Below are 52,567 nucleotides of genomic sequence, written 5' to 3'. Positions count from 1 at the left end.
TGGCCATAACCCTAAGCTTGTAGCCATCCTTAGTCGTTATATTGAATATTCCGTCGATCCTTGTAGTTCTCCTCCTAACGAGTGACCTTATGTAGCTCCTCGCAAGCTTCATGCCTTTGAACTTGGTGTAGGCGTTCTGTCCCTTGACGTCATAAACCTGGAAGTAAAGCTTGACGTGGCCCTTGGTGAAGTCCCCAGTTACATCTTTTAGCGTTACCTCGACAACTCTGTTGAGCACCTTTTCAGGATCGTCAGCCGGAGTCAATCCAACTTCAACGCTCCCGAAGAAGTCTGGAGCGTAAATAATGTACCACTGCTTTAGCTTCCACTTATCCCTAGTTGCGCTAACTCTCCTCTTAGCTGCCATCATAACACCTCCTCAGCAACTTTAATCGCGAATATCAAATCATCGAGAGCGACTATGAGGGTTTCAATCTCTCCTTCATATTTAACTTTTGTTATTACCTTCGCTCCTTCGGGGAAGGTAACAAGATTTAAACTTTTCTTAAGCTCTTCAGGGATAGAAATGTTATCAACATTTACTGCATTAGCTACAGCCTTTGCGACCCTCTCATCATCGTACTCCCACACTAATTCAACATTAGCTTTGATATTCATGCTCTTTCACCTGCTCCCCGAGCAATCTATCGATAAGCTTCCTGAACTCTGCGAGCCTTGCCCTAGGAATTCTAATCCCTGCAGCAATCGCATGTCCTCCTCCCTCCCCCCCAACTATTTCTGCAGCCTTTCTAAGGGCCTCTCCAAGGTGGTACCCTTTGGCCAAAGCTTTTTCAGTAGTCCTCGCTGACCCCTTTAGGATATTGGGATCCTCTGGAGTGTCGGCAAACACTATAACCGGCTTTTCGGGCTTGGCAAGCCCCGCATTTATCGCCATGCTGGCGGCGATCCCGACAAGGGTGTCCCTGATGTTGTTACCGACGTAGAGAACGTAGACATTCTCCCCCTCCCATACTTCACCACTCCAGTTCTGTATCAGCCACTTCCTCGCCTCTATCTGCTCCCTCTTGTAGTCCTCGACCATCTTCATTGCCCTCTTAAATGCCTCCTCATTCCCCAAGCATACCGCAACGCCTAAGTTACCTAAGTTGAGCCTCCCAGTTGCGTTAAGAAGAGTTGCGAATTCTCTGGCTTCGTGCCTTGGATCTCCTTCCGGATATAATGGGCTTATAACGACATCGCCAATTAGCCTGTCTATCTCCTCCTTTCCCGCTCCATGCTTTATCATATGGATAACTAAGAGGTCATGAAGTCTCTTCTTCTCCTCTTCAGTCAATTCCCAGTACTTCTTGTCAGGGTTGAATCCCTTGTTTCTCAGCCATTCAATAGCCTTTCTCTCATCTCCAGTTATCTCAGGTATCTCAGGGTTCGTTGCGTACGCTAACATTTGGTATAGGGGCCTAGTCTCCCTACCGAAGAGCCTTAGCTCCTTTCTAACCTCAAGAATTCCCAGAGATTTGCCGTCCTCTATGATGTCAAGGTTCATTCCATGGAACACTCCATCGTTCTCCTGCATGTCACCTACAGCACCAACTATCGCTATGTAGGCAAGATCCTTGTTCTTCTCGTTAAGTTCCTTGGCGAAGAAGTACGTAACTCCGGAACCGCTGAGATCCCTAACGCTGTTGGCCCCAAAGGGAACTGGATTTACGAGAATGTGCCTTTCATGAGTTTCCGTTGTTTCTGGAGGGTGATGGTCTAAAATAACGACCGTTCTATCGCCTAAATGCTCCTTAATGAGGCTTATTGACCCACTGCCCAAATCAGAGAATATAACAATCCTATAGTCCTCCTCCTTAAGTTGCTTAACGAGCTCCTCACTAACCTGCTTGACTATTGAAACGTGAACTTTGGCCCCCTCCCTAGAAAGGGCTTTCACAAGAATTGCTCCCGCGGTAATGCCATCTGCGTCCCTATGGGAGATAATCCTTATAGTGTGACCTAACTCGATGTGAACTTTAACGGTCTCAACGGCCTCCCTAACCTTATCCAAGAATCCCCCCTTGTCCATGAAAAACACCAAAGGAAATAATGGAGATCAGCGAACGAGAAGCTTTGCTTGCTCTGGGTCGTATCTCCAGTCCTTTGGAAGCTTGCCCTTCCTCTTGTAGTACTTAACTAACCTTCTAATCTTGCTTTCGATCAACTGCAAACCGCGCATTGAGTGCAGATCCTTGGGGTGCTGCTCAAGGTGCTTCCTCAGGTTGACGGCCCTTCTAATTAGGAACATCAAATCCTCCGGAATCTCCGGGGCAAGGCCATGCTTCTCAAGGATCCTTGTTATCGTTAGGTTCCTGTTGGGGTTATCAGGATCCTTGAAGAGCTTGACCGTGGGAATCCCATACTGATCCCTAAGGATCGTCCCTATCATTGCGGTGCTGTAACCTTCCTTCCTTAGCTTAACTACTAGGTTTTCAATCTCCTCAACGGTTATGTGCTCAAGCCATATTGGGGGAGCAGTCCTTGGGGGCCTCTTTGAACCGCTTTTGCCTCTCTTCCTAGCATGCATCCTCGCCATTTACACCACCTCCCATGGTGACGGCCAGCCCAAGCCAGCCGCCCCTTCGCGTCATGCTAAATGGATTAATTTAAAAGGTTTATGCACATAGCTAAAGCTTTTAAAAATTCCTTTCAGTCCCTAATTGGGTGGTGAGATGAAGATACTATGGGCCCCATGGAGGATTGAATATATAAGATCGCCCAAATACGAGGGCTGTATCTTCTGTGACTTCCCGAAGGAGAACAGGGATAAGGAAAGGCTCATTCTATACCGCGGAAAGAATGCTTTCATAATAATGAACAACTATCCCTACAACCCTGGACACGTTATGGTTGCACCGTACAGGCACGTGAGTAGCATAGAGGATCTAACGGAGGAGGAGATGCTCGAAATCATGAAGCTAGCGGCATTGGTAATGAAGGCCATAAGGAAGGTCATGAAGCCCGATGGCTTTAACCTGGGCTTTAATATAGGCAAGGTTGCCGGGGCTGGAATAGATGGGCACGTACACCTTCACATAGTGCCAAGGTGGAACGGGGACACAAACTTTATGCCAGTAATCGCGGACACTAAGGTAATCCCCGAGTCGCTTAAACAAGCCTACGATGAAATCAAACAAGCAATAGAGGAGATTGAAAATGCTGAGCGAGAGGGAACTTGAACGTTACGACAGACAGATAATGCTTTTCGGCGTTGAGGGGCAAGAAAAGTTAAAGAGGGCTAAAGTCGCGGTAGTTGGGGTTGGCGGTTTGGGAAGTCCCGTAGCTTATTACCTTACAGCGGCCGGCGTTGGGACTATCCTGCTGATAGATGAGCAAACGCCAGAGTTAAGCAACTTGAACAGGCAGATACTCCACTGGGAGGAAGATCTTGGCAGGAATCCAAAGCCTCTCTCTGCTAAATGGAAGCTTGAAAGGTTTAACTCTGATGTTAGGATAGAAACGTTCGTTGGTAAGCTTACCCAGGAAAACGTACACGAAGTACTGAAGAACGTCAATATTATAGTTGACTGCCTTGACAACTTCGAGACTAGGTACCTCTTGGATGACTACGCTCACGAGAGGGGAATTCCCTTGGTTCACGGTGCGGTTGAGGGATTATATGGACAAGTAACGACGATAATCCCAGGAAAAACAAGAAGGTTAAGGGAAATATTCCCCAAAGTCAGAAAGAAGGGCAAGTTCCCAATTTTGGGAGCTACTGCCGGCATAATTGCGAGTATTCAAGTCGCTGAAGTTGTTAAGCTCATTACGGGCTATGGAAAACCCTTGGCCAATAAACTTCTAATAATTGACCTTGCGAACAATGCTTATGAAATTATAGAACTGTAGGCTCGGCCACTCTGGGGTCAATCATCGCCTTAGCTCAGCATTGGATTCAGTCGTCATCGCCTATTTCTCCTAGCTTGTTTACATTTTAAGCACTTATCCTGTTAGAATTTATGTAGCATGTTAGGAGTTTTACATTCGAACTTAGGTTCAGAACATATTTTTGTCAAAATTTTGATTTGAGAAGGGCTGATTTTAGCATATACATGTAAGTTGGTTGAGCTCTCCTTACCAGGATACATAAAAAATACTTAAAAGTATTTTGCACAAAATCTTGTAAAATTCTCAACTAACCAAACCTTTATAAAACTAGGCCGAGAAACTCTTGCTTGGCGGCGGGCTAGGCCGGGGGGTTCGGCGTCCCCTGTAACCGGAAACCGCCGATATGCCGGGGCCGAAGCCCGGGGGGCGGTTCCCGAAGCCGCTCCCGGAAGCCGGGACCGAACGATGAGTCCTCGTCCCGCGGGGTGCCCGGTGGGGGAGGCACGGCTGAAGGGCCGTGCTAACCCCCTTTGGGCCCTGAACCCCGCAAGGCCCGGAAGGGAGCAGCGGTAGGGGCCACGGAGCACGCTCGCGGGGGTGCGGGGATGAGGTAGGGCCCGGTGAAAGGGAGCGGTGGAGGGTTCCCACCTCCGGGCGCGCCCGCCGCCGCTAGAATCTTCTTTTAACCAGCTTTTCAATGAGGTATTTTCCTCCTTCTTTAATGATAATTTCCTTGTCCTTAAGCCCTTTTATAGCTGCTTGGACGGTAGATGACCTCTTGAATCCGTACCTATTCAAAAAGCCCCCCTAGAGTAAAAGTCTTTTTTCTCCCCTAGCTATTGCGATTAAAACCTTTCTTTGATTTAGGGTTAGTGAGTCCCAAATTTCTTCAAATAGCTCAGATGCTTTGTTTAAAGCTTCATTAAGTGTTATTTCTAAATCCTCCCTGCTAATCCTCTTTTTCCTTGGATTACTGCATTGAGCTACAATTTCTGGCAGAGCATTTGGGTATAGTGTGGATGGCCCTTTGTGATGTTCAGTGTGTCGCCGATAACTTCTGCCTCAACGGCTAGTCTACTCTCTTCGAACTTCTTTAGGATAAATTTAGCGAATTCATCCCCGGAATCCTCTTTTTTAATTTTTCAACTTCCTCTTCTCGGTCTGCGAAGTGTTCTTTATCCACTATTCTGCCGTATATGAACGGAGGCCTCATTACACCTTTACCTGTAACAGTTTTTAGTCTTGTATTGTATTTTTGGAAAGCCATTTCAAACATTGTCAAAATATTTAAATAATCAGATAGCTATCTAAACGTGGTGACGCTCATGCACCCAAAGATTAGGACACTTCTTGCGAAGTTCTCCCGGGTTGAATTAATCCCCTGGGAAACACCAATCCAGTACCTTCCCAGGATAAGTGAAATGCTTGGTGTTGAAGTCTATGTAAAGAGAGATGACCTCACGGGCCTAGGGATAGGAGGAAACAAGGCGAGGAAGCTTGAGTTCCTCCTGGGGGATGCCTTAGCTAAGGGTGCAGACACGATAATAACAATGGGTGCTGTCCACTCGAATCATGCATTCGTAACGGCCTTAGCCGCTAAGAAGCTTGGACTTGATGTCATCTTAGTGTTGAGAGGAAAAGAGACCCTGAAAGGTAACTATCTCTTGGACAAGCTGATGGGAATAGAGACGAGGGTTTACGATGTTGAGAAAACTCCCGATTTGATTCCATATGCTGAGAAAGTTGCTAAGGAATTAGAAGAGCAGGGCAAAAGGCCATATATAATCCCAATAGGTGGAGCATCTCCGGTTGGAACCTTGGGCTACGTCAGGATGGTAGGGGAGTTATCAACTCAGATAAGCTCGCTAGGCCTAAAGTTTGATAGTATAGTTGATGCAGTGGGAAGCGGCGGCACTTTAGCTGGAATACTCCTAGGCCTTGAGCTGGCAGGTCTTGAAGTGGAGCCAGTTGGCATGGCAGTTGGAATATTTGGTGAGAAGATGACACAGAAGGTCGTTGACTTAGCTAAGGAAACTGCAAAGCTTTTAGACGTGAGTGTAGAGCTTAAGGAGCCCAAGATTTATGATTACAGCTTTGGCGCTTACGGTAGGATAGTTAGGGAGGTTGCGGAGCTAATAAGACTTGTTGGAACTAAGGAGGGAATCCTCCTTGACCCGGTGTACACAGGTAAGGCTTTCTATGGCTTAATGGACCTCGCGAAGAGGGGAGAGTTAGGCGAGAGGATTCTATTCGTACACACGGGCGGAATGCCCGGAATATTCCACTACGGCGAGGATATGCTTAGGCTGTTAAATCTTCAATAGCAAGAGAGATACTACTCCTGCTATCGCAAACCCTACCCTCATGATTTCTGATTTTTCTCCTCCTATAGCTTCGCCCAAGAGGACGAAAGATAACCCGACAACGCCCATATCATAGATTACGTAGCCAAGCTTTGTGAGGATTGATGCAGGCAGTCCTATTGCGGAAATCATTGCTCCAAGTAGCATTGTGTCTAGAACTCCAGCAACGACACCATTTTTGGCCCCTTCCAGTGCCATAACTGACCTCTTTGGTTAGTTAATCAATTTAAACTTTTAACTTTTTGATCATAACCTTTATGGGAAGAGTTATAATGTTCTTCTTTAAAAGGGGTGTCGATGGGTGTGAGGAAGCTTTTGTTGATAGTTTCCTCTTTAATAATCCTCCTTGTCCTTCTTACCCACAGTAGCGAGCACAGCGTCAATAACTCTGCTATGCGGGAGTTTCTGGAATCTCAGTATGTGCCTGAGGTGGGTCTCCTTAGGGCTTCCATAACCTCATATCCGGACAACGAGACTATATGGCTTGCCAACGATAATGTTCTCGCTGAGAGGGCTTTAAGGTTGCTTGGCTCTCCTCTTTGGAGGAACGTCAGCGAAGCCCTTAGGAGGTACAATATCTCCTATAACGGGAGAATTGATCCTCTCCTGGGTAAGCCCTTAAATGAATTCTTCTGTCCAGAAGTAATCACGATTGGAAATGTTTGCTCGAAAAAGTTCAATACGACCCTTCTTCTAAAGCTCGAGCGAGCTAACGAATCCTGTAGGATGGATGACTGGCAGGAGTACGCTGACCTTCTAGCCTATGGAGCCTTGAGCGATCTCTTAGTTGGAAACGAAACTGGTGCCTTTACCATGTACTTAAGGCTACTAAAAATGTGGGATGGTTACGGTTTTAGGGATAAGGCATTTTCTGGAGTGTATCAGACTTACAAATGCGCCCTGTTCATATACCTGTATAAGTCCCTGGGGATGCCGAAAGAAGGGAGAGACGTTTATGAGGCATGCATTCAGATAATAAGTGAGCTTCAAGCGGATAATGGGGGAATAATCACGGGCTATAGGGTGGTTGATGGAAATGTTGTCCCTGTTGGGGATGCAAATACTGAGACGACATCTATCGTTGCCATATCCCTCCTCGGTAACCGGTAAGCTTTTCTATTTCCTTAAGTCTTTTATACAATAAACCAAAGCTCCATTTGGTGAGGATGATGAAGGCGTTCATAGCTGAAAACGTTCGAGGCATCTATGCCTTCGACGAAAACGGCAAGCTCATAGCTAAGAGGTACTACACGGATAAGCCCGAGAGGGTTCTTGACAAGCTCCTTAAGGGAGAGTTCGTTGAGGATCTTAAGGCTCTTTTGAAGGAGCTCAAGGAGAATGGATACAGTGAATTCGTCTTCGAGCACCCAGAGCTCAGCAGGAAGGTGAAGGAGCTCGGCTACAATGCTACAACCGAGTTCCCCAACCTTGCAGGTGAGAGGCTCAGGAGCAATCCCGAGGAATTCCTGGGGGGGAACTGGTTTGAGGACTACTACAAGGTTGGCGTTGACCTTACAAGGCTCAGAATTCAGGAGCAGAGCGGTGCGAGGGACAAGATGGTTATTCAAGCTATTGAGGCCTTGGACGATATTGACAAGGTGATAAACCTCCTCGTGTCGAGGCTTAGGGAGTGGTACTCGCTTCACTTCCCTGAGCTCGATGAGATTCTCCCAAGGCATCCACAATACGTTGCCTTCGTAAAGACAATAGGCCACAGGGACAACGTTGATGAGGAGAAGCTTAGGGAGCTCGGCCTAAGTGAGGAGAAGATAAAGAAGATCCTCGAGGCCAAAGAGAAGACGATGGGTGCTTGGATGGATGAAACTGATATAAAGGTCGTTCAGGACTTTGCCGAGGAGATAGACAGGCTCTACAAGCTCAGGAGGGAATTAGAGGACTACATCGACAGGGCGATGGATGACGTCGCTCCCAACCTCAAGGCCCTCGTTGGTGCGAAGCTCGCTGCGAGGCTCATCAGCCTTGCTGGTGGCTTAAAGGAGCTTGCAATGATGCCTTCCTCAACGATACAGGTCTTGGGTGCTGAGAAAGCTCTGTTCAGGCACTTAAGGACCGGAGCTAAGCCTCCAAAGCACGGTGTCATCTATCAGTACCCAGCGATAAACCGCTCTCCGTGGTGGCAGAGGGGTAAGATAGCAAGAGCCTTAGCAGGTAAGCTGGCAATAGCGGCTAGAGTCGACTACTTCTCAGGTGAGTACATAGCTGAGGAACTCAAAAAGGAGCTTGAGGCCAGGATAAGGGAGATCAAGGAGAAGTATCCGAAGCCGCCAAAGAGGAAGAGGGAGGAAAGGAAGGGTAAGAGGTGGAAGGATAAGAAAAAGAAGAAGAAAAAGAAGAAGGAGAAGCCTAGGAAGAGGTGATTTAAATGGTTGAGGTTAAGAAGCACAAGTTCCCCGGCGTTTACATTGTCATTGACGACGATGGTAGCGAGAAGATAGCGACCAAGAACCTAGTCCCAGGACAGAGGGTCTACGGTGAGAGGGTAATCAAGTGGGAGGGGGAAGAGTACAGGATATGGAACCCTCACCGCTCAAAGCTTGGAGCTGCGATAATGAATGGCCTCAAGAACTTCCCAATAAAGCCCGGGAAGACCGTGCTTTACCTTGGAATAGCGAGCGGAACCACAGCATCTCACGTGAGTGATATAATAGGCTGGGAAGGGAAAATCTACGGAATTGAGTTCTCCCCAAGGGTTCTCAGGGAGCTTGTTCCTATAGTTGAGGAGAGGAAAAACATAGTGCCAATACTGGGGGATGCTACTAAGCCTGAAGAGTACAGGGCCTTGGTTACAAAGGTCGATGTAATATTCGAGGACGTTGCTCAGCCAACGCAGGCAAAGATACTCATAGACAATGCTGAGGCCTACCTCAAGAGGGGCGGCTATGGAATGATAGCGGTTAAGAGCAGGAGCATAGACGTTACCAAGGAGCCAGAGCAAGTGTTCAGGGAAGTTGAGAGGGAATTGGGCGAGTACTTTGAAGTCATTGAGAGGCTGAACCTTGAGCCCTACGAGAAGGATCATGCACTTTTCGTGGTTAGGAAGCCTTAGCCCTCCTTCTCTATGTTTTTGCTCCAGTTATGATGCTCTGCGTTATTACTACGACGCTTTTAGTTGGGTATATGGGATCTGGTATATTGACCTTTACCAATGGCGTGTTTTTAATTATGGTTGCCTTAATGATAACTTTTGGCTCACATGTTCCAGTTGTCGTGAACGTTATGGAGCCATTACTCTTTTTGAAGACTTTCACGTAGTATTCGCCACTTGTATAGTACCCTGGGGCCCCCATGTAGCTCATCCAGTCTTTTGAGTATATTTCTTCCCCTTCCGCCTTTTGTATTAAGCAATAGCCTTCTGGAGATTCAACATCCTCGTATCCTTCAAATCTTCTCAAGGCCTCTTCAACATTTTTACCAACGATTAGCAATCCATACTCACTTTTCAGGCTTTTAAAGAGTCCTCTAACCTTTTCCTTGTATTTATCTACTTCTATTCCGTACTTCTCGCTGTATCCGACCTTCTTGGGGATCCAGATTTCCACTGTGCAGTTGCCTTTGCAGGTATAGGCTACCTTGTACGTTGAGTTACCCAATGTTATGATCTCTCCCTCTATCAGCTTGCCGAGCGGATAGCTTGGCCACTTCTTAAATACAACGACCACTGGAATTATAGTATAGCTTTTTGGAGGAAGATTGAGCTTAAATTTTAGCGCACCTCTCTCCAGAGTTACGATGTCATTGCTCCAATTAATTTCGAAGAATGTTGCGTTTGGGACGATCGAAAATGTTTCCATGAGAATGAAGCCATTATTGATGAACAGAACTTCCGCGTTCTCCCAAATTTGGTGCGGAAGGTCTATGTATAGAGTCCAGTTAACCGTTTCATTATTCCTGTTGAACACAATGGCATTCAGAGTGTAGCTCTTTTCATCTATCACCTCTAGCGTTCTAATATTGGGGAGGGCCTTTATGGGCCTCAAAGACTCGTATGGGTATCTATCTTCAGGAGATGGAGTGATGATTATGTATACTGCTATTGCTAATATAAGAAAAAAAGAAATAAGAGCAAGCTTATTCTTTTCTGTATTCATAGGTCTTCCTCCTGTTCGCTTATAATTTCCATGAGCTATCTCCATCAAGTCCAAATTCTGGGCATCTGAACTCCCACCAGTGAGGTTGGATAGCGTCTACAGCCTGTTTAGCAGTCTTTCCTTTTGAAAGTTCATCCCAGAATTTTTTGCCTTTTGACTTTATATATATCAGAGCTATTTGGCCTTTTGTCCCAACATATGTTACAGAGTAATATTTTTTGAACCCCTGTCTTAGTTTGTATGAATCGCATCCTAGAACAAAGATCAAAGCTCCATTTAAATTTGCCCCCACTGCTTTAAAATTACCTGCATATATGTCGGTAGTTATACCATAAATATCATCCATGATAAGCCCCCAAATTTCCTTCTTATCATTTTTTGCAGTATGTCCATAATAGTAAATAACTCTAATATCCCTATTTAAAGCTCGAAGGAAATAGTTAGTACATTCAGAATTCCTACACTTGTTGTTACCTGCATTCCATATGATAACAGAGTATTCTTTATTCCTTAATATTTCAGAGACGTAGTCTGTATGATAATAGTTATAATCATCGTCTGGGACATAGTGGATAATTGCATACTTTCCACTACCTGATATTGAGATCATATGATATCTAGATGCAATGGGTGTTACTGCCTTCTCTCTGTTTTCTGCTGCAAATTTAAGACCTATTGGGAAGCCTATAACCTCTTTTGCACTTACAAATGTTGAACTAATAAATAAGCTCAATATTAACCCTAATAACACTATTCTTAAAAACATTCTCATAACATTACCACATTTATTGAAAACTATTACATATTTAAATCTTATGGATTAAAGATCCTAAAAGCAAAAATATTTATAATCACAAAGTTATTGTGATTTAGACTTTAGGTGGGGTAATCCCCCTCTTCTTTCTTTTCATTTTTTGAAGCCTCTGTTCTTTAGTGGAAGATGCTGGATCTTAATTTGCCCGGATTTCGGTGAGCGTTACTGCCAAAAACCTTAAATTCATCTCCCATCTTTTTCTCCTAGGGCTCTAATAATGAGGGTATCGATAATAGTGCCAACATATAATGAGAGGGAGAACCTTGAGGAGCTGTTCTCTAGAATTGACGATGCTCTCAGGAATTATGATTATGAGATAATTATTGTTGATGACGATTCTCCGGATAGAACGTGGGAAAAGGCCCAGGAACTTTCATCTAAATATCCTGTAAAAGTTATTAGGAGGATAAACGAGAAAGGTCTTTCTTCTGCTGTAATAAGGGGATTTAGAGAGGCTAGTGGTGAGATATTTGTTGTGATGGATGCGGATCTTCAGCACCCTCCCGAAGTTCTCCCCGAGCTCCTGAAGAGGATAGAGGAAGGAGCCGACATAGTCATAGCGAGTAGGTACGTTAAAGGTGGAAAAGTTGAGAACTGGCCTTTCTATCGTAAGTTAATCTCGAAAGGTGCTATCATGATAGGTAGAGTGGCCTTACCAAAGATAAGGGATATAAAGGATCCTGTCAGTGGGTTCTTTGCCCTCAGAAGGGAAGTTGTTGAGGGGGTGAAGCTGAACCCCGTGGGCTTTAAGATACTCATGGAGATTCTTATCAAGGGAAACTACTCAAAAGTCGTGGAGGTTCCCTTTACCTTTGGAACTAGGCTAGCGGGAAAGAGCAAACTTAGGGGCAAAACGATGATCAACTATCTAAGGCATCTTTACAGGCTGATGAAGTGGGAGGGTGAAATCGACAGATTAGTTAAGTTCTCCGTCGTTGGACTCTCCGGAGTACTAGTGAACGAGTTCTTTTTATGGCTCTTCGTCCACCTTGGCCTGAGTAAGGAGATCGCGGTTATCCCCTCGACCGAGCTCTCGATTATAAACAACTTCATATGGAACGATCTCTGGACTTTCAAAGATGTAAGAAGAGGAAAGCTGTGGGAGAGACTTTTAAAGTTCCACATGGCAGCGCTTACCGGTGCTATTGTTCAGTTCGTTATCTACTGGGTCTTAGTGTTCCTGGGGCTCCATTACCTTCTCGCTAACCTGCTCGGAATAGGGTTCTCGTTCATAGTGAGGTACATTGTGAATAGGCACGTTACTTGGGGTTGACTATCTTGAATTCCCTTAGGATTTCGACAGCTTTCCTAATTTTCTCCTCCTTTACCTCTCCATACTCATCCTTCAGAGCCTTCCAAGCCTTCTCTTCGCTGAGCTTTTCACTCAGCATCAAGAACTCGTACGTGTGAACAACTAGCATTCTCTCCTCTTCCATGATTTCCTTGAACTTCCTTCCAAGCTCCTCGTTCACGCTTATTAGCTTCTTGTTGCTTATTATTCCCTTCTCCTTCCACTCAAGCCATCCCTCTTCCTCTGTTTGGTTGCCCATGTTGAGCCCTAGGAACTTGGAATCCCTCGCAAGCCCATCCATGACGAGCGATTCCGCAACCTCAACTTTCCTCTGCATACCGAGCTCTCCGAGGTACTTCATGGTGTAACCCCTTGCGACCCTCTCTAATTCGGATTTTTCGGCAGTAGCTATGAACACCGCGGTGGAGAGGACAGCCTTTCCGATTATCGAGAGGCTCTCTAAGCTCAGCTTTTCTGGGGTATCAGCTGAGGTGTGGTAGTAGCTGTCGGGCCATGTTATGGGCATCGTCCCAGGAACGCCGAAGAAGTTGAATATGTCATGATCACTCCCCATCTCGTATGGATAGGCCTTCAGCTTCATCTTAGGTAAAATTGATCCGGAGAAGCTTTTTCCTCCGGAGTTGTACTTCTCAAGATAGAGCTCAAGAATTCCCGGGACTAGTGAAAATCTTGAGAGCGGTGACCTTACCAGCATTATCGTTGACTTCGCTCTATCTTCGCTCCCACCGACCATATCTAGGTTTATGTTGGCGTAGAAATCCTCCACCTTTACCTTTGGAATGAACGCTTGGGTTCCGTGGTACTCTGGGATCCATACGAACGCAAAGCCCACTCTGCCTTTCACTTTGTTTAAGACCCTTGCAAGTTCTATGAGCATTGCACTTCCACTCGCGTTGTCATTTGCTCCCGGCTTTGGATGACATATGTGGGCTGAGAAAACTAGGTACGGGGGATCTCCAACCCTGGCGTACACTATGGGTAGTGTTTCCCTGTTCTTTATCTCGGTCCCAACCTTTATTTCTACCTCTACTCCTCCTTTCTTTGCTTTCCCTATTAAATCATTGGCAACTGTTTCCGGAACTGCCACTGCGGGAATTTTGGCCCACTCAAGATCTTTCTTTGTAAGGAATAGTCCTATATAGGGAAACGCACTACCTGTTCCCTTTCTGTAAGCTATGAATGCCTTCGCTCCGGCTTTGTTAGCCTTTTCATAAGCGTCCCTCCACTTCTCGCCAACGAGAACTACCTTTCCCTCAGCCTTCTCCCAGTCCTCTTCCCTTAAAATTGGAAGAACTTCACCCTTTGCTTCCCCCGAGGGAGAGTGTGCCATCACGAGTAGTGGAGAATCTTTCGTTGTTAGCGTTTTATCTTTGAGCTTGAGCTCTCCTCCTATGAGTTCCCAGGCTATTGGCGAGGGCAACGTTAGGTGCTCTCTTATGCCATCATACTCGTCCTTGAGCATTTTTGCCTCTACTCCTTCTTCCTCAAGCCTCCTAAGAACGTACTCTGCGGCATCCACTATGCCACTCGATCCCTGTATCCTGTGGTACCTAGCTATGTTAACTACGTCCCTAAACACGTTCTCAACGCTGAACTCTTGGATATATCTTTCCATACACATCACCATGTTAAGATTCTCATCAAATAATAAAAAGAGTTGCGAAGTATTTAAATGCATCCATCTGAAAGCATGCATCGGGGATGAATGATGTACATTGGGCATGTTAAGGACACTCCAGAAAAGGATACCGGATTTGAGGGAGTGACGATAAGGTGGCTTATAAGTCCCAAAGTCGGGGCCAGGAATTTTGCGATGAGGTACTTTGTCATGAAGAAGGGTAGCGAAATACCAATTCACCAGCACGATTGGGAGCATGAGATCTTTGTTGTGAAAGGTGAGGGCTACCTAACTAAGGATGGAAAGAACTGGTTTAAGGTTGTTCCCGGGAGCTACATCTACATTCCACCAAATGAGCCCCATGGCTATAAGAACGAGGATTCTGAGACTTTTGAGTTTGTCTGTTTGATTCCAGCTAAGAAGGAGGCTATCCCAGAGGACGAATGGGTTGAGTGACCCTAACCTTTATTAATTCTTTACACATATTTGTATATGTAAACTGAGCTTCATAGGTGAGAAGCTAATGGATTCGAAGGAGGCAATAGAAAAGTTAGAATCGATACTTAGAATTATAGGTTTAAAGAGGAATGAGATTAGGATATACAAGCTTCTCGTCGAAAAGAGAAAGGGAATGAGGATAAGAGAGATTCAGAAAGAGCTCGACATTAGTGAGAGAAGTGTTAGAGAGCATGTCTTAAGTCTGTACAGAAAAGGTCTCCTAGAGAGAGAGCTAATCCAGAGAGGATGGCTCGGATACATTTATGTCCCAGTTCCTCCAGGGGAGCTACTGAAGAGGATAAAAATGAGTATAATCCAAAAAATAGAGGAACTTGAAAAGGAATTTGAAGAGTGAGTAACTTTTAAAATCACTATCAGCGGGTTTTAGCCATGCCTGGTGTGGATGAAATAGATGAGATAATAGCAAGGGAACTCAGGAAGAATGGCAGGGCAACTCTCACTGAATTGGGGAAGAAAGTTGGCCTGACACCTTCTGCTATAAAGAATAGAATTGAGAAGCTTGAAAAGCTTGGCGTAATAAAGGGTTATTCGGCGATAATTGACCCTTCATTTTTTGGAGAGTTCATAACTGCCATTGTTGAAGTTGAACTTGTGGAACCTGAGTCGCATGAGCTGGAGTCCCTCCTAAGGCCAATTTTAAAGATGAGAAACATAGTCGATGTCTATAAGAAAACTGGAGAGTTCCAGCTTGTGATTAGAGGCACGTTCAAGGATGTCGAAGCTTTGAACAGCTTCATAAGGGAGATAAGGAGAACGTACCTCAAAAACCTTGCTAGGAGAACGAGGGTTTCAATAATACTGGAGAACTTTAAAGAAAGCGGAGTCATCTTAAAGTAGGTGGTGAGATGCTGTTCGTAATAAGGAAGGGAAGAAAAAAGGGTGAGCTTGAGGCTTTCGTTATTGAAAATCCTCCGGAAAAGATATCTCAAATAAGGAACGTTAAGGCTGATCACGTTTTAAGGTTGATAATGCGCGATAACAGGCTGTTTAAGGTTCTCGAGGGCAGCCAATACAGGAATCCTAAAGAGATCGAAAAGATGCTGAGGAGCTCTAGGATAATCCTAGCAGATGCCCAGGAATGGGAAGAGTACTTCAAGAGAAAGCTCATGAATAAGAACGTTGAAAAGGCAAGTCTATGCAGGCTGTGCTTGATAAGAGGGGAGATAACGGTTCTTACAGAGGGTAGCAGGATAAAGTACAGGGACGAGTACATCTGCGAGCGTTGTGCCGAGGAAGAGCTTAAGGCAGAGCTTAGGATGAGGTTTAATTCAATAGGAATGTTTGAGCAGGCCAAAAAGCTCCTTGAGAAGTTCAAAGATCTAGATAAGGTGCTCTACGCCTTTGATCCAAGATTTGATCCAACAGAGCATCCGGAAGTTACTAAGTGGGACGAGCTCAAGGCCAAGCACGTTAAGGTTGAGAGGATGACCGTCGACCACCTGAACATTCCGGAGAAGTTCAAGGATGTCCTCAAACTTGAGGGAATAAAAGAGCTCTTGCCCGTTCAAGTTCTCGCAGTAAAGAAGGGCCTCCTTGAGGGGGAAAACCTCCTCGTGGTTTCAGCCACGGCGAGCGGCAAAACGCTTATAGGCGAGCTGGCTGGGGTTCCTAAGGCCCTTGAGGGCAAGAAGATGCTATTCTTAGTTCCCTTGGTTGCCCTAGCTAACCAGAAGTACGAGGACTTCAAGAGGAGGTACTCTAAGCTCGGTCTTAAGGTGGCGATAAGGGTTGGGATGAGCAGGATTAAGACAAAGGAAGAACCAATAGTTGTTGACACAGGAATAGATGCGGACATAATAGTGGGAACCTACGAGGGGATTGACTACCTCTTGAGAGCCGGAAAGAGAATAGGCAACGTTGGAACGGTGGTTATAGATGAAATCCATATGATAGATGATGAGGAGAGAGGGCCCCGTTTAGATGGTCTCATCGCGAGGCTCAGGAGGCTCTATCCAAGAGCTCAGTTCATAGGGCTCTCCGCTACAATTGGAAATCCGGAGGAGCTTGCAAAGTCTCTAGGTATGAAGCTTGTCCTTTACGATGAAAGACCGGTAGATCTAGAGAGGCATATAATAATAGCAAGGAATGAGAGTGAGAAGTGGAGGCACATAGCAAAGCTCTGCAGAGCTGAGGCGATGAGAAAGAGCGAGAAGGGCTTCAAGGGGCAGACGATAGTTTTCACGTTCTCAAGGAAGAGGTGCCACGAGCTTGCTTCTTTCCTAACCGGTAAGGGTCTAAAAGCTAAGCCCTACCATTCGGGATTGCCATACAAGCAGAGAAAGATAACGGAAATGGAGTTTCAGGCCCAGATGATAGATGTAGTGGTTACAACAGCAGCCCTGGGAGCTGGAGTTGACTTCCCCGCGAGCCAAGTGATATTTGAAAGCCTCGCCATGGGAAACAAGTGGCTGACCGTGAGGGAGTTCCACCAGATGCTAGGAAGAGCAGGAAGGCCGATGTATCATGAGAAGGGCAAGGTCTATTTAATAGTCGAGCCCGGGAGAAAGTATTCGGCCCAGATGGAAGGGACTGAGGATGAAATAGCCTTAAAGCTACTAACCTCCTCTATAGAACCCGTAGTCGTTGAGTGGGGAGAGGAGCTCGAGGAGGACAATGTTTTGGCTCATGCCTGCGTTTTTAATAATCTCAGGGTCATAGAGGAAGTCCACTCCCTAACGTTAGGGGCCAGCGAAAGTGCCTCTGAAGTGCTTAAGAGGCTCGAGGAGAAGGAGATGATCAGGGTTAAGGGCTCTAGGGTTGAAGTTACTCCCTACGGGAGAGCCGTAAGTATGAGCTTCCTCCTCCCAAGTGAAGCGGAATTCATAAGGGAGAACCTTGGAAAGATAGATCCCCTGGGCATCGCGATAAAGCTCTTCTCCTTCGAGAACGTTTACCTTCCCGGCTTCCTTCAGAGGGAAATAGAATCCGCAGTAAGGGGCAGGATAAGCTCCAACCTGTTCTCCAGTTCATTCGCAGCTGTCCTTGAGGAGCTCGACAAGATAATCCCGGAGATCAGTCCAAACGCGGCGGATAGACTGTTCTTGATTTATCAGGACTTCTTCAACTGCCCCGAGCAGGACTGCACGGAGTTTGCAATGGAGAGGATAGCGAGAAAAATCGTGGATCTAAGGATTGAGGGAAGAGAACCCTCAAAGATATCAGAGTACTTCAGGAAAGTCTATGGGCTGATAGTATACCCCGGGGACGTGTTTACTTGGCTAGATGGGATAATCAGAAAGCTTGAGGCTGTAGAAAGGATTGCGAAAGTTTTCAATGCGAGAGATGTCCTCAATGAGGCCTCGCTGATTAGGAGGGAAATTGAGGAGGGAAGAAGGTTTAAAGTCAGTGGTAGAGATAAAATGGTGGGAGGGAGAGGAAGTTGGATGAGGAGCAAAAGAGGAGGACAGTGAAGGAGGGAGATTTCGTTCTTCCTGGGGACTACCTGGGTGTAATAGAGGAGTACCTTCCTGGGGATGGGGTCATAGTCGAGGACGGTAACCTCTATTCGGCAAGGGCCGGCTGGGTTAAGATAGACAAGGACAAGATAGAGATAAGCCTCGAGCCAGCCTCCTCAACACCGCCAATTCCAAAAGTGGGGGACATAGTGTACGCGAGGGTCATAGACGTTAAGCAACAGGCTGTCCTTCTGAGGATGATAAAGATCGAAGGTAGGGATAACAGGGAGATAGCGACATCAAAGCTCGCCGGAATACACATCTCTCAGGTCAAGGACGGCTTCGTTGAGGATTTGAGGAACGAGTTCAAGATAGGGGACATAGTAAGGGCAAAGGTCATAACCGATGAGAAAAGCCCGATCCAGCTGACGACAAAGGATCCCGACCTTGGGGTTGTCTACGCCCTCTGCTCGAAGTGCAGGACTCCGCTAGTTAGAAAGGGCAACCAGCTCGTCTGCCCGAAGTGCGGGAACGTCGAGACGAGAAAGCTTTCCACACTCTACAGGAAGGTGAAACTATGAGGGCCAAGAAGGTCATAGTCATCCACGTGAGGGATGACGTTGAGAAGGAGGAGTTCATGAAGGAGGTTCAGAGATTAAATCTCTCTGCATTCGTGTACATCCACGGCAAGCTGAACTCCCTTAAGGTCAACGTTCAGGGAACCAAGGATGAGATAAGAGAAGCTTTAAGGGCCATTAGGGAGGCCCACAAGAGGGTTAGAGGGAGGCTCTATCCTGACAGACAGGGGCTCTTCACGTACTATCCTGACGATATATTCAGGGAGGCAAGCGCCAACGTTTCCCTTCCTATTCTAATAAGAACCCTAGAGTTGCTTGGAGAGAGGGTTGAAGTGAAGGATGAGTACATAAAGACTTCAATGCCTTGGAGGGAGATCGTCGAGCTCGTGAAGAAGCTCAGCGAGGTCGTGAACCAGATAGCCCTACAGACTACAAGGCAGATCAGGGAGGTAGTTGCTCCTGTCTCTGTTGTTTATGACATCGACCCCGAAGAGCTCCTTGACCTTCTCGTCGATTTGGGGTTGGCCGAGTATAAGGAGGATAAGTTTAAATACGAACTAATAAAGAACAAGGAGCAGGCCTTAGAGGAACTCTTAAGGCACCTTGAGGGTGAGGAGGATGAAGATAGAGGTCATAAAGAAAGAGGAGAACTTGCTTGAATTTTACTTGGAGGGTGAGGATCACACGTTCGCCAACTTGCTAGTGGAGACCCTTAGAGAGAACCCTCACGTCAAGTTCACGGCTTACACGATAGAGCACCCGATAACAATGGCGAGGAAGCCGAGATTCAGGGTAGTTACGGACGGGAAGGTTACCCCTGAGCAGGCCCTAGAGGAGGCGGCAAAGAAGATATTCGAGAGGGCCAAGGAAGTCCTTGATGCCTGGGAAAAGGCGATAAAGAAATGAGGGTTTTGGATTTATTTGCCGGAGCTGGGGGCTTTTCTCTCGGCTTTAAACTTTCTGGGTTCGAGATCGTTGGTGCGGTAGAGAACTTCAAGCCCAAGGCCAAGACTTACTCCTATAACTTCCCTGGGGTCAAAGTTGTAGCCCAGGATATAAAGCTGGTAGATCCCAGGGAGTTTGGGAATGTTGATGTTGTAATTGGAGGGCCTCCATGTGAGCCGTTCACTGCTATAAGCCAGAGGAGAATGGAAGAGCCTAGGGACAGGCTGTACAGGGATCCCATTGGAAGGCTAGTTTTGGAGTTCATCAGGTTCGTTAAGGTTCTAAAGCCCAAGGTCTTCGTCATGGAGAATGTTCCCCAGATCATGGAAGTCGAGGAGTACTTAAGGAAGGAGTTTGAGAAGGCTGGGTACGATGTTTACTTCAACGTCCTGAACGCTTTAGATTATGGTGCTCCCCAGATCAGGAGGAGAGTATTCATATCAAACATAGAGCTCAAGCCCAGGAAGGTTAAGGGCCCCAAGAAGGTTTGGGACGTTCTCAAGGACGTTCCTATAGATGCCCCAAACAACGAGCTCTGGAACCCTCCGGGAAAGGTCAGAAGGAAGATACCTTACCTTAAGTGGGGTCAAGCTGCACAGAGGTTCGGAAGGTTCCAGAACTGGATAAGGCTTCATCCCTACAAGCCCGCTCCAACCGTTAGGGGAAACAGCAGGTTCGTTCATCCATTCGAGGACAGGCCGTTAACCGTCAGGGAGCAGGCGAGGCTGATGGGCTTTCCCGATGACTTTGTTTTCCTGGGAGGGAGAAGGGTTCAGTTCGACAGCGTCGGTGAGGCCGTCCCTCCTCCCCTTGCGAGGGCCATAGCTGAATTCATTCTTCGGGAATTCAGCCTATAACCTCCGCCAGTTTCCACCTCTTCACACGCTTCCCTTCCTTTTCAATGTACTCAAGGTTTCTTTCCTTGGCAATCTGCTTTATCTTGCTCTTTAGAGCATTCCATTCGCTGGAAGAGTACAGAATTTCTCCAAATGCAACAGCGGTGTAAACAATGGGCTTATCAAAATTCTCGGGACTAATTATGTTTAGATCTATGAACCTCCCTACCTCCTTCCTGTATTTTAGTCTAATACCCCTTATTTTTTCGATGTGTTTCTGGAGATTCTTAGTGATAACGAGTACATCAACGTCATCAAAGTTCTTGGACTTTAGAACAGATCCAAATATGATAACGGCTACTAGATCATCTCCCAACATGCTTTTCAGTTCCTCTGCGAATTTTTGGAGTTTTATAATTACCTCCCTGTTCATCGCTTAAGGTTTAGCCAGACCTTAATTGGTATAAAAGGTCTGGCTAAACCTTTTATACCAATTATGGTGAACAGAGCAATACCAATAACCACAAAAACCCAATATTTGTTGCTTTCCTTGCACGTGGGGATTTCTCTAAGTTCCGTATCAAGCTTTACTGCCTTTCCCTGATAGAACAGCAGGGGTGGAATTCCCGAGCCAAGTTTCGTCTTTATGGGCTCAGTGTAGTATACCAAGGATTTGGAGATAAGGAGCACGCTTCGGAATTTCTTAGGATTATAGTTCGAGTAAGTGAATGTAGTTTGAACACCGGGCATCTCTGTTTTTATCGAGCTTGGCCAGTTCTTTGGGCAGTTGGAAGTTGCAGATCCATTCTCGAACTTCAAAACTGTGCAGTTCCAAACGGGGTTGAAGCATTCCCCCTCAAGCCTGTACACTTTGAGCTCTATTTTCTTGGCCATAATTGTGAAGTTCCTGGGTGATCCCCCAACCGTTAGCGTGATGTTTTTGTAGGGAATAAGCCTCTCCCTGCGCTGGAGAACGTAAAAACTTCCGTTGATCTCAGCCACTACCGGAGGATCTTCAAGGAGCATATAGCTTTTCCCCAGGAACGTGGCTTTCCCGTTTTCGTCCAAGAAATAAAAGAAATAGTAATCCCCCTCCGGGGAATTCCTCCTGAGAACCCACTCATCAGCTATCTTCTCACGATGAATTCGGAGTGTTTTATGACTACAAAGGTTCTCTTCCAGCTGGTATAACCGAGGCTATGGAGTACTCCTCGTAGGGTGTGTAGGAGTTCGCAAGTACGAACGTTGAAAGGAATATTAAGGCCAAAATCAGCAGGAAGTTGCGGTTAAGCACTTTCTCTCCCCCGCATTAACCCTTCTATATCCCTTAGGTCAAAGACCAGTTCAAATTCTTCCTTACCTCCAGCTCTCTTCGCAATTATGCCAAAATGTATCTCATAGCCGTCAAGTCCTAGAAGGTTTGCCTTTCTCTCGAGCTCCCTAAGTATCTTCTTTATCCTTCTCTTTGTCAGGTCACTCCACTTAACTTCAACGAGGAGTGCCTTCCTATCCCTTTCATTTAGTGCAACTATGTCGATCTCCTCTCCTTTATGCCACCATCTGCCTAGTTTTGTGAATTGGAAAGGGAGTACTCCCTTTCTGTTTGCTTCAATTAAGAACTCCCTTGCAATTCCCTCAAAGGGCTTGCCCAGGAATGAGTTGAAGTTCCTGGTGAAGTCCTCTATTGCATTCTCGGGGAAGTTGCTTTCAATTTCTTCGTAGTATGGGCTAACGAACCTTGACCAGAATAGGAAGTAATTGTCAGAGATCTCATATATCCCCCTCTTGCCGAAGAGGGGAACGACCTTCCGAATTATTCCAAGCTCGCTGAGGGTTCTGAGGTAAGGCATTATTTGATTCTCCTTCATATAGCAGAAGTTTGCTATCTGGGTTATTCTTGTGTTTCCCCTCGCTATCGCCTCTAAGATCGTGAGATAAACCGACAGTTCCCTTAACTCTTCACTAAGCAGGGCTTTGGCTTCTCTAAAGAGAAATGAGGAGGGATTGAAGAAGTTGTTTTTTATTTCCTCCTCAGTGTTATCCCCTTTGAAGAATTCTAGGTACTTTGGTGTGCCCCCGGTTACGGAGTATATCTTTACCAGTTCCTCAGCATTTGCATCAAACCACTCAAACAGGTGCTTAAATTTTAGGGGCTGAACCTTTATGTTTGCATCGCTCCTTCCGTAGATGGGGCTCGAATACCTGAACAGTTCCCTTTTGAGTAGCGAGACGTAGGAGCCGGAAACAACTACCATTGCATTTAGATCTTTATTCTCCTCTATGGCCCTTGCAAGTTCGCTCAAGATTCCTCCTTCCTTTTTTATTAAGTATGAGAACTCATCCAAGATTATGAGAATCCTCCTATTTGTTAACCGTTTTAGAAGACTGAAAAGCGAAGGAAAGTCTGGTATATTCACGTTAATTCCGATGAATTCCGAAACTTTCCTTGATATCAGCTTGAAGTTGTATTCTCTAGGTTTGTCCTCGAATATAATGAATATTCTATCTTTTCCCTTTGAAAACTCATCTAAGAGTCTAGTTTTTCCAACCCTTCTCCTTCCATACACTAAAACAAATGTCATGCCTTCCTTCTCCCACAACTCCTCAAGGATCTCTAGCTCCTCTTTTCTGTTCACAAATTTTCTAATCATGATTATTATAATCATGATTATAGTTTTTAAGGATTTCGAAGAATTAATAAGCCAGATGCTACATCCACCCTTGGTGATAAACGTGCAGAGGAAGGGAATTCTCATAATTATAGATGGCCTTGGAGACAGGCCCATAAAGGAATTCAACGGTAAAACGCCCCTTGAATACGCCAACACTCCGAACATGGATAAGCTCGCTAAAATCGGAATTCTCGGTCAGCAAGACCCAATAAAGCCTGGCCAGCCTGCCGGAAGTGATACTGCCCACTTGAGCATCTTCGGCTACGATCCATACAAGACATATAGGGGAAGAGGTTTCTTTGAAGCATTGGGTGTTGGCCTCGACTTGGATGAAGACGATCTCGCTTTCAGAGTAAATTTCGCAACCATAGGGAACGGCATAATAGTTGACAGGAGGGCAGGTAGGATTAGCACGGAGGAGGCCCACGAGCTCGCCAAGGCCATTCAGGAGCAGGTCGATATAGGTGTTGACTTCATCTTCAAGGGTGCAACCGGCCACAGGGCAGTCCTCGTCTTAAAGGGAATGGCTAAGGGCTACAAGGTCGGGGAGAACGATCCCCACGTTGAAGGAAAGCCCCCTCACAACTTTGACTGGGAAGACGAGGAGAGCAAGAAGGTTGCCGAAATCCTTGAGGAGTTCGTAAAGAAGGCTCACGAGGTCTTGGAGAAGCACCCGATAAACGAGAAGAGGAGAAAGGAAGGGAAGCCAGTCGCAAACTACCTCCTGATTAGGGGGGCTGGAACTTATCCCGATATTCCTATGAAGTTCACAGAGCAGTGGAAGGTTAAGGCGGGGGCAGTTGTTGCAGTAGCATTAGTGAAGGGAGTTGCGAGGGCCATAGGCTTCGATGTGTACACCCCCGAGGGCGCAACAGGAGAGTATAACACCGATGAGATGGCGAAGGCTAAGAAAGCTGTAGAGCTGTTGAAGGACTACGACTTCGTGTTCGTCCACTTCAAGCCCACTGATGCTGCCGGCCACGACAACAATCCAAAGCTTAAGGCTGAGATGATAGAGAAGGCCGACAGGATGGTAGGTTACATAGTTGACAACGTCAACCTTGACGAGGTTGTTATAGCCATAACAGGAGACCACTCAACGCCATGTGAGGTTAAGAATCACAGCGGTGATCCGGTGCCCCTCCTGATCGCGGGAGGTGGAGTCAGGGCAGACTACACGGAGAGCTTTGGTGAGAGGGAAGCAATGCGCGGAGGACTTGGAAGGATAAGGGGCCACGATATAGTGCCCATAATGATGGATCTCATGAACAGAACCGAGAAGTTTGGGGCTTGATCCTTTATCTGTTTTTAATGTCAGGAGAAAATTTTGAGAGCCATCTGTAAGGGTTTATAAGGGGAAATTAAACCTCTTCAAGCTTTTTCCTGGTTTCCTCCGTATCCCTCTTTACATCTTCAAGCATTTTCTTGAGGTTGTTGAGTTCAAGCTTGAGCTCATTTAAAGTTTTGTTGGCCTGATAAACTGCGAATATCAAGACGATGAGAATTATCAGCTCGATAGCTACAGAAACCCAACTGCTTGGGGTTGAACCTTCCCAAGCCATGTTCACATCTCCAGCTCTTTTATCATTTCATTGTCTATAACTATCCTAAACTTTTTTGCCCTATAATACTTCTTCGCCCTGGGATCTCCTTCCTCCAATCTAAGCTCGCTCTCCACCAATCCTGCCTTTTCAAGCTTCCTTAAGTGGAGGTACAGGAGTTGCCTAGAAATGCCGAGAACCTTGGCTAGCTCATAAACGTACCACTCCTTCTCGCAGAGAAGCTTTAGAATTTTAAGTCTGACCGGGTTTGCCAGTGCATCCGCGATCGTCACCAGCTCCTCCGCTTTTACCATGGTTATCATTCCCTACTATACTGCCCTCCTTATTATTTTTTAGGAAAAGAAGAAAAGGGTTATCCACGAAGTTCATTGAGTAAAGGCATTGCCTTTAGCTCTCTCCTGTCCATCTCATACTTGTACTCTATCTCCGCAAGCTTGGTTTCGGGTGTGCACTCAATGTCCTTCTCCCTTAGTTTTTCTACTAGTGCATCAACTGAAACGTTGAAGTAGTCCGCGAGCTCTTGAACCGTATAGTACTTCAGCATTTGGCCGGTTATCAGGCTTTCTTCCTCGTATGAGTCTGAGGTATCTTCGCTTTCTTTAGCTGTATAGTTGGCGAAGGCTATGTATCCAGCGGACAGCACAATTAAGGATAGAAATATCCCAGCTATCCTCTATCTTTGACTTTTTCAGATCCATTCTGAGCATCGTTATCATGCTGTTGAACCCTATGAGCGGGTGGAGGCCGACTAAGCCGATCATCACGAAGCCTAGGTAGGTATGTATGGTTTCCCAGGAGTCCTTACTTAGTCCTAGGAAAGTCCAGCCTATGGATTCGGCAATTCTACCGCTCGGGGCTAAATAACGGACTATTCCAGAGATTGCAATTATGATGAACGTTATAGTGAGCAAAAAATCGATTATACCTCTCAAAAGTGCTGAGGCTCTCATCAGCCTCACCTAATAATCAGTGGAAGGGGCAGCCTTGGGCCCTCTTCCCCTCTTCATACCTCCCTTACACATTTCGCAATGTCCATATGCATGCCCATGCCACTGACTTGAAAGGATCTCATTTACCTGGTCTTCACTTAGCACTTGGGGCTCGTAGCTTACTCTCCTAACCTCGAGGTTCCTGACGAAGGCCCTCAAGTGGTTCTCGCTGCCCTTCATGAGGTTCCCGAACACCTGAATTATGTCTTGGTTGTCGACCTTGGTGAGCCACCCCTCTAAATCCTTTATGTCGGTCTCTTCTATCAGCGACCTTTAGTGCCTCAACTTTATCTGTTGTCATGCCTATCAGCTTATTATAGAGCTCCTGGAGCTCTTGGTTCTCAAATACACCGACTTCATCCAGCGTTAATGGTGCCGTTAGGTTGTACTTCTCTATTAACACTAGCACGGCATCCATGTGCCTCTGCTCGCTCTGGGCTATCATCTCGAATACCGTAAGGTTGCACTTCTCCTATAGGGTTAAGTAAACGTCCCTCGCGAGCTTCTCCTCTTCAACTATGTAGAGTAGGGCTTCTTTTTCTTCTTCGCTCAGCTCGCCGGTGTAGGTGAGGTTCAGCTGAAGAGCCCCTGGGTAAGGCCCAGACTCTCCCCTGTACGCTGCTACGCTACCAACTACAAACCCAAGGAGTACCAGCAGGAGCACCCCAATACCTACCAACTTCTTCCTTATGTTCATAACTTTCCTTTATATGTAAGTTTTATGTTACATATGCATGCTGAAGTTTATAAAGCTTTCTGTCTTAGGTTGGGTGATGATAGTAGTAATGGCGGGTGGAAGGTCAAGGAGAATGGGTAAGGAAAAGCCCGTTCTGAAGGTTGGCGGGGTGCCAATGGTGCTGAGGGTTTACGAAGAGGTTAGCAAAGTTGATGAGAGTATCGTGGCCGTTTCTAGGCATACTCCAAAAACTAGGGAGCTGTGCACTAAGGAGGGAATTGAATTCATCGAAACTCCTGGGGCCGGGTACGTTGAAGATATTAATTACCTATTAAGGGAACTTGGGCCTTTCATAAGCGTTTCCTCTGATTTGCCCTTCATTAAGGCCTCAGACGTCTATGAAATGAAGAAGGAGTTTGATGGAAGGGTAAGCTTGACCGGTGTTTTGCCCTTGAGTTTAGTTCCCAGGGATCTAAATCCCGTCGTGTACAGGGGATATGCAATAGTTGGTGTGAACGCGGTGGGAGTTGAGGGTGAAGAATTCTTCATCTTACACAACCCGTTGCTCGCTTTGAACGTTAACGCACCCTGGGATCTTGAGTTGGCTAATAGAATAACTAAAATACTTGGAAGCAAGGTATTGTTAGAGAGGAGTGATCTCCATGAAGGATCTCAAGGTTATAGGGGATGACAAGGTTACCGCGATAGGAATGGGAACCTGGGGAATTGGGGGGAAGGAAATTCCCGACTACTCCCACGACAAGGAGGCAGTTGAGGCGTTGAGGTTTGGGATAGAGCTGGGCATTAACCTTATCGACACGGCAGAGTTTTATGGGGCCGGCCACAGCGAGGAGTTGGTTGGAGAGGCCATAAAGCCCTACGACAGGGACGAGCTTTTCATAGTCAGCAAGGTCTGGCCAACTCATTTTGGCTATGAATCGGCTAAAAAAGCTGCAAGGGCAAGCGCAAAGAGGCTCGGGACTTACATAGACCTCTACCTTCTTCACTGGCCCGGAACTGACTGGAGGAAAATAGAGGAAACCCTTCACGCGCTGGAGGATCTCGTGGATGATGGACTCATCAGGTACATTGGGGTGAGCAACTTCGACTTGGAACTCCTTAAGCGCTCTCAGGAAGCTATGAGGAAGTACGAGATAGTTGTAAACCAAGTGAAGTACTCGCTTATGGACAGGACTCCCGAGGAAACTGGCTTGCTTGATTACATGAAGAGGGAAAAGATAACGCTCATGGCCTACACCCCTCTCGAGAAGGGCATTTTGGCGAGGAATCAGTGCCTGGCGGAGATAGGGAGGAAGTACAAGAAGACTGCAGCCCAGGTTGCCCTGAACTATTTGATATGGGAGGAGAATGTTGTGGCTATTCCAAAGGCCGTGAAGAAGGAACACATAGAGGAGAACTTTGGGGCGATGGGCTGGAGGTTGAGTAAAGAGGAGAGGGAGAGGGCTAGGATGTGCGTTTAAGAATCGGGTGGTGATTTCGTGGCCTATTTGGTCGAGTTCGGCTACATCTGTCCCCACTGCGGTAAAGCTGTAGAGGAAGACCCAATACAGTTCTTGGAAAGCGAAAAATGTGAGGTTGAAGTCTTTAAATGTCCGCACTGTGGAGGGAAGTTCAAAGTCGTGGCCGTGGAGATTAAGGATATAAATACTGAAACGGGGGATGTAGAAACCTTTGAGTGTGATATTGACGTTAAGTACGAGCATGGAGATTTTGGCCCTTATTGTCCCAAGTGTCTCAACTTCATTCCTTGGGATGTCCTTCCGGACGAGGGGCTTTTTAAGTGCCCGCACTGTGGTGCTGAGTTGAAAGTTGAGTGGATAAGCCTTGAGGAGTTCAAAGAGATGCTTGATTCTCAAGATTGAGAAATTGCTTAAATATAGCATTTGCGGAGGTTTTAAATATGGGGATTGAAGTTCAGAACAACAAAATAATAATTAGGCGTGAACTCAGCGAACTTGATAAGTTCGTGCTTGACGTGGTGAATTTAGTGGGAAGGTATGCTAGGTACGTCATAGTTAGTGGATACGTCATGATATTGCTTGGTCGTTCTCGAGGTACCGAGGACGTTGACTTCATAATTGAAGAACTACCCAGGGAGAAATTCCTTAAAATGTGTGAGGAGGCAGAAAGACATGGCTTTGAATTTCTGAACCCTGAGGACTGTGGTGGGCTTTATGAAATGCTTAGGGGAAAATTGGGAATAAGATTGGCCAGAAAAGGGGAGATAATTCCCAATGCAGAGATAAAGTTTCCTAAGGATGAGTTTCATAGGGAGGCCCTTGAGAATAGGCTTCTAGCTGAGCTCAATGGCAGGGCAATTTACATATCTCCGATAGAGCTTCAGATAGCCTACAAGCTTTACTTAGGCACGGACAGAGATTTTGAGGATGCCTTCTTCTTATATGAGCTCTTCAAAGAGAAAATTAACAGGAGGGCCCTCGATGAATATGCAAGAAGGCTCGGAGTTAAAATCAAATTCTAAGCGGGATATGGAGGAAAGACTGGCCTTCATAAGGCTCTACGTTAAAAAGCTGAAGGAAAATCCCGACGAGGTTTTTAGACAGCAAGTAAAGCTAGTAAATTCCTTTTTAGCATCGGCCAAAAACTTCCCGCTGAGTAAGGAAGAGTACTTGAGGATGAAGGGAGAATTACGGGATTAAACCATCCTAACAGCCTCGTTCAGGGGGAGTATCTTTACCTTATCCTTAATTTCCCTAGTTAACTTTTTATCACCTGCCAGAATCGGCGTTGCTGTGGCCATGGCTAGGGCAACATAAGGAACGTCCTTGGGATCAGGACATATTCTTTTTGCTTCTTCTAGGAAGTCCTCGTAAACCTCTCTATCAATTGTAATTATCTGTTCTCCGATTTTCTCTAAGAGGAATTCAACTTCTTCGTGACTAAGACGAGTGATCTTGACCAATTTAGCATGGAGCCTCTTCAGTTCCTCCCAAAAGTAATCTGGCACAAGGAATTCGAAAGTCCTTGATATATGATTTTTCACAAAAGTTCTTGAGCGGTTCCTCTGTTGTAGAGGGCTGAGAAAACGACGTTGTAGTCGAGAACTACCTTCATCATAACACACCATGTCTTCTCGCAATGGCCTCTGCTAGCTCCTCCGCTAGTTTTCTCCCATCTTCTTCAGACATCTGGGATTTTTGGAAGATTTCCATGAGCCTCTCGGCTTCTCTTATTCTCTCCTCTATTTTCTTAGTTACTTCCACAGCTATCATGCGCCTGACGATTTCCTCAAAATCTTTTCCGAGACCTTCCGGGATTTTTACCTTAATTACGACCTCAACCTCTCCCATCCCGTTACCTCCCAATAGGAAGTGTGCATCCGTTTCCTCCCGCACCTACTGTCGTTTCAATGAGTAATCACTATCAATGAATTCCTGGGGTGCGGGAGGTTGGCTTCAACTGTTGGGTTCATTGGAACCACCGGTTCCTCACCCAACAGTTCATCAGCCTTCGGGCTGAACGGAGACAGCACCAAATACTGTTTAGTCTTCAAGACCCTCCGACGCAGAGCGTCGTCATCGGGCTTAACCACCATACCTAATTGAGTTTACAGGACAAAAGTAATTAAAATGTTACGATTGTAATGACCCAGAGAACAGCCTATCCAAGTACCTTTCTCCCTACTTTGAAATCATTCAACTCAAAAACTAGATAACCTCTTTCCCTTAACGTTTCCTTTTCCCCAATCTTTTTGGCAATTAAGCCATAGGATTTTCTCCATTGTTCCAAACCAACAAGTTCAGCTTTCCTTTCTAATTTCTCAAGTATCCTTTTTGCATTCCTCTCACTCAGCTCTTCCCACTTCACTTCAACGAAGAGAGCTTTCTTTTCCCTCTCATTCAGAGCAACGATATCAATTTCCTCTTTTTTGTGCCACTATCTCCCGATTTTGGTGAATCTATAGAGCGGGTTTCATCGTGTTGGGGAGGATGACGCCGGTAGGCGTCCTCTCAATCGATAAACCCCGAGCCCGCTTGGGCGGGTAGGGGTAACGGGCCCTAGACCGGGCCCGCGGGCTGAGCCGAAACCGGCGACGGGAGTAGGTGATGAGCCCGCAAACCGATGAAGGCCTTGAAGGGCTGGGGTAATGACACCCAAGAGGAACCCTCGCCCTTCAGGGCGGGGAGGAGGTCGGTGGTGCTTCTCTGCCAACTATTCCGAGGTTTAGGAGTATGCTGAGGTATCGCGTTAGTTTTGAGCTCTCGAGCCCGTCGCGTTCTTCAGCTCGTTGAAGGAGCGGTAGCCGTAGCTTATCGCCTCGAGTATTGTATTGTAAGTGCTGAGGTCGCGAAGCTCGTAGCGGAGCAGATACTCGGCTTCTTCGTAGAGAAATCCTCTATTGAAGAACTCCTCTTTTGCATTCTCCTCTGGCGATAATGAAGGATCTACTCTGGGATTCCATCGACCATTCCGTAAACTTTCACAAGATCTTCAAGACTGTATCCTGGGAGGAACTCGTGGATATCATGGAACTTAAGTGGTTCTACCTTTAGGGAGAGAGTCCTCCTTCCATAGAGCGGGCTGCCATATGGTATCAAATCCTCCATCATTGAAATGCTGGAACCGCAGAGTACTATGACTCCTTTTCCTCTGAAGTCTAGATGTTCTTGTATTATACTTAGTTAAAATCTGAAATTCGTCAAATATTACAACTACATCTTCGGGAAGTCGCTCAAAGAACTCATAAAATGACTTAATTGGATGCTTCAGCAGGGAGATGTCGTTTGTAAGTGAGAAGAGCTTCGCGTTGAGTGTCTTTAAAGTTTCGTGGATTTCTTCCTCCTTACAGAGGTGATAGAGAGTCCTAAAGTCCTTTGATGCCTCAACTAAGAGCCTTGTCTTTCTGACTCTCCTCCTTCCATATATTATAACGAGGGATCCCCTCTCGAAGGCTTTCCTAAGTGTCCTTAGCTCCTCCTCCCTGTCGACGAACTTTTGTGTAATCGTGATTATATAATCATTTATAAAACTCTTCCGATAAACACATCTGCCGAACAATTTTCTTAAACGTCTTAGCTTAACCCCAGGTAAGGGGGACTAATGAAAGGTTACAAGGGGAAAATTCTCAGGGTCGATCTAACAAGCGGTGATGTTTTAATAGAACCCCTTGAGGATGATGTTATAGAGAAGTTCATCGGCGGGAAGGGGCTCGGCTATTATCTCATGTACAAGGAGGTTCCCCTAGGGACAGACCCCTTCAGCCCGGGGAATAAGTTGCTCTTCGTTCCTGGAGCCCTAACCGGTCTAATCCCAGGATCCAGTAAGGTTATAGCCGTGAGCAAAAGTCCCGAGACTAGGCTAATAAGTGATTCGAGCGGTGGAGATGCCTTTGGTTCAAAGCTCAAGGGTCACTTTGATGCCGTGATAATAGAGGGGAGGGCGGAAGAACCAGTTTACATCCACATCTACGAGGGCCAGGCCGAGATCAGAGATGCTGGGGAGCTATGGGGGAAGGGAGTTTACGAGGCAACTAACGAGCTCTGGAGGAAGTATCCAAAGGCCAGCATAGCGATGATAGGGAGGGCCGGGGAAAACAGGGTGAGAATAGCGAACATAGTTTACGACTCAGAGAGGGCCAGCGGAAGGGGAGGCCTTGGAGCGGTGATGGGTAGCAAGAACCTTAAAGCCGTGGTAGTTGAGCCTGGGGAGAAGCCTGAGGTAGCCAATAGAGAGGAGTACGAGAGGCTCTGGAAGGAGTACTACGATTCCTATGCCACAGATCCCAAGTACGAGCACACCCGCAATTACGGAACCACGGATGGCCTAAGGAGCTCAGCCTCCCTGGGAATGAGCCCTGCCTACAACTTCTCGAGGCCATACATTCCCGACGAGCTGGCGAGCAAATTGGCTGGGGATGAAGTTAAGAAGTATGAGATAGAGCCGGAATGGTTCATCCACGGAAAGAGCTGTCCGATTAAGTGCGCCCGTTATGTAGAGGTTGAGTACAGGGGCAGGAGGATAAGGGTGAAGCCAGAGTACGAAAGCATAGCCATGCTCGGTGCCGCAACGGGTGTATTCAACTTTCCGGCGGTGGCGTACTTCAACCACCTTGCCAATGACCTCGGTCTCGACAGCATAGCCGCTGGAAACGTCATAGGCTGGTTCTTTGAGCTTGTTGAGAGGGGATTAATAACGGGGGAAGAGATAGGGTTTAAGGTCAAGGGATTTGGCGATGAGGAGGCTGAGGAAAACTGCTCATGCTAATAGCCGAGAGGAAGGGTATTGGGGCCGTCTTGGCGGAGGGAGTTAAGAGGGCCTGCGAGATCCTAGGAAGGGGTTGCGAGTTTGCGGTTCACGTTAAGGGCCTAGAAGCTCCGGCCTGGGATCCAAGGGGTAGGAGGACTTACGCCTTAAGCTATGCAACGGCCGACGTTGGGGCCTCCCACATGAGGGGCTGGCCGAGGCCCCATCAGCTGCCAAATCAAGGGCCCGCTAAAGAGCTCGTTCCTTCGTTGATTGAGGCCAGGGACGAGAGCTACATCTTCGATATGCTTGGGGTCTGTAAGTTCGTTCCCTACAAGCTTGATGATCTCGCTAAGTTCTTCTCAATAGTCACGGGAAGGGAGTGGAGCGTTGAAAAGCTAAGGAGAGTTGCTTGGGCAGTTGAGAGCATAGCCAGGATTCATAATGCTTTGGACTGGGTAACTCCGCCTTTGGATGACATCATACCCCCAAGGTGGTGGGAGCCAGAGCCCAATGGTCCTGCTAAGGGCAACGCTGCATTTATAGACTACAATGACTTCCTTGAGGCGAGGAAGGAGTTCTACAGGCTTAGAGGATGGCATGAGGAGCTCGGCGTCCCACTGCCGGAGACCATGGAGAGACTTGGCTACCCCGAATTCAAGGAGGATGCTAAGAGAGCCTTGGAGGTCGTGAGGGGGGAGGCTTTAATAATTTTATTCTTTTAAAGGATCATCCTCAAGGCCATAATCACCAAAAACATTGCAAAAATCTTCTTGAGGATTTCTGGATGTGTCTTGTGGGCAGTAGTGGCTCCAAGGTAGCCTCCCACTATCAGTCCTGGGGCTAGGGTTAGGATTATCCTGGGGTCAACGTGGCCCAACCTGTAGTGCCCTATGCTCCCGGCGAGCGCCGTAAAGAATAGGGCAAGGCTTGAAGTTCCTATGGCGTACCTCATTGGTATCCCTGCCAGAGAGTGGAACAGCGGGACGTTTAGAACTCCACCACTTATCCCCAGGAGACCGCTCATAGTTCCTGATATGATCCCTATTATCGGAATCGCTCTGTAGTTTATGTTCGGATTTTCATCACCCTCTTCTCTCTTCTTCAGAAGGGTGTAGGAGAGGTACAGGAGTAAAATCCCAAACGCTATCCTGAGGGCTTTCTCAGGCAATAGGGACGAGGCATAGGAGCCTAAAATCGCGGAGGGAACTGAAAATACCTCTTTCAACAAAACAACTTTAGGTAACACGGAATCCCTTCTTAGATGGGTCACGGCCGAAGAGAAGGAGCTTACCGTTATGCACGCCAAGCTCGTCCCTATTGCGAGGTGAATGGGCTTCCCCAGGATAACTAGGGTGGGAACTATCAGGAAACCTCCTCCCACCCCGAGGAGCCCAGCGAGGAAGCCTATGCCTAATCCAAGAACCGCGAACTCAAGCATCAGTACTGCTCCCTCATCGTCCTTATCACGGGGTCATGGATTAGGGTTGATGTTATACTGTCAACCATCCTGAAGAACTCTTCTTTACCCCTCTCTAAGTCTAGGTTTTGAACTCCTATAACCTCAAGCTCTTTCCCCAGGATCCACTTTCCCAGGATGATCTTTTCTTTATCTCCCTTCTTTGCGTCAATCCTGACTAGGCCATAGGGAATATCCGCTGTCCACCAGTTTGCCTTAAACGTTACCTCCCATCCAGCTTTTCTTACAGCTTTTTCGAGCATTTTCATAGTATCTAATGGGCCGGATTGCGTTTTAAAAGTAATAACAAGCCACAGCCCATCCTTATCCATGTTCTCCCTAATTATGTCCTCCAACATTTTTCATACCCCCCTGGTTAATGCTCCTAACAAGAAGCTTATAACTGCTATGAATGTAGCCATCTTCAAACTTTTCTGTGACTTATTGGCCTTCTTGGGATCTCTCAGAACATCGATGCTTGCCTTTAATATCATGCCATCTACTATTATCATTGGGGCGTATCCCAGCCCTATTCCAACCTTAACAGGAAGGAATGAAGCTATAACTGTGGCGAAGCCAAAGATTGAAGCTATTATTCCAGCCTTTCTCTCTCCCAGGATTATTGGCAGGGTTCTCGCTCCCATCTCCCTGTCCCCTTCAACGTCTTCAATGTCCTTCATTATCTCCCTCGCAACATTAACGAGGAACGCGCATACGGCCAAGTACCCGGCAAGCCCAATTCTACCTACTCCAACAGCCCCATATATTGGGGTAACTCCGGTTAGCGTTGCCACGGCTAAATTCCCCACGAAGGGAAGGGGCTTGAGCTTCCATGCATAAAGGAAAGTTAGAGCGTAAGCTACAAATGCGAAGAGAAACGCTTCAACCCCAAGGAAATATGCTAGGATTAACCCAATTGAGTACTGAATTAATGCATAGTACAATGCGACCTTCCTGGGAATTGCCCCCCTGGGGATCGGCCTCTCTGGCCTGTTTATCTTGTCTATCTCGTAGTCGAAGTAGTCATTAATGGTGTTCCCCGCAGAACAGCCGAAGTACACCACCAAAAATATTAGGGCTAGCTTTTTCAGTCCGGGAATTCCCTCATAGGCAACTAGGGCACCTAAAATGCCAACTATCCCAGCTAAGATGCAGTTGTGGGGTCTCATGATCTCGATGAAAGCTTTACCCTCCACTTTCTCCCCCATCTTAACATTGGAAAAGTGTAAATAAGGTTAATGGGAAACCTTTTTGGGTGGTAAAATGAGGGTTTTGGTGACGGGGGGTGCTGGGTTTATAGGGTCTCACTTGGTGGATGCGTTGATGGAGAGGGGATATGAGGTAAGGGTTCTTGATGACTTGAGCGCTGGAGTCCTTGAGAATATAGAGAGGTGGCTCGATCACGAGAGGTTCGAGTTCATAAAGGGAGACATGAGGGATCCTGGGATAGTGGAGGAGGCTGTGAAGGATGTTGACGTTGTCTTTCATCTTGCTGCAAACCCTGAAGTCAGGATAGGCTCCCAAAGCCCCGAGCTCCTTTATGAGACGAATGTGCTGATAACTTATAACCTCCTTCAGGCCATGAGGGATTCTAACGCTAAGTACTTGGTCTTTACATCATCTTCAACCGTCTACGGTGACGCCGAGAAGCTTCCGACCCCGGAAGACTATGCTCCCCTTGAGCCAATAAGCGTTTATGGGGGAGCTAAGCTGGCGGCTGAGGCCATGATAAGTGGCTACGCTCACACTTTTGACTTCAACGCCCTGATAATTAGGCTTGCAAACATAATAGGGAAGAGGTCTAACCATGGCGTCATCTATGATTTCATAAACAAGCTGAGGAGGAATCCTGAGGAGCTTGAGATTTTGGGGGATGGGACTCAGAGGAAGAGCTACCTTCACGTGAGTGATACAATTGAGGGCATGCTCACGATATTCGAGCACTTCAGAAAGGAGGGTAAGAGGGTCGACTTCTACAACTTGGGTAACGAGGACTGGATAACCGTTAGGGAGATAGCCGAGATAGTCAGCGAGGAGATGGGCCTGAGTCCCGAGTTCAAGTTCACGGGTGGTGTTGATGGGGGAAGGGGCTGGAAGGGAGATGTTAAGTTGATGCTCCTCGATATAAGCAAGGCCAAGAGGACTGGCTGGAGACCGAGGCTGAACAGCCACGAAGCCGTGAGGAGAACCGTTCGAGAGTTGCTAGGGAAAGATTTATAAGTGGCCTCTTTAACCCGATGACAGTTAAAAAGAAAAACCTTCCCTTCTGGGGGTGTGGGTGTTGGCAGAGGCAGTTAAGATGAAGTTCGAGATACCCGTATGTACCTCATGTGGAAGGGAGATCACACCTAGGGAGCATGCCACTCACTTCGTCTGTCCCAACTGCGGCGAAGCTATAATCTGGAGATGTGAAACCTGCAGGCTTCTAGCGAAGCCTTATAAGTGCCCGAAGTGTGGATGGGAGGGACCCTGAATGAGCGACTTCAACCTTGTTGGGGTTATTAGGGTAATGCCAAGCGACCCAGAGGTAAACCTTGATGAGCTTGAGGAGAAGCTTAAGGCAGTAATTCCAGAGAAGTATGGCCTTGCAAAGGTCGAGAGGGAGCCAATAGCCTTCGGTTTAGTTGCACTAAAGTTCTACGTCCTTGGAAAGGATGAAGAGGGTTATTCATTCGATGAAGTTGCGGAGAAGTTCAAAGAAGTGGAGAACGTAGAGAGCGCTGAGGTTGAGACTGTATCAAGGATTTAAAGGCTTAAACCCAAACTGAGCTTGGGCCTCTTCCACTCGTCAAGCATTGCCTTTAAATCTTCGTTCTCTATTTTTCCATATAGCTCCTCGAACTCTTTCTTTGCTTCTTCGTTTCCAAGTCTCCACTCTGCAAGCTTCTCTATCGCCTGGAAGAACTGTCTCGTGTCATCTTCAAAGAGCTCGGCGAATACTGGGGCTACATCTTTTAAGGCCTGATAGTTTGATTCGTTGAAGAGCCCCTCAATAAACTCGAGGACTGACTCGAATGCAATCCCATATAGATCTTCATCACTCTCCGCCCTCTGAAGCGCCTTTCTTAAGCTTAAAGCAGCTTTCTTGTTCTCTCCTCTTCCCGCGTATATTTCACTCTCAACGAGCCTTGAGTGAACCTCTATCTCCTCATCTATGGGGTTCCTTAGGACTTCTTGTATAAGTTTCATTGCCTTCTCGTACTCTCCTAGCTCGTAGTGGAAGTGGGCTAGGTCGATCAGGCTTATAAGGTAGTTCTTCTCGTCATTTAGCTTTGCGAAGATGTTCCTCGCCTTCTCCATTATTCTTATTGCCTCTTCCGTCTCTTCGAGCTCATCCTTAACGATCGCGATGTTGGCAAGTGTTAGTGCCTTCTCCTTCTCATTTCCTAGTTCTTCCTCTACCTTAAGGAGTTCTTCATAGGCTTTTAGGGCCTCTTCAGGCATCCCAAAGTGCTCATACGCATCAGCTAGGTAATAAAGTGCTTCCGCGTACTCCTCTCTGTCTTTACCTTTCCTTTTTTCAACAACCTTTTTGTACAATTCTATTCCTTTTTCTGTTTCCCCTAAGTGCTCGTACGTGTGTGCGATTTCGTGGATTAAATCAAAGTTCTCGCATTCTATTGCAACTTGTCCTGCCCTTTCCAGCTCCTTTTTCAACTGTTCTTCCTCTTCTATTATGTCTAGGTAATCTTCAATAATCTCAAGGAGCTTTTCACAGTTCTTTTCTTTTATCGCGTTCTCCCACTCTCTTGTAATCTCTTTCATCTTTATCCCCGTTTAGGCTAGCCTAATTAGTATTAAAAATGTTAGGATTTATGTCAAAAATCTAGAGTCAACCTTTTCAGATTGAAATTGACATGTCTAAAGCCCATTTTGGGAAAATGAAGTTTCAGAGGGAAAAATAAATAAAGGTGTGTGCATTTTATATACCTTGGTGAGTAAATATGAAGAAGGCTGTTGGGATTTTAGCAGCCCTCCTCTTAGCTGTAGCAGTGTTTGTCAGTGGATGTATTGGTGGGGGAGGGCCAACGAAAATCGTATGGGCTTCTACACAGCTGAATCCACCAGAAGAAAGAGCTTTTGTCCTAAATGAGCTTATTCCGCCCTTTAAAGATAAGACCAGCATTGATGTCGATTTTATCCCCATAAGTTACTCTGATCTAGCAACGAGGCTTGAAGGTGAGGAGCAATCTGGGCAAGTGACCATTGACGTTGTTGCAGATCTTCACGGTGGTCTTGATTACTTTAATGCTAAGGGCTGGCTAACTGATTTGAGTGATAAGGTAAAGACCCTCCAAGGAAGAACGTTCATAGAGAGCTACATGAACTACGCCACCGATAGGAACGGTAAGGTCTTCTACGTTCCATGGATGAGTGCAACCTATGTTATGGTTGTCAACAAGGAAGCCTTTAAGTACCTCCCATCGGGACTTACCGAGCAGGATGTTATCCAGGGAACTGAGAAGTGGACCTATGAGAATCTCTTAGCTTGGGTTAAGAACATCTATGAAAAGACTGGAAAGAAAGCCTTTGGGCTTCCGGCTGGGCCAAAAGGATTATTACACAGGTTCATACATGGTTATCTCTATCCGAGCTTTACAGGATATGAGGCTAAGAAGTTCGACAGCTCTGAGGCAATAGATATGTGGAACTACTTCAAGGAGCTCTGGAAGTACACTAATCCAGCATCAACGACCTGGGATGCAATGGCAGACCCACTCTTACAGGGTGAGGTTCTAATTGCCTGGGATCACACAGCTAGAATAAAGAATGCCATTGTGACTAAGCCCGACCAATTCGTGGTAGTCCCAGTTCCAAGGGGACCGAAGGGCAGGGGGTTCATTGTAGTGCTGGCAGGACTTGCAATTCCAAAGAACGCTCCACACCCAGATGAGGCTTGGAAGCTCATTGACTATCTTACTCAGCCAGAAACCCAGGTTAAAGTTCTAGAGAAGGTAGGATTCTTCCCAACAGTAAAAGAAGCCGCTAATGCCGTTCCAGAGGGGCCACTTAAGATTCTAGTTGAGGGAGTAACTGCACAATCATCAACAAAGGATGCTTTAATTGTCATGATTCCAAACCTTGGTGAGAAGGGTGGTGAGTTCAGCGGTATCTACAGGGATGCCTTTAAGAGAATAATCCTCCAAGGTGAGGATCCACAGAAGGTTATTAGTGAGCTAGGGCCAAAACTTCACAATCTCTTCAAGGAGAAGGGAATTCCTGAGCCATGATTCTCTCCTTTTCTTTTTAACTTTGGAGGGGTTGGCATGAAAGCAAAACATGTTCCTTATTTGCTTCTCTTGCCAGCGGTGGCATATCTTCTATTTTTTATTGGTTATCCTCTAGTTCAGGCTCTTTACTTAGCTTTTACAAAGAATGGGGCGTTTTCTCTTGAGACAGTTAGAAGAGCTACCTCTGACCCGACCTTTTGGCAGGCCCTCAAGTACACTATACTGCTTGCGGTAGCTATCGTGCCAGTTCAGTTAATTCTAGCTTTAATATTAGCTTTAGCAGTTAATAGGGCATTTAGAGGTAAAGACTTTACAATATATTCTTTGATAATTCCCCTAACGATTAGTGATGTTGCTGCGGGCTTAATCTGGTACACGATGCTTTCCGATTATGGTTTTATGAACAAGCTACTTCTGAACTTGGGCCTCGTTTCCCAGCCGATCCACTTCTTTGGTTACGAGTATAGGATGATGGAGTTTCTGGCCATAGTTATAGCCGAGGTGTGGAGGGCTACTGCCATAGTCTTTGTCATAATACTTGCAGGATTGCAAATGATTAGTAGGGAGTACCTCGAAGCTGCTGAAGTGTTTGGTGCTGGTTACTGGACGAGGCTCAGGAAAATAGTAATCCCAATGCTTAAACCAAGCATCCAGAGTGCCCTAATAATTAGAACACTGTTTGCGATGCAGGTCTTCGGTGTCGTCTGGATCTTAGCAGGGAGAGATATTCCAGTTCTGGCCGGAGAGGGATTCTATCAATTGACGGAAATTAAAGACTATGGAGTTGCGTCAATTTATGCATTGACTATCGCATTGCTCTCGATAATCCTTGGGGCACTGTACGTCAAGTTCCTAAAAGCTGAGTACTTGGAGGTGAGGACATGAACGACAAGACTAAGTTTATGCTAAAGAAAGTGGCTTTTTATGCATTCATTTTCACGGTCGTTGCGTGGATCCTAATTCCGATAATAGTCTCTGCTCTCTATGCATTCTCAACCAAGCAGGACTACTACGATCCTCATAAGATAATTCCCACGCACTTTACAACAGAATGGGTCAAGACTATACTCTTCACTTTGGGAGCTTGGGATGGCATAAAGAACAGTGTCATCGTGGCCGTTCTTACCATTGTAATAAGCTTTGTCCTGGGCATTCCGGCAGGGTACGCGATTGCAAGGTACGCGTTTAAGGGTAAAGACACTATAAAGCTCTCCATAGTCGCATTAAGGATGTTTCCCATACCTGTTATGGCAATTCCTCTAGTTGTGCTGTACATAAAGCTAAACTTAATTGACACACTATTGGGAGTTGCTTTAGCCCACACGGCAATGGCCCTCCCCTTCGTAATCCTAATAACTTCAAGCATTTTCGCTGGGGTGGATAAGGAGCTAGAAGAAGCAGCGATGGTTTTTGGTCTAACAAGGTTCGGTGCTTTCAAGAACATTACTCTCCCCTTGGCTCTTCCAGGATTAGCGGCTGCTGCAATGTTCACGTTCGTCATGAGCTGGAATGAGGTATTCGTAGCATCGATCTTAACCCTGAAGAATAGAACTCTTCCAGCCCAGATCCTCTCCATAGTTGCCGGGGCGGCTGGAGGTGCGGCTCCTGCCTACTATAAATTCGCTGCTGCATTCATAATGATACTTCCAGCGATGCTGTTCATATTCTTCGCGAGGAGGTACCTCGTGACGATGTGGGGAATAACCTTGAGGTGATTGAGGATGGTTGAGGTTAGGCTTGAAAACCTGACAAAGAAGTTTGGAGACTTCACTGCGGTAAATAAACTCAATCTAACGATCAAGGATGGCGAATTCTTAGTCTTGCTGGGGCCGAGCGGTTGTGGAAAGACAACAACATTAAGAATGATAGCCGGCTTGGAAGAACCAACCGAGGGGAAGATATACTTTGGTGATAGGGATGTAACCTACCTACCACCCAAGGACAGGAACATAAGCATGGTCTTCCAGAGCTATGCGGTTTGGCCTCACATGACGGTTTATGACAATATAGCCTTTCCGCTGAGGATAAAGAAGTTTTCAAAGCAAGAGATTGACAAAAAAGTTAGATGGGCCGCTGAACTTCTCCAGATAGAGAGCCTCCTTGACAGGTATCCAGCGCAACTTTCTGGAGGTCAGAGGCAGAGGGTTGCAGTTGCTAGAGCCATAGTAGTTGAGCCTGACGTTCTCCTAATGGACGAACCCTTAAGCAACCTTGACGCTAAGTTAAGGGTCGCGATGAGGGCCGAGATAAAGAAGCTCCAGCAAAGGCTCAAGGTCACCACGATCTACGTAACCCACGACCAAGTTGAGGCAATGACAATGGGAGACAGGATAGCGGTGATGAATCAAGGAAAGTTGCTCCAAGTTGGTCCACCAACCGAGGTTTACCTGAATCCAAAGTCGGTGTTCGTTGCGACGTTCATTGGTGCCCCTGAGATGAACATCCTCGAAGTGTCAGTTAGGGAGAACTACTTAGAGGGGAGAGGGTTCAAGATAGAACTACCCCACGATATAATGGATCTATTAAAGGACTACATGGGCAAGGATGTTCTCTTTGGAATAAGGCCAGAGCACATGATAATTGAGGGAATCGGCGAGATGGCCCATATGAAGAGAACGACGAAAGTTAAAGGCAGGGTTGATTTCGTTGAGGCTTTAGGTACGGACACTATAGTTCATGTAGTCCTTGGTGATGAGCTCATCAAGGTCAAGCTCCCAGGACACATCCCGCTGGAGGTCGGGAAAGAAGTAAACGTGGTCATGGATGTTGAGAGGATTCATGTCTTTGACAAATCTACAGAGGAGGCTATAATCTAGTTGTCAGAATGACATTATATTGTTCTTTAGATTTTCGTTTTCCACGTCTAACTTCTATTATGTTGTCAAATTGGCGGTTCTCTTCTTCATATTTGACATTGTGATATATCCTTGTCTCAATTCTCGATAATTTGTTGGTTATTTTATCCATAACTCCTATAACTGGAGGATTAAATACTAAAAACTTGGACAAAATATCCAAGAGGGGGGGTAAAATATGGAAAAAGTTTCAGACATGATTCACGAATATGCAAGGTGGGGGAGCCTAGACGTCTTGGAAAACGCAAATAGATACCCTGGGCCGAGCGGTTTCTTTGCCTATGTTATGGAAGAAGCATTAAAGGACAGCATAAACCTGATTCCAGAGGTTGGGAGAAAGGCCCACTTTAATGGAGATATCTACATCCACAAGCTCCCATACAGTCTTTACATTCCCTACTGCACGGGCCACAGCATATCTAGGTTGCTTAAGAAAGGCTTAAAGACGCCCACCATAATCTCAAGGCCCGCGAGGCACTTCGACACCTTCGTTGACCACGTGGCAAATTACCTGATAACTCTTCAGCACTACTTCTCTGGAGCTCAGGCCTTTAGTAGCGTTGAGTGGTACGCTGGGCCGTTCATAAGGAAGGAAAACCTTGACAGAAGGAAGATAAGGCAGAACATTCAAAGATTAGTCTACAACCTAAACTATCCAACGAGGATTGGCCTCCAGACACCTTTCACGAACTTCACGGTAACGCTCGATGCCCCAAAGAAAATGCTCGATGGTGATCATGCTGTTTACGACGGGAGGGAAGTTGAGCCTTTGGGAGAGTACGAAAAGGAAGCTAAGGAATTCTTCATAGCATTGACCGAAGTTCTTAGGGAGGGAGACGCCATAGGTCAGCCCTTTACGTTCCCTATCCCAACGCTCATGGTTACCGCTGATATGATATGGAATGACCCAGAGGTGTTCGAGGCTGTCTTCACAACCGCAGCAAAGAGGGGAAGCTTCTACTGGCTGAATACGAACGTTGTAGACCCTGATGCGAGCTATGCAATGTGCTTATATAAGGATGAAAGGATTATATACAGGCACAAAGGCAAGGTCTTCATTTCAACGATAGAGGAATTCTTTGAGAAATTCGCGGGAGCATTGGAGGCAAAAGAGGAGGATGGTGCCGAGTGGTACCTCCCGAAGGAAGACGTTGAGGTGCTTGCAGTTGATATTGAAAATAAGTTAATCAGGTGGAGGAAAGTTAAGAGATTCTTGAGGAAGCAATTTAATAGGGCAATTCGGATAAATCTAGTAGATGGCAGGGTTATCGTGGTTTCACCAGATCATCCAATTCCAGTATACGTAAAGTACGATAGATCGGTTCGGCTAATGAAAGCTGAGGAACTATTAACGCGTTCTCATGGGCAGCATCCTTACAGGATACCGATTCTAGTGTATGAAATGCCGGGTGAGGAAGTTGAATTAGAGCTAGAAGATGGCAGAAAAATTAAAGTTGACGAAAAATTTGGATACTTTTTGGGGCTTTTCTATGGGGATGGGACGTTAATCAGGAGTTCTAACATGGCGAGTAGAACTCGAGGGGAAAAGCATAGGGGCGGATACTATCTAACTGGCATTCAATTTTCAATAAACAGTGAAGAGACGGAAATCAAAGAATTCCTAATAGAATTTTCGAGGAATGTATTAGGGAAGGAGCCCAAGATCAGCGTTGACCCTAGGTGGGAAAGCGTCACATATGTCAGGATTTATGACAGTTATCTTGCCAGAACGCTCTATGATAACGGCGTGTCTGGATTAAGTCACGAAAAGAGGATTCCCTGGTTCATATTCTCAGCTCCTGCCTCGGTTAGGAAAGCGTTCCTTAGGGGGTTACTGGAGAGTGATGGTTATTGGAGGAGGGGATCTTGGGAGTTGCACATAAAGAACGAGGGATTAGCCCTTGATACTTTATTCTTGGCGTCAATTTCTGGGATGTCGGCATACTTCAGGAAGAATAGAGATGGCTCGGTTGTAGTATATTTCCCTGGAAGCTACAGGGGCAAGATTGGAGATTCTAAATACGCAAGATCCCATCATGATGTCGAGGGTGGAATTGGATGGGTTGCGATTCAGAGCATCGAGGAGATTGAGGTCGAGGACCACTTCTATGACGTGGAAGTCGAGGAGTTCCATCATTTCGTTCATAGCGATGGCGTAGTAACCCACAACTGTTGTAGGATAGCTATTGATAGAAGTGAAATGGCCTTTGCCTTTGGCCTAAGCGGGAAGAGCGTTGAGGAAGAGGCCCTTAAAAAACTTGAGAGACAGCGTTTTGGCGGATTGTGGGCCATGCCAGACGTTACCGGCTCGGTAAACGTCACCACAGTTAACCTTCCAAGGATAGCCCTTAAGGCGAGGGATGATGATAAGTTCTGGGAGGAGTACGAGAGGGTTCTAGAGGTAGTTAAGATAACCACGGACTGGTTTAGGGAGAGATATCTGGCTCTTATAAGGAACTATCCCCACATGTACAGCATGATAGTTAACTACCTCGAGGAGTTCCCCTCAAGCCACTTCAACACGATTGGAATTTTGGGCCTTCCCGAGGCCGCGGCAATCTACCTTAACGATCCAAAGCTCTGGACAGAAGGTTCAAGACGGGACTGGCTCAAGGCAGCTGAGCTTATGAAGGAAATGGTTGAGTTCGCGACTTCAAAGGCTAGGGAATGGATGAGAAAAACTGGAACTCCTTGGAACGTTGAGGAGGTTCCTGGGGAAAGTGCTGCAGCTAAGCTTGCCATAAAAGACCTGAAGGAGTTTCCAGAGCTTAGGGAATACCTCAGCGACCCGGAGAATCCGATTTATTCAACGAGCATCGCCCCGTACTACGGCTCTCTTGAGCTTGGCGACAGGATAAGGATAGAGGAGAAAGTTCAGAAGAGCTTCACCGGAGGAGTAATGATGCACATATTCCTGGGGGAGGAGCCCGATCCTGAGGCCCTCGCGAAGCTGACCAAGAGGCTCATGAGGACTGAGCTCGTTTACTGGAGCTACACTCCAGCGATAACCATCTGCAACAAGTGCGGCTACTCCACCACGGGTCTGCATACACACTGTCCTAAGTGTGGAAGCGAGGACGTTGAGATCTGGAGCAGGATCATCGGCTACTACAGGCCCTTGAAGAACTGGAATCCCTTCAGGAAGAAGGAGTTCTGGACGAGGAGGCATTACAGGGGTGGTTGAATGCTTACCAGCGGGTGGAAAGCGGTAAGCATGGTTGACGTCCACGGGAAGGTCACCTTTACGCTTTGGCTCTGCGGGTGCAACCTCAAGTGCCCATTCTGCCACAACTGGAGGATAGCCGAAAGAAGGGGGTGCTTCGAATTGCCCAGGGATGCAATGCTCGAGGAGCTTTCCTCACACTCTTTCCTAATTGATTACTTCCACGTTACAGGTGGAGAACCTTTAATGCAGTGGAGGGAACTAAAGGATCTTTTAGAGGATGTGAAACCCTTAGCGGATGTCAGCTTGAACACCAACCTAACGATAGTGAGGCCGTTGGAGGAGTTACTAAGGTTTGACCTTGTGGATCATATTGCCACTGATATAAAGGCGCCACCCCAGGAACTTTATGGTCTACCAAAAAATGCAAGTGAGAAACTTTGGACGTTATTCCTTAGGGGTCTAGAAGTAATTTCTGAGTACGACCTTTCTCTGGAACTGAGAATCCCAGTTCCCAAAAAGTTTGACGTGCTTCCATGGATTGAAGAGGCCCTTAGACATGTGAACACGAATTTTTATGTTGTCTTGAATCCCTTGGTAGGTAAACCCCTTACAAATCCAAGGGATGATCATTGGTGCTCTCAGCATTGCTGGCCAGATGAGGAAGAGGTTTCTAAAATAGAAAACAGGTTAAAGAGCCTGGGAATTAAGGTTTTCATTAATAGATGGGTCACTGAGTAGTGTACTCTTTGTATATTTCTTCGAGCTCCCTTCTTATGCTCTCAATAGTTCCTTTATCCCAATGAAATGCCATCTCTACTTTTTCCTCAAATTTTTCGCTAGTTCTCATGTAAATGCTGGCATCAATAATTTTCTTTGTCACCGGATCGTACGTTACATTGGCTTCCACTACCTCAATCCTCCACGTGTTTGGATAAACTCCGAAGACATCTTCCCCATTACTTTTCTTTATATACATAGTGCATTTATCATTGCATTCTTCTGAAACTTTCGTCTCATTAAACTTGAATTCATCTGAAAGGGTAAGAGCTATCTCCCCATATGGAATGGCTATCCTTTTTGCCACTGTATAGTTGAACTTCTTGATGTCCTTATATGGCCTGGTAACGTTTCCTACTGTCATCTTCATAATCATCTTGCCAGTTCCGTTTTCCCACAAAATTATTGAGGATGAGCTCCAACGTACGTCTTTAAATCCCTTAGCTTCTCTGTAGGATAGAACTTTATCTTTTAATATCACGGCCTTTCCTGTAGATATGCTCACGAGGGAACTTTCATTTTCTAGCCTTAAAATCCATGTAACGGCGTACTGGGATTCATTTTCTAGGAGCTTGTAAAGTGTTCTTCCTTGTACCTGGGTGGTTGTTGGGGTTTGAGTAGCTTTTTCTCCAATACATCCACTAATTGAGATTGCCAGAACTAAAAGGAATACAAACCAAAACCTATATCCCATTACTTTCACCATCCCTACAGGGTAGCCTGAAGTTTATTAATATATCCTTTTTCTTCATGACACTTCACTTCTCCCTTTAACATTAGAGGTAGGAGATGCGGCAATTGAGAATTCAGCTCCTTATAAATTGAAACCTTTTTAAATTCTTGTAGCATAGAAGGCCGTTCTGGGGATCTTTAGAGTGATTTTACTCGTATGGGAGAGATGACCCCTGTGAGCTTTTGCTGAAGATAACCTTAAACTTGCTTATCGGAGACCAGATCTGGAGGGCTGAAGCTTAGAAGGATAGGCTCGAACCAATGAACCTTTGGGTTATACCGCTCAAGAGGAATCCTCGCCAAGGAGGAAGTCGGCTCTACCCCCTATCACCGTTCTAACTTGGTTCGTCGAGTAGGTTAGCGTCATCGGGCATGGTCAGAAGCATCCTCAAGAAGCGATAAAATATGAGAGCACTTAAAATTCCAGTCCAGGGGCTGTGAGAAGTTCCACGAAGGTTCCTGACTTCATCTATGGACTCTATTTGTGTTCCTGAAGTTCATCTTACAATGACTTTGAGGATCTCGGTAGCGTGGGAAAGAAACTCAGCTGGAAGGAAGTGTCGTGAGAATTTTATGTCTTAAAACGCAGGGGAGAAGAGCTTAGCGTATTGTAAGCTTCAATAGCAATTCCCAAAATTCCCTGCAAGTTGCACTCACATTTAGTGTTGAGATTTGGCGTGAAGTAATTGAAGTGTAAGAGAAAGTTGAGGGCGGGTGAGGCTGGAGAGTTTGATCTTTTTCTTTTCAAGCCTCCTAATGGGAAGGTCTTTGGATGTTAGGTGCGATTAGGAAGCTTGGGGTTGATGGAGTTAAATTCACCAGGACTCTCAAAATTAGTGTTCAAATGTGGGTTTTGATGATATCTAGAAAGAGAGCACGTTGAAGAGTAGGACTTGAGAGACTGTTAGATTAAGGAGTCAGAACTTAAAGGAGTATGGGGCAAACATGAGTAACAAAAATTAGATAAAGTTAAAAATGTATAAATCTCACCATAGGTATGAAGGTGAATTTTCATGAAAAAATCAGATGTAGCCTTGAATGAAGCGGAAATAATAGAATATCTTCATAAAGTGATGGATAACAGGTTTGCAAGCTTCATCCTCAAGGAGATGACGGAGGTCAAAAAGCTGGAAAAATCTCTTGGTGTGTATGCTGGGGTTGTAAAACCAAAAGGCATCAGAGAAAGGCTTCATGCGAAAATCGTTGGAGAAGCTCTTGAGAAGGGTGCCGAGAAATTCGGGGTGAGTCCCGAGGCGATTAAAAGTCACCTCAAGGATCCATATATGAGGAAAGGGTTTGCCGTGGTTCTTAGGAGCATAGCGGAATATGGAATCACGAAACCTCAGAAGTTAATTGCACCATTTTTAGTCGTCTGGGACTTCACGAAGCAGTGCAACCTCAGGTGCAAGCATTGCTACGCTAACGCCACTCCATATCCGGCACCCGATGAGCTGACTCTTAAGGAAAAGCTGAATGTTGTCGACCAACTTGACGAGGCAGGGGTCGCCGCTCTATCCTTCTCTGGAGGAGAACCCTTGATAAACAAGGACTTCTGGAAGGTTGCCGAATACGCTGCCTCAAAAGGCTTTTACCTCTCAGTCGCTACGAACGGAACCCTCATCTCTGAGAATGTTGCGAAAAGACTGAAGGAGGTTGGGATAAGGTACGTTGAGATAAGCCTCGACGGACCAACTCCGGAAATTCACGATGAATTCAGAGGAGTTAAGGGTGCCTTTAACGCCACAATCAGGGGGATAAAGAACGCCAAAGCCGCGGGACTCAGCGTTGGCATAGCAACGACGGCGACCCGTGAGAACCTTGACTACATTCCAGACATACTGGAGCTCGCCAGGGAGCTGAAGGTTGACAGGTTCATAGTATTCAACTTCATACCTACAGGAAGGGGGAAGGAGATAGTTCAGGAAGATCTCACCCCTGAGGAAAGGGAAGAGCTCATGAAGTACCTCTACAAAGAATGGAAGAAGGGAGGCATCCAGATATTCTCTACCTGCCCGGCATACGCGAGAATATCAATAACCGCGATGGAGCGTGGAGAGGGCGACAAGGTCTCGCCAACGCATTTTGCGGAAATTGAAATACCAAAGGAGTTTGGTGGGGCGGCAAAGGCACTAACTGAGTTCATAGGTGGATGTGGTGCGGGTAGGATTTACTGCTCAATCGAGCATAATGGAGATATCCAGCCCTGCGTGTTCATACCCATTAAAGTGGGCAACGTCATAAAGGACGGCTTCGTGAACGTGTGGAAGAACAGCGAGGTCTTCAAGAGACTGAGGGATAGGGATGCACTTGATTACGCCTGCAGGAATTGCCCGTTCAGGTACGTATGCGGCGGCTGCAGGGCAAGGGCATACGCGTATTATGGTGATATCCTTGCCCCCGATCCTGGATGTATACTGATGAAAAAAGAATGGGAAAAGCTAGTTCAGAAGGTGGCTTCATAATGAAGATTCTACTCGTCTCGCCCCCGACTATCAGTGCTATTAAAGCAATTGTCGGCACGACTGGCCCGCCTCTTGGCTTGGCGTATTTAGCTTCTATGGTAAGGGATGAGCACGACGTTAAAATCGTTGATTCCTTAGTGGAGGATTACACTTACAGGGACGTAGAACGGATAATTAAGAAGTACGACCCCGATGTCGTCGGAATAACATCAACGACTTCCATGATGCCTGATGCCTGTATAGTCGCCAAAATCGCAAAGATGCACAACGAGAACGTCAAAGTTGTCATGGGAGGTCCCCATGTCACGTTCGTACCAGAGATGACTTTCAGAGAATGTCCGTATATAGATTTCATAGTGCGGGGGGAGGGCGAGATAACGTTCAAGGAGCTTATTGATGCCCTGGATAAGGGAAAGGATCCATCAGATATCTTAGGACTGAGCATAAATATGGGAGGAAAGGTGAAAAACAATCCTCCTCGCCCTCTCATAAAGGACATTGACACGATTCCCATACCCTCTTACGACCTGCTCCCCATGAAAAAGTACCAGGTGGATGGGGTGAGGTTCGGAACTGTGATGACGAGCAGGGGCTGTCCGTTTGACTGCGTCTTCTGTTCCTCCTCCGCGCAGTTCGGCAAGAGGTGGCGTGGGCATAGTGATTCGAGGGTTATCGAGGAGCTAAGAATACTCCACGATGAGTACAAGATTCGTGAGATAGAGTTCCTCGATGATACCTTCACGTTAAACAGGCCGAGAGCGATAAGGATTGCGGAACGGATTAGGGAGGAAGGCCTGGACATATCATGGTCGGCCTCTTCGAGGGTCGACCTCTTCACAGATGATGTTGCCAGGGCGATGAAGTCCGGCGGCTGTCATACCGTTTACTTCGGAATCGAGTCCGGCTCTCAGAAAACACTTGACTTCATTGGCAAAAGGATAACTCCAGAGCAAGCAGTGGCGGCCGTTAAGAAGGCAAAAAAGTACGGACTCAATGCTTTAGGTTCCTTTGTCATTGGTTTTCCAGAGGAGACGAGAGAAGACGTCGAGAAGACCATAAAATTCTCCAAGAAGGTGGGGGTAGATTTTGCTCAGTTCACGATAGCCACTCCATATCCTGGAACGAGGCTATGGAATTATGCTCTATCGAAGAACCTTATCCTGACGTTCAACTGGAGAAAATATACCACGTTAGATCCTGTTATGAAACTGAAGAATTTCACCTCTGAGCAGATAAAGAGGATGCTTCAGAAAGCCTATCTATCCTTCTACCTGCGCCCCTCGTATTTAATTAAGGATATAATTTCGAGAGGGGGCTTCATATTTAAAAGAGCAATTCCAAGAGCGATAGATTTGCTAAGAGCAAGAATAACGAATAACATCTGACTTATAATTAATCATGGGGTGAATTTGGGGGTTTATATATTCCCTCGCCTTCTTAAGCTGTTCCTCTTTTTGTGGTTTTTGTGAGTCTTTGGGGGAATTAGTGGTTCATTATTCGATAATGGGCAACTAGTGTGGTTTAGTGTTAGTTTCTTGTGCCGTTCTGGTTAGCCGTAATTTGCGTAAGGTTCGTAAATGTTGTTACGACTGACTTTCTACTCCCGTCTTCATCATGTGGCTTTCGGAGGGATTGTGACTTTTCATATCTTCGGTTAAAGTTCCATTCGGGCTTAAAACCCCACACACCGGGACTACTACACCCTAATAATAATTGCAAATAAGGCAAAGCCAGCAAACATCCCACTTCTCACTATCTATGGAACAGTCCATCATAGAAGAAGAATTAACAGGACACTCTAAGTTCGAGCACCCACAGTGTCACGCAAGATAAAACTCCACACGAACACGCAAAACCCACATGGAGAAGACCTCTCCCTTGTTAACCCTGTAGTGTGGTTTAATAGCGAATGTTAAAGTCCTAAGAATATGAGTCACAAAGTTAACTTACTATTATTTTCGCCAGCGGCTTCTTTACTGCTTCCGCTTCACAAGCTTTTTCCTGCTAGTTCCCCAACTCTAACCGAAAAGTTTATAAGCAACACTAAGGAACCTATGGATGGAAGATACAAGTGGTAACTAAAACTCCTGAAGGGATCAAAATAAAAAATAAGGGGGGTGGGCAGAAATGGCCCAGTTGGCAGGTCAACCAATTCTGATTTTGCCCGAAGGGACCCAGAGGTATGTTGGTAGAGATGCCCAGAGAATGAACATCCTTGCTGCAAGGATAATAGCTGAGACTGTTAGGACAACCCTCGGTCCAAAGGGTATGGACAAGATGCTCGTCGACAGCCTCGGAGACATCGTCATCACCAACGACGGTGCCACGATACTCGACGAGATGGACATCCAGCACCCCGCTGCTAAGATGATGGTTGAGGTCGCAAAGACCCAGGACAAGGAGGCTGGCGATGGAACAACAACTGCAGTTGTTATCGCTGGTGAGCTTCTCAGGAAGGCTGAGGAATTACTCGACCAGAACATTCACCCAAGCATAATCATCAAGGGTTACACCCTTGCGGCCCAGAAGGCCCAGGAAATCCTTGACAGCATAGCCAAAGAAGTTAAGCCTGACGATGAGGAGATCCTCCTTAAGGCTGCAATGACTGCAATCACAGGTAAGGCCGCTGAAGAGGAGAGGGAGTACCTCGCTAAGCTTGCGGTTGAAGCTGTCAAGCTGGTTGCCGAGGAGAAGGAAGGGAAGTTCAAAGTTGATATCGACAACATCAAGCTTGAGAAGAAGGAGGGTGGAAGCGTCAGAGACACCAGGCTCATCAGGGGTGTCGTCATCGACAAGGAGGTTGTCCACCCAGGAATGCCCAAGAGGGTTGAGAATGCCAAGATTGCTCTCATAAACGACGCTCTTGAGGTCAAGGAGACCGAGACCGATGCAGAGATAAGGATCACCAGCCCAGAACAGCTCCAGGCCTTCCTTGAGCAGGAAGAAAAGATGCTCAAGGAGATGGTCGACAAGATCAAGGAGGTTGGAGCTAACGTCGTCTTCGTTCAGAAGGGCATTGATGACCTTGCACAGCACTACCTAGCCAAGTACGGAATCCTCGCCGTCAGGAGAGTAAAGAAGAGCGATATGGAGAAGCTCGCTAAGGCTACCGGAGCTAAGATTGTCACCAACATTAGGGATCTCACACCTGAGGATCTAGGTGAGGCTGAGCTCGTCGAGGAGAGGAAGGTTGCCGGAGAGAACATGATCTTCGTCGAGGGCTGCAAGAACCCCAAGGCTGTGACAATACTCATCAGGGGTGGAACTGAGCACGTCGTCGACGAAGTCGAGAGGGCTCTCGAGGATGCCGTTAAGGTCGTTAAGGACATCCTCGAGGACGGCAAGATCATTGCCGGTGGAGGTGCAGCTGAGATCGAGCTCAGCATTAAGCTCGATGAGTACGCTAAGGAAGTCGGTGGCAAGGAGCAGCTTGCAATTGAGGCA

63 protein-coding genes, 1 other RNA gene and 3 pseudogenes (2 of these 67 running past the window's edge) are annotated in these 52,567 nt (G+C 46.4%); 36 read left to right on the top strand and 31 right to left on the bottom strand.

What is annotated here, in order from left to right; translation table 11 throughout:
* The 4 genes in view from P8X24_RS03700 to P8X24_RS03685 are tightly spaced (at most 27 nt apart) and all read right to left on the bottom strand, a layout consistent with a single transcriptional unit that may run on beyond the window.
* Positions 1-367: the 5' portion of a 30S ribosomal protein S3ae gene (locus tag P8X24_RS03700; RefSeq protein WP_372838784.1), read on the bottom strand. Its footprint begins 233 nt before the window's first position; only the first 367 of its 600 coding nucleotides appear in the window; the start codon lies at positions 365-367; its stop codon lies beyond the left edge, outside the window.
* Positions 367-618 carry a KEOPS complex subunit Pcc1 gene (locus tag P8X24_RS03695; RefSeq protein WP_372914103.1) on the bottom strand — a complete coding sequence of 84 codons (252 nt, stop codon included), beginning with the start codon at positions 616-618 and terminating at the stop codon, positions 367-369. The genes P8X24_RS03700 and P8X24_RS03695 overlap by 1 nt, the downstream gene beginning before the upstream one ends.
* Complete coding sequence (locus P8X24_RS03690; RefSeq protein ID WP_372914102.1) at positions 602-2,029, bottom strand: DHHA1 domain-containing protein; 1,428 nt, start codon at positions 2,027-2,029, stop codon at positions 602-604. The genes P8X24_RS03695 and P8X24_RS03690 overlap by 17 nt, the downstream gene beginning before the upstream one ends.
* 27 nt (positions 2,030-2,056) lie before the next feature.
* A complete protein-coding gene (locus tag P8X24_RS03685; RefSeq protein WP_068322628.1) occupies positions 2,057-2,536 on the bottom strand; it encodes a 30S ribosomal protein S15 in 480 nt (159 codons plus the stop codon).
* 136 nt (positions 2,537-2,672) lie between these two features.
* Between P8X24_RS03685 and P8X24_RS03680 the strand changes: the two genes are divergently transcribed.
* From P8X24_RS03680 to ffs, 3 genes are all read left to right on the top strand, one after another.
* Complete coding sequence (locus tag P8X24_RS03680) at positions 2,673-3,179, top strand: HIT family protein (protein ID WP_372914101.1); 507 nt, start codon at positions 2,673-2,675, stop codon at positions 3,177-3,179.
* Positions 3,157-3,849: a ThiF family adenylyltransferase gene (locus P8X24_RS03675; RefSeq protein ID WP_372914100.1), complete on the top strand. Its 693-nt coding sequence runs from the start codon at positions 3,157-3,159 to the stop codon at positions 3,847-3,849. Before P8X24_RS03680 ends, P8X24_RS03675 begins: the two co-directional genes overlap by 23 nt.
* Before the next feature lie 330 nt (positions 3,850-4,179).
* Positions 4,180-4,494: signal recognition particle sRNA (gene ffs, locus P8X24_RS03670), an RNA gene on the top strand.
* A 3-nt stretch (positions 4,495-4,497) separates the two neighbouring features.
* Here ffs and P8X24_RS03665 read toward each other — a convergent pair.
* Positions 4,498-4,626, bottom strand: a complete 129-nt coding sequence (locus P8X24_RS03665; RefSeq protein WP_372914099.1) for a hypothetical protein — start codon at positions 4,624-4,626, stop codon at positions 4,498-4,500.
* A 295-nt stretch (positions 4,627-4,921) separates the two neighbouring features.
* Positions 4,922-5,104 carry a hypothetical protein gene (locus tag P8X24_RS03660; protein WP_372914098.1) on the bottom strand — a complete coding sequence of 61 codons (183 nt, stop codon included), beginning with the start codon at positions 5,102-5,104 and terminating at the stop codon, positions 4,922-4,924.
* A 49-nt stretch (positions 5,105-5,153) separates the two neighbouring features.
* Between P8X24_RS03660 and P8X24_RS03655 the strand changes: the two genes are divergently transcribed.
* Positions 5,154-6,152 (top strand): pyridoxal-phosphate dependent enzyme, encoded by a 999-nt coding sequence (locus P8X24_RS03655; RefSeq protein WP_372914192.1) that lies wholly within the window; start codon positions 5,154-5,156, stop codon positions 6,150-6,152.
* On the opposite strand, the gene P8X24_RS03650 is transcribed toward P8X24_RS03655, so the two are convergent.
* Positions 6,138-6,389, bottom strand: a complete 252-nt coding sequence (locus tag P8X24_RS03650) for a hypothetical protein (protein WP_372914097.1) — start codon at positions 6,387-6,389, stop codon at positions 6,138-6,140. The two genes, P8X24_RS03655 and P8X24_RS03650, sit on opposite strands and share 15 nt — an antisense overlap.
* A gap of 99 nt (positions 6,390-6,488) precedes the next feature.
* On the opposite strand from P8X24_RS03650, the gene P8X24_RS03645 reads away from it, so the two are divergent.
* From P8X24_RS03645 to P8X24_RS03635, 3 genes are read left to right on the top strand one after another with little or no spacing between them, the layout of a single operon-like run.
* A complete protein-coding gene (locus P8X24_RS03645) occupies positions 6,489-7,301 on the top strand; it encodes a hypothetical protein (protein WP_372914096.1) in 813 nt (270 codons plus the stop codon).
* Positions 7,302-7,360: 59 nt separating this feature from the next.
* Positions 7,361-8,569: a C/D box methylation guide ribonucleoprotein complex aNOP56 subunit gene (locus P8X24_RS03640; protein ID WP_372914191.1), complete on the top strand. Its 1,209-nt coding sequence runs from the start codon at positions 7,361-7,363 to the stop codon at positions 8,567-8,569.
* 5 nt (positions 8,570-8,574) lie between these two features.
* Positions 8,575-9,258: a fibrillarin-like rRNA/tRNA 2'-O-methyltransferase gene (locus P8X24_RS03635; protein ID WP_068322643.1), complete on the top strand. Its 684-nt coding sequence runs from the start codon at positions 8,575-8,577 to the stop codon at positions 9,256-9,258.
* Positions 9,259-9,268: 10 nt separating this feature from the next.
* On the opposite strand, the gene P8X24_RS03630 is transcribed toward P8X24_RS03635, so the two are convergent.
* Both P8X24_RS03630 and P8X24_RS03625 read right to left on the bottom strand, forming a co-directional pair.
* Positions 9,269-10,300, bottom strand: coding sequence for a hypothetical protein (locus P8X24_RS03630; RefSeq protein WP_372914095.1), 1,032 nt, complete (start codon positions 10,298-10,300; stop codon positions 9,269-9,271).
* A 19-nt stretch (positions 10,301-10,319) separates the two neighbouring features.
* Positions 10,320-11,072 (bottom strand): hypothetical protein, encoded by a 753-nt coding sequence (locus tag P8X24_RS03625; protein WP_372914094.1) that lies wholly within the window; start codon positions 11,070-11,072, stop codon positions 10,320-10,322.
* Between the two features lie 259 nt (positions 11,073-11,331).
* Between P8X24_RS03625 and P8X24_RS03620 the strand changes: the two genes are divergently transcribed.
* Positions 11,332-12,387 (top strand): glycosyltransferase, encoded by a 1,056-nt coding sequence (locus tag P8X24_RS03620; protein WP_372914093.1) that lies wholly within the window; start codon positions 11,332-11,334, stop codon positions 12,385-12,387.
* On the opposite strand, the gene P8X24_RS03615 is transcribed toward P8X24_RS03620, so the two are convergent.
* Positions 12,374-14,041: a DUF4910 domain-containing protein gene (locus P8X24_RS03615; protein ID WP_372914092.1), complete on the bottom strand. Its 1,668-nt coding sequence runs from the start codon at positions 14,039-14,041 to the stop codon at positions 12,374-12,376. The genes P8X24_RS03620 and P8X24_RS03615 overlap by 14 nt on opposite strands.
* Before the next feature lie 93 nt (positions 14,042-14,134).
* Here P8X24_RS03615 and P8X24_RS03610 point away from each other — a divergent pair, with 93 nt between their 5' ends.
* From P8X24_RS03610 to P8X24_RS03575, 8 genes are all read left to right on the top strand, one after another.
* Positions 14,135-14,500, top strand: coding sequence for a cupin domain-containing protein (locus P8X24_RS03610; RefSeq protein WP_372914091.1), 366 nt, complete (start codon positions 14,135-14,137; stop codon positions 14,498-14,500).
* A gap of 67 nt (positions 14,501-14,567) precedes the next feature.
* Complete coding sequence (locus P8X24_RS03605; protein ID WP_372914090.1) at positions 14,568-14,897, top strand: helix-turn-helix domain-containing protein; 330 nt, start codon at positions 14,568-14,570, stop codon at positions 14,895-14,897.
* A gap of 35 nt (positions 14,898-14,932) precedes the next feature.
* A complete protein-coding gene (locus P8X24_RS03600) occupies positions 14,933-15,400 on the top strand; it encodes an Lrp/AsnC family transcriptional regulator (RefSeq protein ID WP_372914089.1) in 468 nt (155 codons plus the stop codon).
* An 8-nt stretch (positions 15,401-15,408) separates the two neighbouring features.
* Complete coding sequence (locus tag P8X24_RS03595; RefSeq protein WP_372914088.1) at positions 15,409-17,973, top strand: DEAD/DEAH box helicase; 2,565 nt, start codon at positions 15,409-15,411, stop codon at positions 17,971-17,973.
* Complete coding sequence (locus tag P8X24_RS03590) at positions 17,943-18,539, top strand: exosome complex RNA-binding protein Csl4 (RefSeq protein WP_372914087.1); 597 nt, start codon at positions 17,943-17,945, stop codon at positions 18,537-18,539. Before P8X24_RS03595 ends, P8X24_RS03590 begins: the two co-directional genes overlap by 31 nt.
* Positions 18,536-19,195: a DUF2067 family protein gene (locus P8X24_RS03585; RefSeq protein WP_372883388.1), complete on the top strand. Its 660-nt coding sequence runs from the start codon at positions 18,536-18,538 to the stop codon at positions 19,193-19,195. Before P8X24_RS03590 ends, P8X24_RS03585 begins: the two co-directional genes overlap by 4 nt.
* Entirely contained in the window at positions 19,155-19,442 is a 288-nt protein-coding gene (locus P8X24_RS03580; RefSeq protein WP_068322667.1) for a DNA-directed RNA polymerase subunit L, read from the top strand. The genes P8X24_RS03585 and P8X24_RS03580 overlap by 41 nt, the downstream gene beginning before the upstream one ends.
* Positions 19,439-20,338: a DNA cytosine methyltransferase gene (locus tag P8X24_RS03575; protein WP_372883387.1), complete on the top strand. Its 900-nt coding sequence runs from the start codon at positions 19,439-19,441 to the stop codon at positions 20,336-20,338. The genes P8X24_RS03580 and P8X24_RS03575 overlap by 4 nt, the downstream gene beginning before the upstream one ends.
* Here P8X24_RS03575 and P8X24_RS03570 read toward each other — a convergent pair.
* The 4 genes from P8X24_RS03570 to P8X24_RS03555 form a co-directional block, all read right to left on the bottom strand.
* Positions 20,328-20,750 (bottom strand): nucleotidyltransferase domain-containing protein, encoded by a 423-nt coding sequence (locus P8X24_RS03570; protein ID WP_372883386.1) that lies wholly within the window; start codon positions 20,748-20,750, stop codon positions 20,328-20,330. The genes P8X24_RS03575 and P8X24_RS03570 overlap by 11 nt on opposite strands.
* Positions 20,747-21,343, bottom strand: a complete 597-nt coding sequence (locus P8X24_RS03565; protein WP_372914086.1) for a hypothetical protein — start codon at positions 21,341-21,343, stop codon at positions 20,747-20,749. The genes P8X24_RS03570 and P8X24_RS03565 overlap by 4 nt, the downstream gene beginning before the upstream one ends.
* Before the next feature lie 136 nt (positions 21,344-21,479).
* Positions 21,480-21,611, bottom strand: a complete 132-nt coding sequence (locus P8X24_RS03560) for a hypothetical protein (protein WP_372914085.1) — start codon at positions 21,609-21,611, stop codon at positions 21,480-21,482.
* The gene (locus P8X24_RS03555; RefSeq protein WP_372914084.1) at positions 21,604-22,968 is read right to left on the bottom strand and encodes an ATP-binding protein; all 1,365 of its coding nucleotides are present in this window, start codon (positions 22,966-22,968) and stop codon (positions 21,604-21,606) included. Before P8X24_RS03555 ends, P8X24_RS03560 begins: the two co-directional genes overlap by 8 nt.
* 55 nt (positions 22,969-23,023) lie before the next feature.
* On the opposite strand from P8X24_RS03555, the gene P8X24_RS03550 reads away from it, so the two are divergent.
* Positions 23,024-24,283: a 2,3-bisphosphoglycerate-independent phosphoglycerate mutase gene (locus P8X24_RS03550; RefSeq protein ID WP_372914190.1), complete on the top strand. Its 1,260-nt coding sequence runs from the start codon at positions 23,024-23,026 to the stop codon at positions 24,281-24,283.
* Positions 24,284-24,350: 67 nt separating this feature from the next.
* On the opposite strand, the gene P8X24_RS03545 is transcribed toward P8X24_RS03550, so the two are convergent.
* The 6 genes and pseudogenes from P8X24_RS03545 to P8X24_RS03520 form a co-directional block, all read right to left on the bottom strand.
* Positions 24,351-24,551 (bottom strand): hypothetical protein, encoded by a 201-nt coding sequence (locus P8X24_RS03545; protein WP_372914083.1) that lies wholly within the window; start codon positions 24,549-24,551, stop codon positions 24,351-24,353.
* A gap of 2 nt (positions 24,552-24,553) precedes the next feature.
* Entirely contained in the window at positions 24,554-24,853 is a 300-nt protein-coding gene (locus P8X24_RS03540) for an ArsR/SmtB family transcription factor (protein ID WP_372914082.1), read from the bottom strand.
* Between the two features lie 50 nt (positions 24,854-24,903).
* Positions 24,904-25,095: a hypothetical protein gene (locus tag P8X24_RS03535; RefSeq protein WP_372914081.1), complete on the bottom strand. Its 192-nt coding sequence runs from the start codon at positions 25,093-25,095 to the stop codon at positions 24,904-24,906.
* 55 nt (positions 25,096-25,150) lie between these two features.
* Entirely contained in the window at positions 25,151-25,501 is a 351-nt protein-coding gene (locus tag P8X24_RS03530) for a DUF4405 domain-containing protein (protein ID WP_372914080.1), read from the bottom strand.
* Positions 25,502-25,510: 9 nt separating this feature from the next.
* Positions 25,511-25,958, bottom strand: a pseudogene (locus P8X24_RS03525) (DUF2202 domain-containing protein).
* Positions 25,959-26,012: 54 nt separating this feature from the next.
* A complete protein-coding gene (locus P8X24_RS03520) occupies positions 26,013-26,237 on the bottom strand; it encodes a hypothetical protein (RefSeq protein ID WP_372914079.1) in 225 nt (74 codons plus the stop codon).
* A gap of 76 nt (positions 26,238-26,313) precedes the next feature.
* Here P8X24_RS03520 and P8X24_RS03515 point away from each other — a divergent pair, with 76 nt between their 5' ends.
* The 5 genes from P8X24_RS03515 to P8X24_RS03495 are packed head-to-tail and all read left to right on the top strand — an operon-like array spanning position 26,314 to position 28,897.
* Positions 26,314-26,907 (top strand): NTP transferase domain-containing protein, encoded by a 594-nt coding sequence (locus P8X24_RS03515; RefSeq protein ID WP_372914078.1) that lies wholly within the window; start codon positions 26,314-26,316, stop codon positions 26,905-26,907.
* Positions 26,879-27,697: an aldo/keto reductase gene (locus P8X24_RS03510; RefSeq protein WP_372914077.1), complete on the top strand. Its 819-nt coding sequence runs from the start codon at positions 26,879-26,881 to the stop codon at positions 27,695-27,697. Before P8X24_RS03515 ends, P8X24_RS03510 begins: the two co-directional genes overlap by 29 nt.
* 18 nt (positions 27,698-27,715) lie before the next feature.
* The gene (locus P8X24_RS03505) at positions 27,716-28,099 is read left to right on the top strand and encodes a hypothetical protein (protein WP_372914076.1); all 384 of its coding nucleotides are present in this window, start codon (positions 27,716-27,718) and stop codon (positions 28,097-28,099) included.
* 38 nt (positions 28,100-28,137) lie between these two features.
* Positions 28,138-28,719, top strand: a complete 582-nt coding sequence (locus tag P8X24_RS03500; RefSeq protein ID WP_372914075.1) for a hypothetical protein — start codon at positions 28,138-28,140, stop codon at positions 28,717-28,719.
* A 7-nt stretch (positions 28,720-28,726) separates the two neighbouring features.
* Positions 28,727-28,897, top strand: coding sequence for a hypothetical protein (locus P8X24_RS03495; RefSeq protein WP_372914074.1), 171 nt, complete (start codon positions 28,727-28,729; stop codon positions 28,895-28,897).
* Here the strand turns inward: P8X24_RS03495 and P8X24_RS03490 are convergent.
* The 4 genes and pseudogenes from P8X24_RS03490 to P8X24_RS03475 all read right to left on the bottom strand — a co-directional run.
* The gene (locus P8X24_RS03490; protein ID WP_372914073.1) at positions 28,894-29,205 is read right to left on the bottom strand and encodes a PIN domain-containing protein; all 312 of its coding nucleotides are present in this window, start codon (positions 29,203-29,205) and stop codon (positions 28,894-28,896) included. The genes P8X24_RS03495 and P8X24_RS03490 overlap by 4 nt on opposite strands.
* 106 nt (positions 29,206-29,311) lie before the next feature.
* Positions 29,312-29,548 carry a hypothetical protein gene (locus tag P8X24_RS03485; protein WP_372914072.1) on the bottom strand — a complete coding sequence of 79 codons (237 nt, stop codon included), beginning with the start codon at positions 29,546-29,548 and terminating at the stop codon, positions 29,312-29,314.
* 56 nt (positions 29,549-29,604) lie between these two features.
* Positions 29,605-29,793, bottom strand: coding sequence for a hypothetical protein (locus P8X24_RS03480; protein ID WP_372914071.1), 189 nt, complete (start codon positions 29,791-29,793; stop codon positions 29,605-29,607).
* A 65-nt stretch (positions 29,794-29,858) separates the two neighbouring features.
* A pseudogene (locus P8X24_RS03475) lies at positions 29,859-30,122 on the bottom strand (DUF234 domain-containing protein); the annotation flags it as partial.
* A gap of 330 nt (positions 30,123-30,452) precedes the next feature.
* Between P8X24_RS03475 and P8X24_RS03470 the strand changes: the two are divergent.
* Positions 30,453-30,635 carry a hypothetical protein gene (locus P8X24_RS03470; protein WP_372914070.1) on the top strand — a complete coding sequence of 61 codons (183 nt, stop codon included), beginning with the start codon at positions 30,453-30,455 and terminating at the stop codon, positions 30,633-30,635.
* 8 nt (positions 30,636-30,643) lie between these two features.
* Here P8X24_RS03470 and P8X24_RS03465 read toward each other — a convergent pair whose 3' ends face one another.
* Together P8X24_RS03465 and P8X24_RS03460 are read right to left on the bottom strand one after the other, a co-directional pair.
* Positions 30,644-30,805 (bottom strand): hypothetical protein, encoded by a 162-nt coding sequence (locus P8X24_RS03465; RefSeq protein ID WP_372914189.1) that lies wholly within the window; start codon positions 30,803-30,805, stop codon positions 30,644-30,646.
* The gene (locus P8X24_RS03460) at positions 30,732-31,256 is read right to left on the bottom strand and encodes an AAA family ATPase (RefSeq protein ID WP_372914196.1); all 525 of its coding nucleotides are present in this window, start codon (positions 31,254-31,256) and stop codon (positions 30,732-30,734) included. The genes P8X24_RS03465 and P8X24_RS03460 overlap by 74 nt, the downstream gene beginning before the upstream one ends.
* A gap of 42 nt (positions 31,257-31,298) precedes the next feature.
* Here P8X24_RS03460 and P8X24_RS03455 point away from each other — a divergent pair.
* Positions 31,299-33,166 (top strand): annotated as a pseudogene (locus tag P8X24_RS03455) (aldehyde ferredoxin oxidoreductase family protein).
* Here the strand turns inward: P8X24_RS03455 and P8X24_RS03450 are convergent.
* The 3 genes from P8X24_RS03450 to P8X24_RS03440 are packed head-to-tail and all read right to left on the bottom strand — an operon-like array spanning position 33,163 to position 35,096.
* Positions 33,163-33,882, bottom strand: coding sequence for a sulfite exporter TauE/SafE family protein (locus tag P8X24_RS03450; RefSeq protein ID WP_372914069.1), 720 nt, complete (start codon positions 33,880-33,882; stop codon positions 33,163-33,165). The pseudogene P8X24_RS03455 and the gene P8X24_RS03450 sit on opposite strands and share 4 nt — an antisense overlap.
* On the bottom strand, positions 33,882-34,259 hold the full coding sequence (locus tag P8X24_RS03445; protein ID WP_372914068.1) for a ribonucleoside-triphosphate reductase: 378 nt from the start codon (positions 34,257-34,259) through the stop codon (positions 33,882-33,884). The genes P8X24_RS03450 and P8X24_RS03445 overlap by 1 nt, the downstream gene beginning before the upstream one ends.
* Before the next feature lie 3 nt (positions 34,260-34,262).
* A complete protein-coding gene (locus tag P8X24_RS03440; protein ID WP_372914067.1) occupies positions 34,263-35,096 on the bottom strand; it encodes a geranylgeranylglycerol-phosphate geranylgeranyltransferase in 834 nt (277 codons plus the stop codon).
* 67 nt (positions 35,097-35,163) lie between these two features.
* On the opposite strand from P8X24_RS03440, the gene P8X24_RS03435 reads away from it, so the two are divergent.
* The 3 genes from P8X24_RS03435 to P8X24_RS03425 all read left to right on the top strand — a co-directional run bounded on the left by P8X24_RS03435 (position 35,164) and on the right by P8X24_RS03425 (position 36,649).
* On the top strand, positions 35,164-36,120 hold the full coding sequence (locus tag P8X24_RS03435) for an NAD-dependent epimerase/dehydratase family protein (protein WP_372914066.1): 957 nt from the start codon (positions 35,164-35,166) through the stop codon (positions 36,118-36,120).
* Positions 36,121-36,199: 79 nt separating this feature from the next.
* Positions 36,200-36,373: a zinc finger domain-containing protein gene (locus tag P8X24_RS03430; RefSeq protein ID WP_372914188.1), complete on the top strand. Its 174-nt coding sequence runs from the start codon at positions 36,200-36,202 to the stop codon at positions 36,371-36,373.
* Positions 36,374-36,649: an elongation factor 1-beta gene (locus P8X24_RS03425; protein ID WP_068322730.1), complete on the top strand. Its 276-nt coding sequence runs from the start codon at positions 36,374-36,376 to the stop codon at positions 36,647-36,649.
* Here P8X24_RS03425 and P8X24_RS03420 read toward each other — a convergent pair.
* Positions 36,646-37,665, bottom strand: a complete 1,020-nt coding sequence (locus tag P8X24_RS03420) for a tetratricopeptide repeat protein (RefSeq protein WP_372914065.1) — start codon at positions 37,663-37,665, stop codon at positions 36,646-36,648. The genes P8X24_RS03425 and P8X24_RS03420 overlap by 4 nt on opposite strands.
* Before the next feature lie 179 nt (positions 37,666-37,844).
* Between P8X24_RS03420 and P8X24_RS03415 the strand changes: the two genes are divergently transcribed.
* The 6 genes from P8X24_RS03415 (at position 37,845) to P8X24_RS03390 (ending at position 45,890) form a co-directional block, all read left to right on the top strand.
* Positions 37,845-39,131: an ABC transporter substrate-binding protein gene (locus P8X24_RS03415; RefSeq protein WP_372914064.1), complete on the top strand. Its 1,287-nt coding sequence runs from the start codon at positions 37,845-37,847 to the stop codon at positions 39,129-39,131.
* 36 nt (positions 39,132-39,167) lie between these two features.
* Positions 39,168-40,016, top strand: a complete 849-nt coding sequence (locus P8X24_RS03410) for a carbohydrate ABC transporter permease (RefSeq protein WP_372914063.1) — start codon at positions 39,168-39,170, stop codon at positions 40,014-40,016.
* Positions 40,013-40,846, top strand: a complete 834-nt coding sequence (locus P8X24_RS03405) for a carbohydrate ABC transporter permease (protein ID WP_372914062.1) — start codon at positions 40,013-40,015, stop codon at positions 40,844-40,846. The genes P8X24_RS03410 and P8X24_RS03405 overlap by 4 nt, the downstream gene beginning before the upstream one ends.
* A 6-nt stretch (positions 40,847-40,852) precedes the next feature.
* Complete coding sequence (locus tag P8X24_RS03400) at positions 40,853-41,947, top strand: ABC transporter ATP-binding protein (RefSeq protein WP_372914061.1); 1,095 nt, start codon at positions 40,853-40,855, stop codon at positions 41,945-41,947.
* 217 nt (positions 41,948-42,164) lie between these two features.
* On the top strand, positions 42,165-45,170 hold the full coding sequence (locus P8X24_RS03395) for an anaerobic ribonucleoside triphosphate reductase (protein WP_372914060.1): 3,006 nt from the start codon (positions 42,165-42,167) through the stop codon (positions 45,168-45,170).
* A complete protein-coding gene (locus tag P8X24_RS03390) occupies positions 45,171-45,890 on the top strand; it encodes an anaerobic ribonucleoside-triphosphate reductase activating protein (protein WP_372914059.1) in 720 nt (239 codons plus the stop codon). It begins immediately after the preceding gene.
* On the opposite strand, the gene P8X24_RS03385 is transcribed toward P8X24_RS03390, so the two are convergent.
* Positions 45,880-46,635 carry a hypothetical protein gene (locus P8X24_RS03385; RefSeq protein WP_372914058.1) on the bottom strand — a complete coding sequence of 252 codons (756 nt, stop codon included), beginning with the start codon at positions 46,633-46,635 and terminating at the stop codon, positions 45,880-45,882. The genes P8X24_RS03390 and P8X24_RS03385 overlap by 11 nt on opposite strands.
* 1,039 nt (positions 46,636-47,674) lie before the next feature.
* On the opposite strand from P8X24_RS03385, the gene P8X24_RS03380 reads away from it, so the two are divergent.
* The 3 genes from P8X24_RS03380 to thsB all read left to right on the top strand — a co-directional run.
* On the top strand, positions 47,675-49,123 hold the full coding sequence (locus P8X24_RS03380) for a radical SAM protein (protein WP_372914057.1): 1,449 nt from the start codon (positions 47,675-47,677) through the stop codon (positions 49,121-49,123).
* Positions 49,123-50,508 carry a B12-binding domain-containing radical SAM protein gene (locus tag P8X24_RS03375; protein ID WP_372914056.1) on the top strand — a complete coding sequence of 462 codons (1,386 nt, stop codon included), beginning with the start codon at positions 49,123-49,125 and terminating at the stop codon, positions 50,506-50,508. Before P8X24_RS03380 ends, P8X24_RS03375 begins: the two co-directional genes overlap by 1 nt.
* Before the next feature lie 742 nt (positions 50,509-51,250).
* Positions 51,251-52,567 carry the 5' portion of a thermosome subunit beta gene (gene thsB / locus P8X24_RS03370; protein WP_372914055.1) on the top strand. 327 nt of this gene lie beyond the right edge of the window, so 1,317 of the gene's 1,644 nt are visible here — the first part of the coding sequence; the start codon lies at positions 51,251-51,253; its stop codon lies beyond the right edge, outside the window.

The sequence above is a fragment of the Pyrococcus kukulkanii genome (genome assembly GCF_041647995.1).
Classification (GTDB): Archaea; Methanobacteriota_B; Thermococci; order Thermococcales; family Thermococcaceae; genus Pyrococcus.
This window is presented reverse-complemented; position numbering and strand designations above follow the sequence as displayed.

What these genes read in the sequence shown, in the direction of transcription:
- P8X24_RS03550 (WP_372914190.1), top strand. Translation starts at nt 23,024, where the DNA reads ATGCTACATCCACCCTTGGTGATAAACGTGCAGAGGAAGGGAATTCTC.
- P8X24_RS03450 (WP_372914069.1), bottom strand. Translation starts at nt 33,882, where the DNA reads ATGCTTGAGTTCGCGGTTCTTGGATTAGGCATAGGCTTCCTCGCTGGG.
- P8X24_RS03570 (WP_372883386.1), bottom strand. Translation starts at nt 20,750, where the DNA reads ATGAACAGGGAGGTAATTATAAAACTCCAAAAATTCGCAGAGGAACTG.
- P8X24_RS03625 (WP_372914094.1), bottom strand. Translation starts at nt 11,072, where the DNA reads ATGAGAATGTTTTTAAGAATAGTGTTATTAGGGTTAATATTGAGCTTA.
- P8X24_RS03510 (WP_372914077.1), top strand. Translation starts at nt 26,879, where the DNA reads ATGAAGGATCTCAAGGTTATAGGGGATGACAAGGTTACCGCGATAGGA.
- P8X24_RS03375 (WP_372914056.1), top strand. Translation starts at nt 49,123, where the DNA reads ATGAAGATTCTACTCGTCTCGCCCCCGACTATCAGTGCTATTAAAGCA.
- P8X24_RS03390 (WP_372914059.1), top strand. Translation starts at nt 45,171, where the DNA reads ATGCTTACCAGCGGGTGGAAAGCGGTAAGCATGGTTGACGTCCACGGG.
- P8X24_RS03620 (WP_372914093.1), top strand. Translation starts at nt 11,332, where the DNA reads ATGAGGGTATCGATAATAGTGCCAACATATAATGAGAGGGAGAACCTT.
- P8X24_RS03410 (WP_372914063.1), top strand. Translation starts at nt 39,168, where the DNA reads ATGAAAGCAAAACATGTTCCTTATTTGCTTCTCTTGCCAGCGGTGGCA.
- P8X24_RS03640 (WP_372914191.1), top strand. Translation starts at nt 7,361, where the DNA reads ATGAAGGCGTTCATAGCTGAAAACGTTCGAGGCATCTATGCCTTCGAC.
- P8X24_RS03630 (WP_372914095.1), bottom strand. Translation starts at nt 10,300, where the DNA reads ATGAATACAGAAAAGAATAAGCTTGCTCTTATTTCTTTTTTTCTTATA.
- P8X24_RS03555 (WP_372914084.1), bottom strand. Translation starts at nt 22,968, where the DNA reads ATGATTAGAAAATTTGTGAACAGAAAAGAGGAGCTAGAGATCCTTGAG.
- P8X24_RS03685 (WP_068322628.1), bottom strand. Translation starts at nt 2,536, where the DNA reads ATGGCGAGGATGCATGCTAGGAAGAGAGGCAAAAGCGGTTCAAAGAGG.
- P8X24_RS03380 (WP_372914057.1), top strand. Translation starts at nt 47,675, where the DNA reads ATGAAAAAATCAGATGTAGCCTTGAATGAAGCGGAAATAATAGAATAT.
- P8X24_RS03530 (WP_372914080.1), bottom strand. Translation starts at nt 25,501, where the DNA reads ATGAGAGCCTCAGCACTTTTGAGAGGTATAATCGATTTTTTGCTCACT.
- P8X24_RS03585 (WP_372883388.1), top strand. Translation starts at nt 18,536, where the DNA reads ATGAGGGCCAAGAAGGTCATAGTCATCCACGTGAGGGATGACGTTGAG.
- P8X24_RS03650 (WP_372914097.1), bottom strand. Translation starts at nt 6,389, where the DNA reads ATGGCACTGGAAGGGGCCAAAAATGGTGTCGTTGCTGGAGTTCTAGAC.
- P8X24_RS03610 (WP_372914091.1), top strand. Translation starts at nt 14,135, where the DNA reads ATGTACATTGGGCATGTTAAGGACACTCCAGAAAAGGATACCGGATTT.
- P8X24_RS03485 (WP_372914072.1), bottom strand. Translation starts at nt 29,548, where the DNA reads ATGGGAGAGGTTGAGGTCGTAATTAAGGTAAAAATCCCGGAAGGTCTC.
- P8X24_RS03575 (WP_372883387.1), top strand. Translation starts at nt 19,439, where the DNA reads ATGAGGGTTTTGGATTTATTTGCCGGAGCTGGGGGCTTTTCTCTCGGC.
- P8X24_RS03445 (WP_372914068.1), bottom strand. Translation starts at nt 34,259, where the DNA reads ATGTTGGAGGACATAATTAGGGAGAACATGGATAAGGATGGGCTGTGG.
- P8X24_RS03400 (WP_372914061.1), top strand. Translation starts at nt 40,853, where the DNA reads ATGGTTGAGGTTAGGCTTGAAAACCTGACAAAGAAGTTTGGAGACTTC.
- P8X24_RS03430 (WP_372914188.1), top strand. Translation starts at nt 36,200, where the DNA reads ATGAAGTTCGAGATACCCGTATGTACCTCATGTGGAAGGGAGATCACA.
- P8X24_RS03565 (WP_372914086.1), bottom strand. Translation starts at nt 21,343, where the DNA reads ATGCTCCTTGAAGATCCTCCGGTAGTGGCTGAGATCAACGGAAGTTTT.
- P8X24_RS03480 (WP_372914071.1), bottom strand. Translation starts at nt 29,793, where the DNA reads ATGGTGGTTAAGCCCGATGACGACGCTCTGCGTCGGAGGGTCTTGAAG.
- P8X24_RS03465 (WP_372914189.1), bottom strand. Translation starts at nt 30,805, where the DNA reads ATGGAGGATTTGATACCATATGGCAGCCCGCTCTATGGAAGGAGGACT.
- P8X24_RS03695 (WP_372914103.1), bottom strand. Translation starts at nt 618, where the DNA reads ATGAATATCAAAGCTAATGTTGAATTAGTGTGGGAGTACGATGATGAG.
- P8X24_RS03385 (WP_372914058.1), bottom strand. Translation starts at nt 46,635, where the DNA reads ATGGTGAAAGTAATGGGATATAGGTTTTGGTTTGTATTCCTTTTAGTT.
- P8X24_RS03690 (WP_372914102.1), bottom strand. Translation starts at nt 2,029, where the DNA reads ATGGACAAGGGGGGATTCTTGGATAAGGTTAGGGAGGCCGTTGAGACC.
- P8X24_RS03500 (WP_372914075.1), top strand. Translation starts at nt 28,138, where the DNA reads ATGGGGATTGAAGTTCAGAACAACAAAATAATAATTAGGCGTGAACTC.
- P8X24_RS03520 (WP_372914079.1), bottom strand. Translation starts at nt 26,237, where the DNA reads ATGAACATAAGGAAGAAGTTGGTAGGTATTGGGGTGCTCCTGCTGGTA.
- P8X24_RS03655 (WP_372914192.1), top strand. Translation starts at nt 5,154, where the DNA reads ATGCACCCAAAGATTAGGACACTTCTTGCGAAGTTCTCCCGGGTTGAA.
- P8X24_RS03535 (WP_372914081.1), bottom strand. Translation starts at nt 25,095, where the DNA reads ATGCTGAAGTACTATACGGTTCAAGAGCTCGCGGACTACTTCAACGTT.
- P8X24_RS03645 (WP_372914096.1), top strand. Translation starts at nt 6,489, where the DNA reads ATGGGTGTGAGGAAGCTTTTGTTGATAGTTTCCTCTTTAATAATCCTC.
- P8X24_RS03600 (WP_372914089.1), top strand. Translation starts at nt 14,933, where the DNA reads ATGCCTGGTGTGGATGAAATAGATGAGATAATAGCAAGGGAACTCAGG.
- P8X24_RS03615 (WP_372914092.1), bottom strand. Translation starts at nt 14,041, where the DNA reads ATGGAAAGATATATCCAAGAGTTCAGCGTTGAGAACGTGTTTAGGGAC.
- P8X24_RS03545 (WP_372914083.1), bottom strand. Translation starts at nt 24,551, where the DNA reads ATGGCTTGGGAAGGTTCAACCCCAAGCAGTTGGGTTTCTGTAGCTATC.
- P8X24_RS03435 (WP_372914066.1), top strand. Translation starts at nt 35,164, where the DNA reads ATGAGGGTTTTGGTGACGGGGGGTGCTGGGTTTATAGGGTCTCACTTG.
- P8X24_RS03515 (WP_372914078.1), top strand. Translation starts at nt 26,314, where the DNA reads ATGATAGTAGTAATGGCGGGTGGAAGGTCAAGGAGAATGGGTAAGGAA.
- P8X24_RS03425 (WP_068322730.1), top strand. Translation starts at nt 36,374, where the DNA reads ATGAGCGACTTCAACCTTGTTGGGGTTATTAGGGTAATGCCAAGCGAC.
- P8X24_RS03580 (WP_068322667.1), top strand. Translation starts at nt 19,155, where the DNA reads ATGAAGATAGAGGTCATAAAGAAAGAGGAGAACTTGCTTGAATTTTAC.
- P8X24_RS03660 (WP_372914098.1), bottom strand. Translation starts at nt 5,104, where the DNA reads ATGTTTGAAATGGCTTTCCAAAAATACAATACAAGACTAAAAACTGTT.
- P8X24_RS03605 (WP_372914090.1), top strand. Translation starts at nt 14,568, where the DNA reads ATGGATTCGAAGGAGGCAATAGAAAAGTTAGAATCGATACTTAGAATT.
- P8X24_RS03680 (WP_372914101.1), top strand. Translation starts at nt 2,673, where the DNA reads ATGAAGATACTATGGGCCCCATGGAGGATTGAATATATAAGATCGCCC.
- P8X24_RS03405 (WP_372914062.1), top strand. Translation starts at nt 40,013, where the DNA reads ATGAACGACAAGACTAAGTTTATGCTAAAGAAAGTGGCTTTTTATGCA.
- P8X24_RS03635 (WP_068322643.1), top strand. Translation starts at nt 8,575, where the DNA reads ATGGTTGAGGTTAAGAAGCACAAGTTCCCCGGCGTTTACATTGTCATT.
- P8X24_RS03415 (WP_372914064.1), top strand. Translation starts at nt 37,845, where the DNA reads ATGAAGAAGGCTGTTGGGATTTTAGCAGCCCTCCTCTTAGCTGTAGCA.
- P8X24_RS03595 (WP_372914088.1), top strand. Translation starts at nt 15,409, where the DNA reads ATGCTGTTCGTAATAAGGAAGGGAAGAAAAAAGGGTGAGCTTGAGGCT.
- P8X24_RS03540 (WP_372914082.1), bottom strand. Translation starts at nt 24,853, where the DNA reads ATGATAACCATGGTAAAAGCGGAGGAGCTGGTGACGATCGCGGATGCA.
- P8X24_RS03395 (WP_372914060.1), top strand. Translation starts at nt 42,165, where the DNA reads ATGGAAAAAGTTTCAGACATGATTCACGAATATGCAAGGTGGGGGAGC.
- P8X24_RS03420 (WP_372914065.1), bottom strand. Translation starts at nt 37,665, where the DNA reads ATGAAAGAGATTACAAGAGAGTGGGAGAACGCGATAAAAGAAAAGAAC.
- P8X24_RS03495 (WP_372914074.1), top strand. Translation starts at nt 28,727, where the DNA reads ATGGAGGAAAGACTGGCCTTCATAAGGCTCTACGTTAAAAAGCTGAAG.
- P8X24_RS03675 (WP_372914100.1), top strand. Translation starts at nt 3,157, where the DNA reads ATGCTGAGCGAGAGGGAACTTGAACGTTACGACAGACAGATAATGCTT.